Source organism: Pampinifervens navoyensis (assembly GCF_046159715.1).
GTDB lineage: Bacteria > Aquificota > Aquificia > Aquificales > Aquificaceae > Pampinifervens.
Genome location: NZ_JBJXCT010000005.1, coordinates 54448 through 108401, shown reverse-complemented (window position 1 = coordinate 108401; position 53954 = coordinate 54448). Strand labels below are relative to the sequence as shown.

At 47.7% G+C, this 53954-nt stretch carries 66 protein-coding genes (2 of these 66 only partly in view); 48 read left to right on the top strand and 18 right to left on the bottom strand.

Annotated features, from left to right (window positions below; genetic code table 11):
* Together thrC and ACKRDP_RS05440 are read left to right on the top strand one after the other, a co-directional pair.
* Window positions 1-24: the final stretch of a threonine synthase gene (gene thrC, locus ACKRDP_RS05445; protein ID WP_409153755.1), read on the top strand. 1206 nt of this gene lie to the left of the window's left edge; the window shows 24 of its 1230 coding nt (coding positions 1207-1230); its start codon lies off the left edge, out of view; it ends in the stop codon at window positions 22-24.
* Window positions 11-451: a TlpA family protein disulfide reductase gene (locus ACKRDP_RS05440; RefSeq protein ID WP_409153754.1), complete on the top strand. Its 441-nt coding sequence runs from the start codon at window positions 11-13 to the stop codon at window positions 449-451. Before thrC ends, ACKRDP_RS05440 begins: the two co-directional genes overlap by 14 nt.
* On the opposite strand, the gene mgtA is transcribed toward ACKRDP_RS05440, so the two are convergent.
* Window positions 441-2861: a magnesium-translocating P-type ATPase gene (gene mgtA / locus ACKRDP_RS05435; RefSeq protein WP_409153753.1), complete on the bottom strand. Its 2421-nt coding sequence runs from the start codon at window positions 2859-2861 to the stop codon at window positions 441-443. The two genes, ACKRDP_RS05440 and mgtA, sit on opposite strands and share 11 nt — an antisense overlap.
* Window positions 2862-2924: 63 nt before the next feature.
* On the opposite strand from mgtA, the gene ACKRDP_RS05430 reads away from it, so the two are divergent.
* From ACKRDP_RS05430 to ACKRDP_RS05420, 3 genes are all read left to right on the top strand, one after another.
* Window positions 2925-5942, top strand: a complete 3018-nt coding sequence (locus ACKRDP_RS05430) for a valine--tRNA ligase (protein WP_409153752.1) — start codon at window positions 2925-2927, stop codon at window positions 5940-5942.
* A gap of 103 nt (window positions 5943-6045) precedes the next feature.
* The gene (locus ACKRDP_RS05425) at window positions 6046-6720 is read left to right on the top strand and encodes a peroxiredoxin (protein WP_409153751.1); all 675 of its coding nucleotides are present in this window, start codon (window positions 6046-6048) and stop codon (window positions 6718-6720) included.
* A 3-nt stretch (window positions 6721-6723) separates the two neighbouring features.
* Window positions 6724-6969 (top strand): hypothetical protein, encoded by a 246-nt coding sequence (locus tag ACKRDP_RS05420; RefSeq protein WP_409153750.1) that lies wholly within the window; start codon window positions 6724-6726, stop codon window positions 6967-6969.
* Here the strand turns inward: ACKRDP_RS05420 and fabZ are convergent.
* A complete protein-coding gene (gene fabZ / locus ACKRDP_RS05415; protein WP_409153777.1) occupies window positions 6958-7404 on the bottom strand; it encodes a 3-hydroxyacyl-ACP dehydratase FabZ in 447 nt (148 codons plus the stop codon). The genes ACKRDP_RS05420 and fabZ overlap by 12 nt on opposite strands.
* A gap of 330 nt (window positions 7405-7734) precedes the next feature.
* Here fabZ and ACKRDP_RS05410 point away from each other — a divergent pair, with 330 nt between their 5' ends.
* The 3 genes from ACKRDP_RS05410 to ACKRDP_RS05400 are packed head-to-tail and all read left to right on the top strand — an operon-like array spanning window position 7735 to window position 9010.
* Entirely contained in the window at window positions 7735-7977 is a 243-nt protein-coding gene (locus ACKRDP_RS05410; protein ID WP_409153776.1) for a c-type cytochrome, read from the top strand.
* A complete protein-coding gene (locus ACKRDP_RS05405) occupies window positions 7974-8210 on the top strand; it encodes a DUF7990 family protein (RefSeq protein ID WP_409153749.1) in 237 nt (78 codons plus the stop codon). Before ACKRDP_RS05410 ends, ACKRDP_RS05405 begins: the two co-directional genes overlap by 4 nt.
* Entirely contained in the window at window positions 8201-9010 is an 810-nt protein-coding gene (locus tag ACKRDP_RS05400) for an ArsA family ATPase (RefSeq protein ID WP_409153748.1), read from the top strand. Before ACKRDP_RS05405 ends, ACKRDP_RS05400 begins: the two co-directional genes overlap by 10 nt.
* Here ACKRDP_RS05400 and ACKRDP_RS05395 read toward each other — a convergent pair.
* Entirely contained in the window at window positions 8995-11493 is a 2499-nt protein-coding gene (locus tag ACKRDP_RS05395) for a cation-translocating P-type ATPase (protein ID WP_409153747.1), read from the bottom strand. The genes ACKRDP_RS05400 and ACKRDP_RS05395 overlap by 16 nt on opposite strands.
* Between ACKRDP_RS05395 and atpB the strand changes: the two genes are divergently transcribed.
* The 8 genes from atpB to leuA are packed head-to-tail and all read left to right on the top strand — an operon-like array spanning window position 11492 to window position 17505.
* Window positions 11492-12184, top strand: a complete 693-nt coding sequence (atpB, locus tag ACKRDP_RS05390; RefSeq protein ID WP_409153746.1) for a F0F1 ATP synthase subunit A — start codon at window positions 11492-11494, stop codon at window positions 12182-12184. The two genes, ACKRDP_RS05395 and atpB, sit on opposite strands and share 2 nt — an antisense overlap.
* A gap of 25 nt (window positions 12185-12209) precedes the next feature.
* Window positions 12210-12518, top strand: a complete 309-nt coding sequence (gene atpE / locus ACKRDP_RS05385) for an ATP synthase F0 subunit C (RefSeq protein ID WP_409153745.1) — start codon at window positions 12210-12212, stop codon at window positions 12516-12518.
* Between the two features lie 37 nt (window positions 12519-12555).
* Window positions 12556-12699, top strand: coding sequence for a 50S ribosomal protein L34 (gene rpmH, locus ACKRDP_RS05380; RefSeq protein WP_409153744.1), 144 nt, complete (start codon window positions 12556-12558; stop codon window positions 12697-12699).
* Complete coding sequence (gene yidD, locus ACKRDP_RS05375; protein ID WP_409153743.1) at window positions 12696-12902, top strand: membrane protein insertion efficiency factor YidD; 207 nt, start codon at window positions 12696-12698, stop codon at window positions 12900-12902. The genes rpmH and yidD overlap by 4 nt, the downstream gene beginning before the upstream one ends.
* Window positions 12902-14401, top strand: a complete 1500-nt coding sequence (locus tag ACKRDP_RS05370; RefSeq protein ID WP_409153742.1) for a YidC/Oxa1 family insertase periplasmic-domain containing protein — start codon at window positions 12902-12904, stop codon at window positions 14399-14401. The genes yidD and ACKRDP_RS05370 overlap by 1 nt, the downstream gene beginning before the upstream one ends.
* Window positions 14398-15330: an ADP-glyceromanno-heptose 6-epimerase gene (gene rfaD / locus ACKRDP_RS05365; RefSeq protein ID WP_409153741.1), complete on the top strand. Its 933-nt coding sequence runs from the start codon at window positions 14398-14400 to the stop codon at window positions 15328-15330. Before ACKRDP_RS05370 ends, rfaD begins: the two co-directional genes overlap by 4 nt.
* Complete coding sequence (locus tag ACKRDP_RS05360; protein WP_409153740.1) at window positions 15299-15910, top strand: DUF429 domain-containing protein; 612 nt, start codon at window positions 15299-15301, stop codon at window positions 15908-15910. The genes rfaD and ACKRDP_RS05360 overlap by 32 nt, the downstream gene beginning before the upstream one ends.
* Window positions 15911-15945: 35 nt before the next feature.
* Window positions 15946-17505 carry a 2-isopropylmalate synthase gene (gene leuA, locus ACKRDP_RS05355; protein WP_409153738.1) on the top strand — a complete coding sequence of 520 codons (1560 nt, stop codon included), beginning with the start codon at window positions 15946-15948 and terminating at the stop codon, window positions 17503-17505.
* Here the strand turns inward: leuA and selD are convergent.
* Complete coding sequence (gene selD, locus ACKRDP_RS05350) at window positions 17502-18470, bottom strand: selenide, water dikinase SelD (RefSeq protein ID WP_409153775.1); 969 nt, start codon at window positions 18468-18470, stop codon at window positions 17502-17504. The two genes, leuA and selD, sit on opposite strands and share 4 nt — an antisense overlap.
* 154 nt (window positions 18471-18624) lie before the next feature.
* Here selD and trpD point away from each other — a divergent pair, with 154 nt between their 5' ends.
* Genes trpD through ACKRDP_RS05335 form a run of 3 tightly spaced genes read left to right on the top strand, consistent with a single transcriptional unit; the run spans window position 18625 to window position 20793 of the window.
* Window positions 18625-19638, top strand: a complete 1014-nt coding sequence (gene trpD, locus ACKRDP_RS05345) for an anthranilate phosphoribosyltransferase (protein ID WP_409153736.1) — start codon at window positions 18625-18627, stop codon at window positions 19636-19638.
* A complete protein-coding gene (locus tag ACKRDP_RS05340) occupies window positions 19638-20390 on the top strand; it encodes a menaquinone biosynthesis protein (protein WP_409153734.1) in 753 nt (250 codons plus the stop codon). The genes trpD and ACKRDP_RS05340 overlap by 1 nt, the downstream gene beginning before the upstream one ends.
* Window positions 20391-20394: 4 nt before the next feature.
* Window positions 20395-20793, top strand: coding sequence for a YMGG-like glycine zipper-containing protein (locus tag ACKRDP_RS05335; RefSeq protein WP_409153733.1), 399 nt, complete (start codon window positions 20395-20397; stop codon window positions 20791-20793).
* A 12-nt stretch (window positions 20794-20805) separates the two neighbouring features.
* On the opposite strand, the gene hpf is transcribed toward ACKRDP_RS05335, so the two are convergent.
* Window positions 20806-21408: a ribosome hibernation-promoting factor, HPF/YfiA family gene (gene hpf, locus ACKRDP_RS05330; RefSeq protein ID WP_409153731.1), complete on the bottom strand. Its 603-nt coding sequence runs from the start codon at window positions 21406-21408 to the stop codon at window positions 20806-20808.
* Window positions 21409-21454: 46 nt separating this feature from the next.
* Here hpf and purN point away from each other — a divergent pair, with 46 nt between their 5' ends.
* The 3 genes from purN to ACKRDP_RS05315 are packed head-to-tail and all read left to right on the top strand — an operon-like array spanning window position 21455 to window position 23012.
* Window positions 21455-22102 carry a phosphoribosylglycinamide formyltransferase gene (purN, locus tag ACKRDP_RS05325; protein WP_409153730.1) on the top strand — a complete coding sequence of 216 codons (648 nt, stop codon included), beginning with the start codon at window positions 21455-21457 and terminating at the stop codon, window positions 22100-22102.
* Between the two features lie 34 nt (window positions 22103-22136).
* Window positions 22137-22529 carry a PA2779 family protein gene (locus tag ACKRDP_RS05320; protein WP_409153729.1) on the top strand — a complete coding sequence of 131 codons (393 nt, stop codon included), beginning with the start codon at window positions 22137-22139 and terminating at the stop codon, window positions 22527-22529.
* Between the two features lie 3 nt (window positions 22530-22532).
* Window positions 22533-23012, top strand: coding sequence for a C39 family peptidase (locus ACKRDP_RS05315; protein ID WP_409153728.1), 480 nt, complete (start codon window positions 22533-22535; stop codon window positions 23010-23012).
* On the opposite strand, the gene purC is transcribed toward ACKRDP_RS05315, so the two are convergent.
* Window positions 23000-23698, bottom strand: coding sequence for a phosphoribosylaminoimidazolesuccinocarboxamide synthase (gene purC, locus ACKRDP_RS05310; RefSeq protein ID WP_409153726.1), 699 nt, complete (start codon window positions 23696-23698; stop codon window positions 23000-23002). The two genes, ACKRDP_RS05315 and purC, sit on opposite strands and share 13 nt — an antisense overlap.
* Window positions 23699-23725: 27 nt before the next feature.
* Here purC and ACKRDP_RS05305 point away from each other — a divergent pair, with 27 nt between their 5' ends.
* The 11 genes from ACKRDP_RS05305 to ACKRDP_RS05255 all read left to right on the top strand — a co-directional run bounded on the left by ACKRDP_RS05305 (window position 23726) and on the right by ACKRDP_RS05255 (window position 33317).
* On the top strand, window positions 23726-24829 hold the full coding sequence (locus tag ACKRDP_RS05305; RefSeq protein WP_409153725.1) for a type IV pilus twitching motility protein PilT: 1104 nt from the start codon (window positions 23726-23728) through the stop codon (window positions 24827-24829).
* A 2-nt stretch (window positions 24830-24831) separates the two neighbouring features.
* The gene (locus ACKRDP_RS05300) at window positions 24832-26064 is read left to right on the top strand and encodes a type II secretion system F family protein (protein WP_409153723.1); all 1233 of its coding nucleotides are present in this window, start codon (window positions 24832-24834) and stop codon (window positions 26062-26064) included.
* 25 nt (window positions 26065-26089) lie between these two features.
* Entirely contained in the window at window positions 26090-27196 is a 1107-nt protein-coding gene (gene ychF, locus ACKRDP_RS05295) for a redox-regulated ATPase YchF (protein ID WP_409153722.1), read from the top strand.
* Window positions 27197-27211: 15 nt separating this feature from the next.
* Complete coding sequence (locus ACKRDP_RS05290) at window positions 27212-28057, top strand: Hsp33 family molecular chaperone HslO (protein ID WP_409153721.1); 846 nt, start codon at window positions 27212-27214, stop codon at window positions 28055-28057.
* An 81-nt stretch (window positions 28058-28138) separates the two neighbouring features.
* On the top strand, window positions 28139-28963 hold the full coding sequence (gene rpsB, locus ACKRDP_RS05285; protein WP_409153720.1) for a 30S ribosomal protein S2: 825 nt from the start codon (window positions 28139-28141) through the stop codon (window positions 28961-28963).
* Window positions 28960-29829, top strand: coding sequence for a translation elongation factor Ts (gene tsf, locus ACKRDP_RS05280; RefSeq protein WP_409153719.1), 870 nt, complete (start codon window positions 28960-28962; stop codon window positions 29827-29829). The genes rpsB and tsf overlap by 4 nt, the downstream gene beginning before the upstream one ends.
* A complete protein-coding gene (gene pyrH / locus ACKRDP_RS05275; protein WP_409153718.1) occupies window positions 29829-30548 on the top strand; it encodes a UMP kinase in 720 nt (239 codons plus the stop codon). Before tsf ends, pyrH begins: the two co-directional genes overlap by 1 nt.
* Before the next feature lie 2 nt (window positions 30549-30550).
* Window positions 30551-31189, top strand: coding sequence for a ThaI family type II restriction endonuclease (locus tag ACKRDP_RS05270; RefSeq protein ID WP_409153717.1), 639 nt, complete (start codon window positions 30551-30553; stop codon window positions 31187-31189).
* Window positions 31174-32067, top strand: a complete 894-nt coding sequence (locus tag ACKRDP_RS05265; RefSeq protein WP_409153715.1) for a DNA-methyltransferase — start codon at window positions 31174-31176, stop codon at window positions 32065-32067. The genes ACKRDP_RS05270 and ACKRDP_RS05265 overlap by 16 nt, the downstream gene beginning before the upstream one ends.
* 3 nt (window positions 32068-32070) lie before the next feature.
* Window positions 32071-32616: a ribosome recycling factor gene (gene frr / locus ACKRDP_RS05260; protein ID WP_409153714.1), complete on the top strand. Its 546-nt coding sequence runs from the start codon at window positions 32071-32073 to the stop codon at window positions 32614-32616.
* Window positions 32613-33317 carry a SapC family protein gene (locus ACKRDP_RS05255; protein ID WP_409153713.1) on the top strand — a complete coding sequence of 235 codons (705 nt, stop codon included), beginning with the start codon at window positions 32613-32615 and terminating at the stop codon, window positions 33315-33317. Before frr ends, ACKRDP_RS05255 begins: the two co-directional genes overlap by 4 nt.
* Here the strand turns inward: ACKRDP_RS05255 and ACKRDP_RS05250 are convergent.
* The 7 genes from ACKRDP_RS05250 to ACKRDP_RS05220 form a co-directional block, all read right to left on the bottom strand.
* Entirely contained in the window at window positions 33307-33825 is a 519-nt protein-coding gene (locus ACKRDP_RS05250; protein WP_409153711.1) for a C40 family peptidase, read from the bottom strand. The genes ACKRDP_RS05255 and ACKRDP_RS05250 overlap by 11 nt on opposite strands.
* On the bottom strand, window positions 33767-34225 hold the full coding sequence (locus tag ACKRDP_RS05245; protein ID WP_409153710.1) for an NAD(P)/FAD-dependent oxidoreductase: 459 nt from the start codon (window positions 34223-34225) through the stop codon (window positions 33767-33769). Before ACKRDP_RS05245 ends, ACKRDP_RS05250 begins: the two co-directional genes overlap by 59 nt.
* A 144-nt stretch (window positions 34226-34369) precedes the next feature.
* Window positions 34370-34930 carry an FAD-dependent oxidoreductase gene (locus ACKRDP_RS05240; protein WP_409153709.1) on the bottom strand — a complete coding sequence of 187 codons (561 nt, stop codon included), beginning with the start codon at window positions 34928-34930 and terminating at the stop codon, window positions 34370-34372.
* Between the two features lies 1 nt (window position 34931).
* Window positions 34932-35858: a beta-ketoacyl-ACP synthase III gene (locus ACKRDP_RS05235; RefSeq protein WP_409153708.1), complete on the bottom strand. Its 927-nt coding sequence runs from the start codon at window positions 35856-35858 to the stop codon at window positions 34932-34934.
* Entirely contained in the window at window positions 35858-36862 is a 1005-nt protein-coding gene (plsX, locus tag ACKRDP_RS05230; RefSeq protein WP_409153706.1) for a phosphate acyltransferase PlsX, read from the bottom strand. Before plsX ends, ACKRDP_RS05235 begins: the two co-directional genes overlap by 1 nt.
* Window positions 36859-37044 (bottom strand): 50S ribosomal protein L32, encoded by a 186-nt coding sequence (gene rpmF, locus ACKRDP_RS05225; RefSeq protein ID WP_409153705.1) that lies wholly within the window; start codon window positions 37042-37044, stop codon window positions 36859-36861. The genes plsX and rpmF overlap by 4 nt, the downstream gene beginning before the upstream one ends.
* A gap of 34 nt (window positions 37045-37078) precedes the next feature.
* The gene (locus tag ACKRDP_RS05220) at window positions 37079-37567 is read right to left on the bottom strand and encodes a YceD family protein (protein WP_409153703.1); all 489 of its coding nucleotides are present in this window, start codon (window positions 37565-37567) and stop codon (window positions 37079-37081) included.
* Window positions 37568-37614: 47 nt separating this feature from the next.
* On the opposite strand from ACKRDP_RS05220, the gene ACKRDP_RS05215 reads away from it, so the two are divergent.
* The 9 genes from ACKRDP_RS05215 to tpiA are packed head-to-tail and all read left to right on the top strand — an operon-like array spanning window position 37615 to window position 45114.
* Complete coding sequence (locus tag ACKRDP_RS05215; protein ID WP_409153701.1) at window positions 37615-38592, top strand: gluconeogenesis factor YvcK family protein; 978 nt, start codon at window positions 37615-37617, stop codon at window positions 38590-38592.
* On the top strand, window positions 38576-40084 hold the full coding sequence (locus tag ACKRDP_RS05210; RefSeq protein ID WP_409153699.1) for an L-aspartate oxidase: 1509 nt from the start codon (window positions 38576-38578) through the stop codon (window positions 40082-40084). Before ACKRDP_RS05215 ends, ACKRDP_RS05210 begins: the two co-directional genes overlap by 17 nt.
* A 9-nt stretch (window positions 40085-40093) precedes the next feature.
* Window positions 40094-40504 carry a hypothetical protein gene (locus ACKRDP_RS05205; protein ID WP_409153698.1) on the top strand — a complete coding sequence of 137 codons (411 nt, stop codon included), beginning with the start codon at window positions 40094-40096 and terminating at the stop codon, window positions 40502-40504.
* 18 nt (window positions 40505-40522) lie between these two features.
* Window positions 40523-40885 (top strand): YkvA family protein, encoded by a 363-nt coding sequence (locus ACKRDP_RS05200; RefSeq protein ID WP_409153697.1) that lies wholly within the window; start codon window positions 40523-40525, stop codon window positions 40883-40885.
* On the top strand, window positions 40885-41859 hold the full coding sequence (locus ACKRDP_RS05195) for an ABC transporter permease (protein WP_409153695.1): 975 nt from the start codon (window positions 40885-40887) through the stop codon (window positions 41857-41859). The genes ACKRDP_RS05200 and ACKRDP_RS05195 overlap by 1 nt, the downstream gene beginning before the upstream one ends.
* Before the next feature lie 12 nt (window positions 41860-41871).
* Window positions 41872-42423, top strand: coding sequence for a DJ-1 family glyoxalase III (locus tag ACKRDP_RS05190; protein WP_409153694.1), 552 nt, complete (start codon window positions 41872-41874; stop codon window positions 42421-42423).
* Window positions 42420-43595, top strand: a complete 1176-nt coding sequence (locus ACKRDP_RS05185; protein WP_409153693.1) for a class I SAM-dependent rRNA methyltransferase — start codon at window positions 42420-42422, stop codon at window positions 43593-43595. The genes ACKRDP_RS05190 and ACKRDP_RS05185 overlap by 4 nt, the downstream gene beginning before the upstream one ends.
* On the top strand, window positions 43595-44365 hold the full coding sequence (locus tag ACKRDP_RS05180; RefSeq protein WP_409153692.1) for an undecaprenyl-diphosphate phosphatase: 771 nt from the start codon (window positions 43595-43597) through the stop codon (window positions 44363-44365). The genes ACKRDP_RS05185 and ACKRDP_RS05180 overlap by 1 nt, the downstream gene beginning before the upstream one ends.
* Before the next feature lie 8 nt (window positions 44366-44373).
* Window positions 44374-45114: a triose-phosphate isomerase gene (gene tpiA, locus ACKRDP_RS05175; RefSeq protein ID WP_409153691.1), complete on the top strand. Its 741-nt coding sequence runs from the start codon at window positions 44374-44376 to the stop codon at window positions 45112-45114.
* On the opposite strand, the gene ACKRDP_RS05170 is transcribed toward tpiA, so the two are convergent.
* Window positions 45073-46131 (bottom strand): LptF/LptG family permease, encoded by a 1059-nt coding sequence (locus ACKRDP_RS05170; RefSeq protein WP_409153690.1) that lies wholly within the window; start codon window positions 46129-46131, stop codon window positions 45073-45075. The two genes, tpiA and ACKRDP_RS05170, sit on opposite strands and share 42 nt — an antisense overlap.
* A gap of 16 nt (window positions 46132-46147) precedes the next feature.
* Between ACKRDP_RS05170 and gcvT the strand changes: the two genes are divergently transcribed.
* Complete coding sequence (gcvT, locus tag ACKRDP_RS05165; protein WP_409153689.1) at window positions 46148-47167, top strand: glycine cleavage system aminomethyltransferase GcvT; 1020 nt, start codon at window positions 46148-46150, stop codon at window positions 47165-47167.
* On the opposite strand, the gene mnmH is transcribed toward gcvT, so the two are convergent.
* The gene (gene mnmH, locus ACKRDP_RS05160) at window positions 47123-48169 is read right to left on the bottom strand and encodes a tRNA 2-selenouridine(34) synthase MnmH (RefSeq protein WP_409153687.1); all 1047 of its coding nucleotides are present in this window, start codon (window positions 48167-48169) and stop codon (window positions 47123-47125) included. The genes gcvT and mnmH overlap by 45 nt on opposite strands.
* A 3-nt stretch (window positions 48170-48172) precedes the next feature.
* Entirely contained in the window at window positions 48173-49522 is a 1350-nt protein-coding gene (locus tag ACKRDP_RS05155) for an ArnT family glycosyltransferase (RefSeq protein WP_409153686.1), read from the bottom strand.
* 17 nt (window positions 49523-49539) lie between these two features.
* On the opposite strand from ACKRDP_RS05155, the gene asd reads away from it, so the two are divergent.
* Genes asd through amrB form a run of 3 tightly spaced genes read left to right on the top strand, consistent with a single transcriptional unit; the run spans window position 49540 to window position 52084 of the window.
* On the top strand, window positions 49540-50556 hold the full coding sequence (gene asd, locus ACKRDP_RS05150) for an aspartate-semialdehyde dehydrogenase (protein ID WP_409153685.1): 1017 nt from the start codon (window positions 49540-49542) through the stop codon (window positions 50554-50556).
* 2 nt (window positions 50557-50558) lie between these two features.
* Complete coding sequence (locus ACKRDP_RS05145) at window positions 50559-50975, top strand: M67 family metallopeptidase (protein WP_409153684.1); 417 nt, start codon at window positions 50559-50561, stop codon at window positions 50973-50975.
* Window positions 50972-52084, top strand: a complete 1113-nt coding sequence (gene amrB, locus ACKRDP_RS05140) for an AmmeMemoRadiSam system protein B (protein WP_409153683.1) — start codon at window positions 50972-50974, stop codon at window positions 52082-52084. Before ACKRDP_RS05145 ends, amrB begins: the two co-directional genes overlap by 4 nt.
* Here amrB and ACKRDP_RS05135 read toward each other — a convergent pair.
* Window positions 52081-52368, bottom strand: coding sequence for a DUF503 domain-containing protein (locus ACKRDP_RS05135; RefSeq protein ID WP_409153682.1), 288 nt, complete (start codon window positions 52366-52368; stop codon window positions 52081-52083). The genes amrB and ACKRDP_RS05135 overlap by 4 nt on opposite strands.
* Window positions 52369-52421: 53 nt before the next feature.
* Here ACKRDP_RS05135 and ACKRDP_RS05130 point away from each other — a divergent pair, with 53 nt between their 5' ends.
* The gene (locus ACKRDP_RS05130) at window positions 52422-52844 is read left to right on the top strand and encodes a hypothetical protein (protein ID WP_409153681.1); all 423 of its coding nucleotides are present in this window, start codon (window positions 52422-52424) and stop codon (window positions 52842-52844) included.
* On the top strand, window positions 52841-53581 hold the full coding sequence (locus ACKRDP_RS05125; protein WP_409153680.1) for a tRNA (adenine-N1)-methyltransferase: 741 nt from the start codon (window positions 52841-52843) through the stop codon (window positions 53579-53581). Before ACKRDP_RS05130 ends, ACKRDP_RS05125 begins: the two co-directional genes overlap by 4 nt.
* Here ACKRDP_RS05125 and rsmG read toward each other — a convergent pair.
* Window positions 53551-53954 carry the 3' portion of a 16S rRNA (guanine(527)-N(7))-methyltransferase RsmG gene (rsmG, locus tag ACKRDP_RS05120; protein WP_409153774.1) on the bottom strand. Its footprint extends 145 nt past the window's final position, so 404 of the gene's 549 nt are visible here — the last part of the coding sequence; its start codon lies off the right edge, out of view; its stop codon occupies window positions 53551-53553. The two genes, ACKRDP_RS05125 and rsmG, sit on opposite strands and share 31 nt — an antisense overlap.

Genomic DNA, 53954 nt, shown 5'->3' with positions numbered 1-53954 from the left:
GAAAAGATACTTGCCCGCGTTTAGATACTTTGCCCGTGTCTTCTTTCTCCTCCCCCTTTTTTTACTCCTTTCCTGCTCACGGGACACCCTGCCCAGGGTGCAGGTCAGAGACCTTGAGGGCAGGGGCGTATACCTTTCAGACTTAAAGGGCAGACCCATTATCCTTTACGTATGGAGCAGGACCTGCGCCGGGCACAGCGAGCATCTGAAGAAGCTAAACAGGCTCGTGGAAGAAAAGAAGGAATACCTTATCATCTCCTATGCGGTCGCCATGGAGCCCGAGGATGTTCTCAAGAGCTACAGAGAGCTCAACATAGAACCGCGTTTTCTCACCCTTGTGGACACAGAGGTCAGGTTCAACGACCACTTTCCCATAACCTTTCTGCCCTCCACCTTTATCTTTGACGAGAGGGGTAGGTTTGTGAGGAGTTCACCAGGACTTAATTACTGAGTCTCGCAGCATATAACCTTTTTACCATCTCCACAAGAAAAACGTAAGAGAGCGTCACTATGAACACGAAGATGAGCTGCTCTACACCAAGAGGATATAGCCCAAGGAGCCTTCCAAAGGGTGAATAGAGGAGGAAAACTCCAGAGCTCAAGACTCCGAGGACTGTAAGCACAAGAGCCTTAGAGGGCCTGCTCTGTAAAAAGGCAGTTTTATCAGTTCTTAAGAAGAGGAGGACGAGGCTCTGAGTGACAAGGCTTTCAAGAAACCAGAGAGACCTGAATGTATCCGGCCCTGCCCTGAGTATATGCATGGCGTAGAAGAAGGTTGCGTAATCAAAGATAGAGCTTACAGGACCAAAAAAGACGATAAACTTCTTGAGCTTTGATAAGTCCCAGGAGGTTGGTTTTTTAAGCTTTTCCTCATCCACATTATCAGATGGAAGGGTCAGGAAAGATAGGTCTGCAAGAAGATTCAAAGTTAAAACCTGATAGGGAAGAAGTGGGATGAAAGGCACAAGAAAGGAAGCACCCAACACAGACAACATGTTTCCAAAATTGGAGCTTGTCTGTATTCTTGAATACTTCATACTGTTCAAAAAGGCTCTCCTCCCCTCAACAATTGCTTCCCTTATGCCTGCAAGGTCTGGGTTTGAAAAAACGATATCTGCAGACTCTTTGACCACATCCATTGCATTTTCCACAGACAGTGCAACATCTGATGCTCTCATAGCAAGCAAATCATTGGCACCATCGCCCATATAACCCACCACATGACCAAGCCTTCTTAATGCAAGAACTATGTCTTCCTTCTGCATGGGGTCAAGTTCTGCAAAAACATAAAAATCCCTGACTATTGCTGTCAAAGCCTCCGCTGGATATTTTCTCAGCTCTTCACCGGATATAATTTTCTCTGGGAGACCCAAATCCTTTGCAAATTTTTTGGCTACGAGTATATTGTCTCCCGTTACTATTCTTAAATCAACTCCAAGAGCCATTAATTCCTGAATAGTTTTCTTTGAGTCTTGCTTTATCGGGTCATGAAGCACTATAAATCCTCCAAATATCATCTCTCTTTCATCAGTGTAGGCGATATTATCTTTTCTGAGGTCTTTATATGCTAGAGCTATGACTTTGTATCCCTGTTCGCTATATCTCTGATAGATTTCTTCAATCTTACCCTTTAATTCTTCTATTCTTAAGATTCTACCTTCAACTGAGGCGTAAGAGCATACTTCAAGTATGTTTTTATATGCTCCTTTTGTGATGAGTATAAAATTCCCTTCTTTTGTTCTGACAAGTATGGAAAGCCTTTTTCTCTGAAAATCAAAGGGTATTTCATCTGCCTTTGTAAAATCCTCCAGGTATTCTTTGTTAAACTTTGACTTAATGGCTTCGTCTATTGGATTTCTGTAGCCAGTCTGCATCATGGCGTTAAGACAGGCATAAAGTCTGACTTTTTCATCCTCCTTTCCAAGGGCGTTTAGAAAGGCCAGAACATCCATCTTCCCCTGAGTCAGGGTTCCTGTCTTGTCTGTGCAGAGTATGGTCATGTTCCCTAGATTGTAAAGGGAGGAGAGCCTTCTGGTTATTATTCCTCTTGTTGCTATAAGTCTCGCGCTGTGAGAAAGGGTTACATTCACAATAACCGGTAGCAGAAAGGGTGTTATCCCTATGCCAACAGAAAGAGCATATAGAAGGGAGTCGATTACACCCTTGTGGAGATGAGCGTTTATTGCAAAGACCACTATTACCATAGCTGAAGCTATCTGCAATAGAACAAAACCAAGGTTTCTGAGCCCCTTTTCAAAGTCCGTTTCTTCTTTTCCATGCTTTAGTTTCTCAACAACCTGGCCGTATCGCGTGTTCCTTCCTGTCTTTTCAACTCTACCAATACCGTAGCCGCTTATGACACTCGTGCCCATGTAAGTCCTTTCACCTTCACGCTTTTCTACGGGATACGCCTCACCGGTGAGAAAGGCTTCGTCTACGAATAAATCCTTTGCTTCTATGAGAAGAATATCTGCAGGGACTATGCGGCCTGCAGTCAGGACCACAATATCGTCAACAACCACTTCCTCAACCGGAACTTCTCTCCTTTCCCCCTCTCTAATTACAATAGCTGTGGTCTTTACTCTACTGAGGAGTTTTTCCACGGACCTGTTTGCAGACCTTTCCTGCAGGAAGCCTATAAAACCAGAGATTAGAAGAATCAGAAGGATTATGAGGGTATCTGTAGTCTCACCGAGGATGTATGAGAAGGTAGCTGTGAGAATCAGCAGGTATATGAAGGGGTTTTTAAACTGAGAAAGGAAAAGTTGAAGGTCTGATGACCTTCTTTCTCTCAAGCTATTGTATCCGTATAGCTTTAATCTTCTGTCTACTTCCTCATGACTTAGACCTCTATAGGACATACACTCTTATTCTAATCTTTGACCGTTAAGAAATAATGAAGAAGGTGCTATAATCCTTTCCTTATGAAGGACATAGGGCAGTATAACCACAGGGAAGTAGAGGACAGGCACTCAAAGAGATGGATAGAGAAGGCTCTTTACTCTGTAAAAGACCCGTCTTCTGAAAATAGGTTTTCGGTGGTCATTCCACCGCCTAACGTGACCGGCTCTCTTCACATGGGCCATGCCCTGAACGCCACCCTGCAGGACATTGTCTGCCGCTGGCAGAGGATGCTGGGCAGGAGCGTGGTGTGGGTGCCTGGCTTTGACCATGCAGGCATCGCCACACAGTATGTGGTAGACAGACAGCTTCAGGAGAAGGGCATAAGCAGGCTTGATATAGGAAGAGAAGAGTTCCTCAAAAAAGTCTGGGATTGGGTTCCACAGTCAAGGAAAGCCATAAGAGAACAGCTTGAAAAGCTCGGCGTGAGTGTGGACTGGAAGAGAGAAAGGTTTACCTTGGATGAAGGCTTTTCAAGGGCGGTCAGATACGCCTTCAGAAGGCTCTACGAAGAGGGTCTTATATACAGGGGAGAATATATGGTAAGCTGGTGTCCCAAAGACCTGACAGCCCTCTCTGACCTTGAGGTGGAGCACGAGGAGGAAGAAGGCAAGCTCTACTACATAAGATATCCACTTGAGGATGGCTCCGGCTACATCACCGTTGCCACTACCCGTCCTGAGACTATGCTGGGAGACACGGCGGTAGCTGTCCACCCAGAGGACGAACGCTACAAGGCTTTTGTGGGCAGAAGTATAAGGCTTCCTCTCGTGGAATGGAAAAGAAGGGCAATGGACGGCTCTGAGGTGGAGCCCCTTATACCCATCATAGCAGACGAGAGGGTAAAGCCTGAGTTTGGCACGGGCGCGGTCAAGATAACGCCTGCTCATGACCCTCTGGACTTTGAAATAGGTAAAGACCATGGCCTTCCCCTCGTGCAGGTGATGGACCAGTTTGCATGCATGAACGAGAATGCAGGCAGGTTTGCAGGACAGGATAGATACACGGCAAGAAAGAAAATCGTGGAGGAGCTTGAAGCTCTTGGACTTCTTGAAAAGGTGGAAAGCCACAGGCATGCGGTGGGCAAGTGCTACCGCTGTAAAACTGTTCTTGAGCCCTTTGTTTCTACCCAGTGGTTTCTGAAGGTCTCAGACCCGAGGATAAAAGATACCGCCATAAAAGTGGTAAAAGAAGGGCTTATAAAGTTCATCCCGGAGAACTGGGCAAAGATTTACATTGGGTGGATGGAAAACCTCAGGGACTGGTGCATATCCCGTCAGATATGGTGGGGGCACAGAATACCAGTCTGGTACTGTCAGGATTGCGGACACGAGAATGTGTTTACCGACGAAGACTTTGACAGGGTCTACGACAAGCTCATATTTAACCTCATAGCGGATGGCAAAATAAGCGAGGAGTTTACCCCGGAAGAGGTCTCGCAGATTCTCAACTCCCCCAGCTTTGTCCACCCAGAGATGACCGTTCTTGACTTTTACAAGAAGTTTGCTTTCCACAGATACCACTCCACAGAGGTAGATGCCAACTCCCTGAGATTGTTTTTTACTCAGGACCTTAACCCTATGGCCATACTCACAGAGAAGAAGAGTAGATACAGGTATGACAGTAGGAAAAAGACCTACCACTTTGTTCTCAGATGTAAGAAGTGTGGTTCTGAAAGGCTGGTGCAGGAAAGGGATGTGCTGGATACGTGGTTTTCTTCAGCTCTCTGGCCCTTTGGTGTTTTTGGCTGGCCCGAGCAGGCGGAAGACCTCAAGAAGCTCTATCCCACCGACCTTCTTGTGACGGGCTTTGATATTATCTTTTTCTGGGTTGCCCGTATGGTGATGATGGGCACCTTTTTCATGGAAGATGTTCCCTTCAGGGATGTATACATCCATGCTCTCATAAGGGACGAGAAGGGTCAGAAAATGTCAAAGACAAAGGGAAATGTGATAGACCCCCTTGACATAGTGGAAAAATACGGTGCGGATGCCCTGCGGTTTACCCTTGCCATACTTACCCAGCAGGGCAGGGACATAAGGCTCTCTGAAAAGCGCTTTGAGGGCTACAAGCACTTTGCCAACAAACTCTGGAACGCAGGCAGGTTTATCCTCATGAACCTCCAGCCAGACCTTCTTTCCAGCCTTCCCTACTTTGCACCCCCCAGACCTGAAGACCTCTGGATTATAACCAGGCTCAACAAAACAGCAGAGAAGGTAAACAGGGCTCTGTCAGAATACGAGTTTTCAGAGGCGGCGAGAGAGCTTTACGAGTTTGTTTGGAGTGAATTCTGCGACTGGTATATTGAGTTTTCAAAACTCAGGCTCTACGCCAAGCCGGATGAGAACCTTCCAGAGGAAGAGAGAAGGGCGCAGGATGAGAGGATAAGGGCTGAAAAGATAACCGTTCAGGCAACCTTGCTTACTGTTTTTGAAAAAACCCTCAGGCTTTTGCACCCCTTCATGCCCTTTATTACAGAGGACTTGTGGCAGAACCTTCCAGTTGCACACAGAGAGAGTATATCCCTGACCGACTATCCTCAGTTTAACCCTAAAGAGGTCTATGAAGAGGCGGAGAAGAAGGTAGAAAGAATAAAAGAAATTGTATCCTCCATAAGGTCTCTGAGGAGCGACCTAAGGATTGAGCCTTCAAGGAAGGTTAAGCTATATTACAGAGCTGGCGAAAGCAGACAGCTGGTGCACGAATTCCTGCCCCACATCCTTAGCCTTGCCAGGCTGGAAAGCCTTGAAGAGGTGGTTGAGGAACCATCAAACTGCGTTGCAGGCTTTTCTAAGGACTTTGAGTTTTACCTGCCAGTGGAAGAAGGCATAAAAGTGGAAGAACTCATAAGCTCCTATTCAAAGAGGCTATCTGAGATAGAAAAGTCCCTTCAGAGCCTCCAGCAGAAGCTCAGCAACGAAAACTTCCTCAAAAGGGCTCCAGAGGAGGAGGTGCAGAAGGCAAGGGAAAACCTGGCGGAACTGATGCAAGAAAGGGAAAAGGTGGAGAACCTTCTGGCGCTTCTTAAGCGTGTAGTATAGGTTCTGTCAAATTTCATTAGTTATTATGATTTTCGTCATCTTGCAAATTATTCGCATATACTTATAATACTATATATCAAAATTCTTTTAAGGAGGTAGAAACATGGAGCAGGTAGTCAGCATGCCAAGGATAGGAGACCAGGCACCCGCTTTTGAGGCCCAGACCACCATGGGGCCTATAAGATTCCCTGAGGACTTTCAGGGTCAGTGGGTTGTTTTCTTCTCACACCCAGCAGACTTTACACCTGTATGCACCACAGAGTTTATGGGCTTTGCCAGGCTCTACGAAGAGTTTCAGAAGAGGAACGTCCAGCTTCTGGGGCTGAGCATTGACAGCAACTTCTCCCACATCGCATGGGTGATGAATATCAAGGAAAAACTGGGCGTGGATATACCCTTCCCCATAGTGGCGGATGCTGACGGCAAAGTGGCAAGGCTCTACGGTATGCTTCACCCCGGGGAAAGCTCCACCGCCACAGTCAGGGCTGTGTTCATTGTAGACCCAAACGGAAAGATAAGAGCCATAATCTACTACCCGCTGTCTGCTGGAAGAAATATGAGAGAGATACTCAGGCTCATAGATGCCCTCCAGACCGCAGATGCGCATGGAGTGGCTACACCTGCAGACTGGGTGCCCACACCACAGACATGGGAATTCACCGAGGAAAACACCAAGGTAATCGTGCCGCCACCAGTCACCTATGAGGATGCGATAAAGAGGCTCAGGGATGGCTACGAATGCGCAGACTGGTATTTCTGCAAGAAAAAGCTGGGGTAAGCCATGAGCATGGGATGCGTAAGCCCGGATGGAAAGCTTTCCGAAAGGGCTCTGTCCTTTCTCAAGCTTGTCAAGGATAAGGGTAAGGTAAGCCCTCAGGAAGCGGCTCAGATAACGGGCCGCCCTCTCTTTCAAGTAAGAAGTTCTCTGAGGGAGCTAACTCAGGCAGGCTTTCTTCAGGTAGAGGCTGATGCCTATACCCTGACAAGTAAGGGGCTGAAAGCCCTTGAGGAGGCCTCAGCGTCTTAAGTCTTTAAGCTCTCTGGCTGCCGCATACAGAACTGCGGTGGCCACCACTTCAGAGTTTACCCTTGCGGTGCCCTTCATCTTGGAAAGACTCTTCTTCAGGGATATAACCTCAAGCTCCATGAGGAGCTGGTCTCCGGGATACACTGGTCTTTTAAATCTTGCCTCGTCAATTCCAGCAAAGACTATTGCATATTTCCCTATCTCAAGCCCCAGGGACTTTATCATAAGAATTCCCCCCACCTGAGCCATGGCTTCGAGCAGGTATACCCCTGGCATAAGAGGAAAGCCAGGAAAATGGCCCTGGAAGACAGGTTCGTTCGCGGATACGTTTTTGAGTCCCACTATTCTTTTTCCAGTTTCAATCTCTATTATCCTGTCAACGAGAAGTATAGGGTATCTGTGAGGCAGGATTTCCATTATCTCCCTTGTTTCCAGCATGGCTAAAGATTATAAGCCAAATTTTCATCAAATTTTAATTTTTCATGGCATATACTCTTTTCATTAAAGCAAGGAGGTCTGGCGATGAGAGGGTTCATCTATTTTGCTATGGTTTCTGGAGCGGTGCTTGCCTTTTCTTGCCAACAGAAACCTGCAGAACAGCCCAAAACTGAGCAGCCTGCTACACAGGCAGAGCAGAAACCAGCTCAGCAGGAGGCACAGCCTCAGGCAGAACAAAAGCCTGCTGAACAACCAAAGGCAGAAGAGAAGCCCACACAGCAGGAGGCTAAAGTACCAGCTCCCCAAGCAACTGCTCAGGTCAAGGACATGCAGGCCTTTGCCCAGCAGAAGGGATGCTTTGCCTGTCATGACATAAACGCCAAAAAGGTCGGACCTGCTTTTAAGGATGTTGCAAAGAGGTTTGCAGGACAGCCCAACATAGAGGAGGAACTTGCTAAAAGGATAAAAAACGGCGGTGTGGGTGTGTGGGGTCAGGTTCCTATGCCCCCACAAAATGTTACGGAGCAGGAGGCAAGGGACCTCGCCAGGTGGGTGCTCAGCCTTAAATGAGGGATATATTAAAAGGCTTTATAGACCTGCAGTTTAAAAAACCGCTGGAGGTCTCCTATTCCTACACAAGGGACCTCCTTCTCCTGTCTCTTTTTCTTGATTACTTTGGGCTCGACAATCCTCTGGGCATTTATGTCCTTGACCTCTACCCTTACATGTTTCAGGAGTTCCATCTCTGGCACAAAAGTCTTGGACTTGAGATGGTCAGTTTAGACTTCCTGCCGTGCTGTTGAAGAGGCTTGTATTCTTTGGAGGTAAGGGAGGTGTGGGAAAAAGCACTCTTGCCTGTGCCACAGCCCTGAGGCTATCAGAAAGGGAGAAAACTCTTCTTGTCTCCATTGACCCCGCTCACTCACTTTCTGGTATACTCGGCGTGCAGGTGGGACCCTCTTTGAAGAGGTTGAAGGAAAACTTCTTTGCTATTGAACTTGATGCCAGCAGGCTTGTGGAGGAGTATACAGACAGGGTTCTTTCTGCCCTTACTGATATCTTGCCTAGGGTCAGGTCTGGCATAAGGGAATATGTAAAGTATCTCAAAAACTCCCCCACAGCCCTTGAGACCGCAGTGCTTGACAGAATTGTGGATTACTGTATGGAGTTTCCCTCTGTAATCGTGGACTCTGCCCCCACAGGTCAGATGCTCAGGCTTTTTGAGACCGCCCATATGGTTGGTGGATGGTTTGAGTTCTTAAAAAAGGTGGCGGAGGAAAGGGGAAAGGTAGAGGCTTTTATGGGAAGAAGAGATGGACTCTCGGAGCTTATAGAGGACAGAAGAAAACGGTTGGACACTCTTGTGAAAATCTTCAGGGAAAAAACTGTGGTCTTTGCAGTGGCGAACGAAGAGCCCCTGTCTATGCAGGAAGCCAGAGATATAGAAAACAGGCTAAAAGATATGCGTGTTCAGCTGGTTCTTAACCGCTGGAAGTCTATGGAATGCGACTGCATAAAGATTCCAGAGCAGGAAAGGCCTTACAGTATTGAATCTCTCAGAAGGCTACCTGTGGAAGAGCTGGTGACCTATCTTTTCCAGTAAAGAAGCCATTTTCTCACTTCTATTCCTGCAAAGGTAAGAAGGGGCAGAACCAGGGCGTAGGGCAGATGTTCTGGCCATAGAAGGACTGCATGGAAATAATCCGCAATAATGGTTACCGCAAGAAGCTGAAGGAAGGCTCCAAGTAGTATACCAAGGTAAACGTAAGGGTTCAACCTGATATATTCAAGAGGGTTCCTGAAAAAAGGCTTTTCCCCCACCTCCTGAATGCCCACTGCCCACTGACTTACCACTGCGGAGGTAAAGCTAATAGTCAGTGCAGTCTCGTAGGGGTATAACTTTAGAAGGTAAAGGAAAAGAAAGTAGTGCATCACCGCCATGAGAAGTCCATTGTAGGCAACTGCAAGGAACTGCTCCCTGCCCATGAACACTCTCACAGGGTTTTTAGGCTTCTCCTTCATTGGATTGCCTTCATACTTTGTAAAGGGATAGGCTTTATCCTGAACACCGTCGGTGACGAGGTTTATCCAGAGTATCTGGGTGGGATAGAGGGGAAGAGGGAGGCCCGTGATTATGGCCATGGAGTTGTAAAAAATCTGGAAGGAGTTGGCAGAGAGTAAATACCTTATAACTTTGGCTATGTTCTTAGCGATGAGCCTGCCCCTCCTTATTGCGTTCACTATTATGGCAAGGTTGTTGTCCACTATGACCATCTTGGCGGCGTCCTTTGCCGCCTGAGACCCTGAGCCCATGGCAATGCCAAGGTCTGCCACCCTGAGAGCGGGTGCATCGTTGGCACCATCACCAGTTACTGCCACTATCTCACCCTTTGACTGTAGAACCTTCACTATCCTGTATTTGTCCTCCGGTGTTGCCCTTGCCACAACGCTGACTTTTTTAAGCAGGTTGTAGAGTTCTTCATCGCTGTATTTTTCAAGCTCCTTGCCCTCTATGGCTATGTCATTTTCTCCATAAATCCCAACCATCCTGCCTATAGCCCTTGCCGTCAGTAGATTGTCCCCGGTAACCATGATTACTCTTATGCCTGCGGTCTTTGCGGTTTCAACCGCCTCCTTGACCCCCTCTTTTGGAGGGTCAAGAAACCCAACAAGGCCAACAAGGTCAATCCTCACATCATCCACACTTTTTGGTATCTCTCTGAGTTTTGTATGTCCAAAAGCCAGAACCCTCAGCCCCTCCTCCGCCAGCCTGTCGTGAGCCTGCTGGACTTCCCGAGGACAACCCTTCTCACACATGCCTGCAAGGCTTTCAAGAGCACCCTTTACGTAGAAATCAAAAGCACCTGAGCCGTCAGATACGATAACTGCCATAAGCCTCCTTTTTGTGTCAAAGGGATGCTCCCATACCCTTTCGTATCCCTTTCTCAGTGCTTCCCAGTTTACTCTCTCTTTTTCCAGCCACTCCAGAAGGGCCAGTTCCAGAGGGTCACCCCTCAGACCGTCTGCATCGTTGCACAGGGCTGCACCGATAAAAAGCCTTCTTTTATCATAGGCAACATACTCCTTAACGCTGAGTTTACCCAGAGTTATAGTGCCGGTTTTATCGGAGCATATGTAGGTGGCACTTCCAAGGGTCTCAACAGCTGGCAGGTATTTGACGAGAACCTTCTCCCTTGAGAGCCTCACTGCACCAACCACGAGGGCTATGGTAACCACGATTGGAAGACCCTCAGGAACCGCAGACACCAGCTGGGCTATGGCGAAGAAAACAATGGTCTTTGCATCTCTGCCCTGAAGAACTCCCACGGCCACGAGCAGGGAGAGAAGTGCAAGCAGGATAAATATCCACCTTTTTCCAAAGCTGCTCAGGGCTTTTGTCAGGGGGCTTTCCGGAGACCTTTCCTGCACCCTCTGGGCTATTTTGCCAAGTTCTGTGTTCCTTCCAGTGGCAAAGACTACACCAAGCCCCCTACCCCTTACCACCGTTGTCCCCTTATAAAGACAGTTGCTTCTCGCATGCAGGGGTGTATCCTCCGCCAGCACCGTGCCAGCCTCCTTTTCAACGGGTAAGGACTCTCCTGTGAGCATGGCTTCATCCACCATGAGCCCTGCACTTTCTATGAGCCTTATGTCCGCTGGCACCACATCTCCCTCACCCAGCAGAACAAGGTCTCCTGGCACGAGTTCTTTGCCGTCTATTTCCTTTTCTCTACCTTCCCTTATTACCCTTACCTTAGGGGCGGTCAGGGACTTAAGAGCCTCTATTGAAGCTATGGCTCTGAGTTCCTGATAAAAGCCCAGAAGCCCATTCACCAAGAGAATACCATACACTACCAGTGCATCCTTCAGGTCTCCTAGAAAGAAGGCGATAAACCCGGCTATGAGAAGTATAAGAACAAAAGGGCTGGTAAACTGCCTTACGAGCACCCTGAGCTTGCTTTCTCTCTCTTCCCTAAGTGTGTTATAGCCAAAGAGGGCAAGCCTCTTCTCTACCTCCCTTTCATTGAGCCCTTCAGGGGTGGTGTTCAGCTCTATCAGACTATCTTCTGGACTTCTGTAATGCATGCATGGAATTTTATGGTATAATTTCTATGCCATGCAAGAGCTAAATCTGAGTCATGTCTATTTTGGTGTGCTCGCGATGGCTATCTCCCTTGGGCTCGTTTCTTTGGCAGGGAAGCCTTCCCTCAAACCCTCAAAGTTTCAGGCCTTCTGGGAGGGTTATGTGCGTTTTGTCAGAGGTATGGTTCTTGAAAATATGGGACATGAGGGCCTCAGGTATGTTCCCCTCATAGCAAGCATAGGGCTTTTTGTTTTCTTCTCAAACCTCCTTGGTATGGTGCCAGGGCTTGAAGCCCCCACTGGTAATGTAAACACGAACCTTGCGCTTGCTCTTATAGTTTTTATACTATACAACATCGAGGGGTTCAGACTTCATGGGCTTAGTTATCTCAAGCACTTCGCTGGTCCCAATCCATATCTAGCTCCCGTATTCTTCGTAATAGAGATTATCTCTAACTTGGCAAGACCCATAACCCTTACACTCAGGCTTTTTGCCAACATGAAGGGTGGGGCTTTGTTGCTGGTGGTCCTAGTGGGGCTTGTGATTAAGAATCCATTTACTATGGCAGTCTCTCCCATTTTCTTGCTATTTATAATAGCCATAAAGTTCCTTGCAGTCTTTATACAAACATACATATTCATGATACTTTCAGTTGTTTATCTTGCGGGTGCTGTATCCCATGAAGAACACTGAAAATAAATCAAAGGAGGTTGGAAACATGAAAACCAGACTCATGACAGCTCTGGCACTGCTTGCTCCTGCATTTGCTCTGGCGGCGGAGCCCGGACAGGGGGAAAACCTCAGGCAGGGTCTCATGTTCCTGGGTGCAGGTCTTGCCATAGGTCTTGCAGCTCTGGGGACTGGTGTAGGTATGGGTCATGCCATAAGGGGCACACAGGAAGGTGTAGCAAGGAACCCCACAGTTGGTGGAAGGCTCCAGACTATAATGTTCATAGGTCTTGCCTTCATAGAAACTCTTGCCCTCTACGCCCTGCTTGTGGCTATAATACTTCTCTTTGTAAAGTGAGGGGGTCCTCCCCCTTTTATGATTCTGGAGGTTAAGGATGGCAACTCAGAGAAATGTAACACGAACTTCAAACCTGAAGCGTAAACGCAAAAGTGGTTTCCTTGCCAGAATGGAAACTAAGAGCGGAAGGTCTATTATTAAAAGGAGAAGGCAGAAAGGAAGGAAAAGGTTGACACCTTGAAGAAGGCGGTTGTTGGATTTTTGAGACTCTGGCAGATTTTTATATCGCCGCTTTATCCACCAAGTTGCAGGTATTATCCCACATGCTCCAACTACGCCATAATGGCAGTTGAAAAGCATGGAGTTGTTAAAGGTATGCTCAAAGCTATATGGAGAATTATAAGGTGTAACCCCTTTTCTAAGGGTGGAGTGGACTATCCCTGATGGAAAAGAAGGATTTGGACTTAAGAGGACTGCTGGTAATCTTCGCGGTAATGACTCTATTTCTTTTTGGTTACCAGGCATACCTCATCTTCTTTGCTCCTCAGCCAGCACCACAACCACAGGAGAAGGTAGAAGAAAGGCCTCAGGAGGTTCCATCCCTCCTCCTCGGAACAAATAGAGAGGAGCGAAAGCCCAGAGCTCTGAAGACCTTTGACTTTGAGAAGTTTATTCTCGTGCTCTCGGAGGAGGGTGCGAGGGTTGTGAGCCTTGTAGACAGAAGATATGGGAAGGAACTGATTACCGATGAGGAGAAAAGGCTTGGCATATATCCACTTGAGGTCTTCACAGGTGAGCCAGAGACTGACCTTCTTCTGAACTTCTCACCCTACGAGATAAGGACCGAGGGCAATAAAATAATTGCCACCCTCAAGTCGGGAAGTTTTGAGCTAAGAAAAATTCTTGAATACAGAGGCAACTACTTTACTCTCAGGCTGGAAAGTAGTGGACTGCCCCCTGTCTTTGTAAACTCAGGCATGCGCGTCAAAGAGGATGACTTCTTTACCCACTCTGGTCCAGTAATTAGGATAGGTGATAAGGTGGAAAGGTTAGACCCTAAAAAAGTTGAGGGCAGGGAGCTCATAACTGGACAGATAGGCTTTGCAGGTGAGGAGAGCAGATACTACTTCAAGGGCTTTTCTGGGAATATAGACGCTGTTGCCATATACAGACTGCAGGGACAGGAGACTCTTACACTGGTGAAGCCTCGGGGTGAATTAATCTTTTACGCGGGTGCCAAGGAGTATTCAAGACTCAGAGAAATAGGTCTGTCTGATGTGATAGACTTTGGCACCTTAAGGCTAATAGTCAAGCCTCTTTTCATTTTCATGTACTGGATATACGAGCATCTTCACTCATGGGTTGTTTCCATATTTGCCCTGACCCTTATTGTGAGGCTTCTCATGTTCCCCCTCACATACAAGAGCACGGTTGCCATGGGCAAAATGGCAGAGCTAGCCCCAAAGATGCAGGAGCTCAAAGAGAAGTATAAAAACGATCCTGCAAAGTTTCAGGAAGAAATGATGAAGCTATACAGTGAGGTGGGCTTCAATCCCATGTCGGGATGCCTTCCCATACTCCTTCAGATACCTGTATTTTTTGCCCTCTATAAAGTTCTCACCATAACCACAGACCTTCAGCTTGCCAAGTTTCTCTGGATACAGAGCCTTGCTCAGAAAGACCCCTACTACATACTGCCCATTTTGATGGGTGTCACCATGATAGCCCAGCAGTTCATAAGCCCAAGCCCAGAAAAATCCCAGAATTACATAATGATAATAACCTCTGTGGTCTTCACCTTCCTCTTTGCCAGTTTTCCTGCGGGTCTTGTTCTCTACTGGACTCTCAACAATGTTTTTAACCTTGGACAGACCTACATAATAAAGAAGTTGACCTTCAAGGGTAAGCCCTCGCAGTCTCAGAAGAAGAGGAAGAAAAAATGAGATTTCTGGTTACCGGTGGTGCTGGCTTTATAGGCTCAAATCTTGCAAAGGCTCTTGAGAAAAAATACCAGGTTTCAAGGGTTTATGTGCTTGACGATTTTTCTTCTGGACACTTTAAAAACCTTGTGGGCTTCAGCGGTGAAGTTATAACGGGGGACTTATCAGACCCGCATCTCTGGGAATGGCTCAAGAATAGCCATCACTTTGATGCTGTCTTTCATCAGGGAGCCATAACGGATACGACAGTTATGGACCAGAATAGAATGCTCAGTGTCAATGCAGACAGCATGAGGTATATACTCGATGCCTGCCTTCATTGGGAAGCCAAACTCATCTATGCCTCCTCTGCAGGAGTTTATGGCAACACCCCCCCACCAATGAGGGAAGAGGAGGGGTTAAAGCCGGAGAACATCTACGGCTTTTCCAAGCTCATGATGGACAGGATAGCCATGGGTTTTATGGAAAGACACACAGAGGTTCAGGTTGTTGGTCTGAGATACTTCAATGTCTACGGTCCTGGAGAGCACTATAAGGGAAAGACTGCAAGTATGGTTTATCAGATATACAGACAGATGAAAGAGGGTAAACGTCCTAGACTTTTTAAATGGGGAGAACAGAAGAGAGACTTCGTCTACTTGGAGGATGTGGTGAGGGCAAACCTTCTGGCCTTTGAGAAGGATGTTTCTGGAATATTTAACATAGCCACCGGTCAGGCTCGGAGCTTTAACGAGATAGTTTCTATACTGAACTACTATCTTGGTATGAACTATCAGCCTGAGTATTTTGATTGCCCCTACGACTTCTATCAATATCACACGCAAGCGGATATCTCAAAGGCAAAGAGGCTCCTTGGCTACGAACCCCAGTATAGCCTTGAGGAGGGTATACGGGAATACCTTGAGAGGCTTGGAGAAAATCCTCGGTCTTGACCTTGCGGGAAGTCCAAAAAGAAAAACGGGCTATGCCTACTGGGAAGAGGGGAAGCTTAAGGTGGGCGTGCTATACACTGATGAAGAGATACTTGAACTTGCCAGCAGGTTTTCACTTGTGATGATAGATGCCCCCCTTTCTATTCCAGCGGGAAGAAAAAGCCTCCATGAGAGGGGTCCACATTTCAGAGAGTGTGACCTTCTTCTGAGAAAGCACGGGCACAGGTTTTTCCCCGTGACGCTCGGTCCAATGAGAATGCTCACAGAGAGAGCCATGAGACTGGCAGAGAGCCTGAGAAAAGGAGGAGCTCAGGTCTTTGAAACCTTTCCGGGTGCGCTCTACGATATTCTCGGGCTTGACAGGAAAGACAGAGTTGCCATACTGGGCTTTTACATGAGCCTTCCCTTGAAACTTGAGAGAAGAGGATACTCACAGGATGAGCTGGATGCGATTGCCTGCTGGCTTGCAGGTGTGTGCTATCTTACGGACAGGTCCTTGAGTTTTTCCGGTGGAGATGGTGAGATAGTGGTTGCTACGAGAGAGTGTATATCTTCTGCTCTTTCTCTTGACAAAAAGTGAATTGCAAATTATTATCATTTACAAGGAGGTAAGGAATGGACAGGGTATACATCTTTGACACCACTCTCAGAGACGGAGAGCAGGCACCGGGCTTTTCTATGACTACAGAAGAGAAACTGCAGATGGCACATCAGCTTGCAAGGCTTGGGGTGGATGTGATAGAGGCGGGTTTTGCGGCCGCTTCAAGGGGAGACTTTGATGCGGTCCAGCTCATAGCGCAGGAGGTAAAAGGACCCGTCATATGCTCCCTTGCCAGAGCCCTTGAGAAGGACATAGAGCTGGCAGGTCAGGCTCTCGCACCTGCAGAGAGAAAAAGAATTCATACCTTCATAGCCACTTCAGAAATTCACATGAAGTATAAGCTCAGGCTTTCTCCTGAAGAGGTGCTCCAGAGGGCAAAAAGGGCGGTGGAGTATGCTCGTAGATTTACGGATGAGGTGGAGTTTTCCTGCGAGGATGCCACCAGAAGCCAGAGGGACTTCCTATACAGGGTCATAGAGACCGCCATAAAGGCGGGTGCCACTGTGATAAACATACCAGACACGGTTGGCTACACAGTGCCTGAGGAGTTTGCAGACCTCATAGAGGGCATAAGGAACAAGGTGCCCAACATAGACAGGGCAATAATAAGCGTGCACTGCCACGATGACCTTGGCATGGCTGTTGCCAACTCTCTCATGGCGGTAAAGCACGGAGCAAGACAGGTGGAGTGCACCATAAACGGTATAGGAGAGAGGGCGGGAAACGCTGCACTGGAAGAAATCGTTATGGCTCTTAAGGTCCGCAAGGACTTCTTTGGAGGACTTTACACGGGCATAAACACAAAGGAGCTATACAGAACAAGCAGGCTTCTGTGTAGAATAACGGGGAGTTTTGTCCAGCCCAACAAGGCAGTGGTGGGCGACAACGCCTTTGCACACGAATCGGGCATACACCAACACGGCGTGCTGGCAAACCCCCTCACCTACGAGATAATGTCTCCAGAGGATGTAGGCTTTCCCTCAACGCGCATAATCCTTGGCAAGCACTCTGGCAGACATGCCCTCAAGAGCAAGCTAAAAGAAATGGGCTTTGAGTTCACAGAGGAAGACCTTGACAGGATATTTGAAAAGTTCAAGGCGCTGGCAGATAAGAAGAAGGAGGTCTACGAAGAGGACATAGAAGCCCTTGTTTATGAAGAGTTTGTAAAGCACGAAGAGGAAGAGCCCATAAGAGTCCTTCACTACCAGGTGCAGACGGGAGACAGGCTTCTACCAACCGCTACTGTGGTGCTCTCCTTCAGGGGAGAAGAAAGGACCGCCACATCCACCGGCAATGGACCCGTGGACGCTATAATAAGGGCAATACAGAAGGCGCTGGAGATAGAGCCAGAGCTCCTGGACTTCTCCATCAAGGCTCTCACACCCAACACGGATGCACAGGCGGAGTCAAGGCTTGTGATTGAGCTAAATGGAGTGCGTGCCAGTGGAAGGGGAGTGGATGTGGACATAATAAGGGCGAGCGTAAACGGCTTTGTGGATGCCCTCAACAGGGCAATGATGAGAAAAAGCTACATACTCTCCAGAGAGAACCTGAGAAGAGAGGGAACAGTCTAAGAGCGGTAGACCCTGAGCCCCTCTCCCTCCTCCACCCTTCCCACAAACCACACACTTACACCAAGCTCCTGAGCCCTCCTGAGAAGCTCCTCTCTCTTATCTTCTGAAAAGCTAAAGAGAAGCCCACCTGAGGTAACAGGGTCAGAAAGGAGCAGAAGCCTCCACCACTCAAGCCCATCCTCAAGGAGATGTCCCTTCACAAAGTTATAGTTGTCCATGGCACCCTTGGGATAGAGCTTTTGCCTTACAAAGTGAACAGCCTCATCATAAACTGGCACAGCAGAGAAGTCTATGGCAAGCCTTACGCCTGACCTTCTGGCTATGTTGTAGGCATGTCCCAGAAGTCCAAAGCCAGTCACATCGGTGCATGCACTGGCAAACTCCCTTGCTAAAAGAGAGGCTCTGTCGTTTAGCATGAGCATGTATTCTATGGCGTGGCTTATATCCCTTTCTTTCAGCTTTCCTTCCTTTATAGCCTTGGTGAGGATTCCCACGCCCACAGGCTTTGTGAGTGCAAGAAGCTCTCCGGGCTTTGCTCCCTGCTGAGTGAGATACTTACCTTCCTCGCACACGCCCATGACTGCAAGCCCAAACTTGGGCTCTTTATCGTCAATGGTATGCCCTCCAAGAAGCACTGTCTTCGCCTCTCTCAACTTTTCGGCACAGCCTCTCATAACTTCTTTCAGAACTTCTACTTCAAGCTCGCAGTTGTTGAAGCCTACAATAGCCAGAGCGTTCAGAGGTCTGCATCCCATGGCGTAAACATCGCTCAGAGAGTTGGCGGTGGATATGGCACCCCACAGGTATGGGTCGTTCACTACAGGAGTTATAAAGTCCACCGTGTGCACAAAGACATTTCCACCAAAAGAGTAGACTCCCGCATCATCGCCCACACCCACAAGGGTGTTCTGGTCCACGTAGAGCTCAAGCCCTTTTACAAGCTCCTCCAGGTCCGCCGGACCCAGCTTACTGGCTCAGCCCGACGCCCTCACAAGCCTCAAAAGCTCCATGGTCTTTTATCATAAAACAGTTCAGTAAGGTGAAAGTTTGAACTTTTCAAAGGGCCAGCCCTCTATCCTTTGAAGAATTCAAACATACTCTGGTTTAAAATCTTAGCTTATGAAGGAACTGCTCAGAAAACTTTCAGAGTTCAAGAACCTCACCAGAGAAGAGGTCAGGCAGGCGCTGGAAGACATAGTGGAAGGCAGAGCCACCGATGCCCAGATAGGTGCCTTCATAATGGGCACAAAGATGAAGGGAGAGACTCCTGAGGAGATAGAGGGGGCGGCCAGTTTTTTCAGAGAAAAGGCAACGAGAGTAGAGGTAGAGGACAGGGAAAACCTTGTGGACACATGTGGAACAGGTGGGGATATGTCGGAGACCTTCAATGTGTCAACCGCTGTAGCCTTTGTGCTTGCGGGTGCAGGCATAAGGGTTGCCAAGCATGGAAACAGGTCCGTGTCTTCAAAAAGCGGCAGTGCAGACCTTCTTGAACACCTCGGTGCAAGGATAGACCTCGGACCTGAGCAGGTAAAGACCATGATTGAGGAGATAGGTATAGGCTTTATGTTTGCACCCATGTTCCATCCAGCCATGAAAAGGGTCATAGGTCCAAGGAGAGAGGTGGGACTGCGTTCCATCTTTAACCTTATAGGTCCCCTTTCAAACCCTGCAGATGCAAGAAGACAGCTTCTTGGAGTATTTTCAGACCATCTTGTGGACAAGGTAGCCTTTGCCCTGAGGGGCGTGGGAATAAAAAGAGCCTTCGTGGTGCATGGTAAAGATGGCATGGATGAGGTTTCCATAAGCGCCCCTACACGCATTGCAGAGCTGAAAGATGGGGAAGTTTTCCTCTATGACTTTCATCCTGAAGAGATGGGATTCAGGACTTACCCGGTGGAATACATAAGGGCGTCTTCTGTGGATGAAAGCTCAAAAATAGTCCTTTCTGTGCTTAAGGGAGAGGTTTCACCCGCTTATTTTATGGTTTTAATAAATTCTATGTTTGGAATCCTGGTTTCAGGTATCACCGAAGACAGGAACACGGCCCTTGAAATCGCCAAGGAATCCATACAATCTGGCAAAGCATACAGAAAACTGCAGGACTTTATAGAGCTATCAAAGCGAATCTAATGCTGAGGATTGGCAAAGTGGGCTATCTGAATACACTCCCCCTGTTTTACCGCTGGGATACCTCCAGAGTTGGTCTTCTTGAAGGACACCCCTCAGACCTGGTTAAAAGGCTCAGAGAAAATAAGATACAGGCGGGAATAGTCTCTTCCGTTGAATTCTTACTACACCCGGAGGAATACAGGGTAGTGCCGGGTGTATCCATATCCTCCAAGAAAAGAGCCTGTTCTGTTCTTATCTTTTCAAGAGAGCCCATTGAACTTATAAAAAGCCTCTATCTTACGCCTGCATCCATGACATCCAGAGTGCTGGCCCTTTACCTTGTGAGAAAAGTTTATCAGAATGAACCAGAACTTGTGGAAGAAAGGCACAGGGCCGAAGCTCTGATGCTCATAGGAGATGAGGCTATAAGGGAAAAGTTATCCGGCAAGTGGCCTTATGTCTATGACCTCGGTGAAGAGTGGTTCCGGCTACATGGTCTTCCCTTTGTCTTTGCTCTTTTCCTTGTCAGAAAGGATGCCCCTGTCTGGCTGGACAGCTTTATAGAAGAACAATGTAGGAGGTCAAGAGAAGAGTTCTACCATGACCTTGAGCAGGGCAGGATTAAGGTTAAAGGTTATGACCATGAGGAATTGAGGGATTACTTCACCCTCTGCCTTGATTATGACCTTGACCGGAGGGGATGGCAGTCCATCAGCATTTTTAAGGAAGTTTTAATGGAAGAGAGTATATTATTAAGTAAAGAAAGGAGGTGATAAAATGAAAAAGAAGGCACTGTTTCTATTGACTGTCTTCTCCGCAGGCTTTCTTTTTTCCTGCGGTCAGGTGACCACGCAGAGAACCTATGAGGGGGCAACTGTTGGAGCAGTGGGTGGTGCCATAGCTGGTGCCCTCATAGACAGGAACAACAGGTGGCGTGGAGCTGTGATAGGTGGTGCTCTGGGTGCAGTCATTGGTGGAACTATTACGGAGATAGCGGCAAGGGCTTCAAGGGAGGCTGCCATGCAGAACAGGCCAGTGGAGTATAAGTCAGAGGATGGAAGAGAGAGAGTATACGCCGAGCCTGTAGCTTCAAAAGGTAACTGCAGGATTGTAAAGACCACCTACTATCAGGATGGTAAGGTGGTAAAGGTTGAAGAGAGGGAAGTATGCCCCTGAGGGGCTACCCCTCTATAACCCCCTGCATTTAGTATTTATAACTCCGTAATTCCCACCTCTTTTTCTGTAAACTATTCTCAGGGTGCCCGTTTCTATATCTAGAAAGGGTAGGAAATAAATGCCAGAACCCTGGAGTTCAAAGACCGCATCTTCCACACTCATGGGTTTTTCTATTACCAGCTCTTCTTCAACAATAGGAGGTCTTTCTCTCTCTTCATGGGGTCTTATCTCTTCCATTATTAGCTCTTCCTTTATCTTGTGACCCCTGCGTCTGAGTTCATGTCTTCTCTGCTTTAGCTTTATAAGCTGTCTCTCTATCTCATCCATCACCCTGTCAAGGGCTGAAAAGGGGTCAATGTCCTCATCCCAGGCGTGCAGAGCTCCGCCACCCCAGGTCTTCAGGTATATGTCCATGTCAACCCTGTAAAGGGTTGGCCTACTCTCACCTGCAAAGTCCTTCTGTTTTGCTCTTGAGGTAGAAAGGGTCACAACAATCTCTACCTGGTCCTCCTCAGCTTCCTTTAAAAACCTGTTGAACCTTTCAACTTTACCCTCTACAAAGGCCTTCATTGAGTCAGTCCACTCAATACCCTTACCTATAAACTCCACGTTCATTCTATAACCTCCTTCTATGGCTTGCTTTGAAGTAGAATATGATAACATGAATTTAGGAGTTCTTGTATCGGGGCGTGGTTCAAACCTTCAGGCAATCATAGACTCCATTGAGGCGGGGAGGCTCAAAGACAGGATAGCTCTTGTCATATGTGACAGAGAGGGTGCTCAGGCAATAGACAGATGTGTAAGGCATGGAATTCCATACAGAGTTACCAAGAGAAGGGATTTTGATAGCAAGGAGGATTTTGAGAGGGCTCTTGTAGAAGCCATGAAGAAGGCCGGAGTTGAGCTTATAGTTCTTGCCGGTTTTATGCGTGTGCTTTCCCCCCTTTTCCTCAGACACTTCCCAATGAGGGTGATTAACATACATCCTTCTTTAATACCAGCCTTTCAGGGAATGCATGCCCAGAGGCAGGCTCTGGAATACGGAGCAAAGATAAGCGGATGCAGCGTTCATTTTGTAACAGAGGAGCTGGATAATGGTCCAGTTATAGCACAGGCATGCGTGCCAGTGCTTCCAGAAGACACGGAAGATAGTCTTTCTGAAAGGATACTTGCCCACGAGCACAGAATACTCCCGCAGGTAATAAGGTGGATTTCAGAGGGAAGGGTAAGGGTTGAAGGGAGGAAGGTGGTAGTAGAAGGGGCAAAATACGGAACACTCCCCTTTAATCCTGAGCTTGAGCACTTCTGATATAATTAGAGAAAACTGACAAGGAGGTGGAAAGATGCTGGGATTTTTAAGAAAACCTGTGCTCGTGCTTGGAGCAGCTGGATGGTTTTTTGCCTTCAACGCGGCTCCTGCAGTGGCCGGGCTCGTGGGCTCCAAACCTGCCTCTGAGGCTGTCAACCTGAGCAGGGAAGAGGAAATGGCGAAAATACACAGGGTTCTGGAAAGCAAACAGCTTCAGGAAAAACTGAGGGCATACGGCCTAACAAAGGAAGAGGTGGAAAAAAAGCTTTCAGAAATGAGCGACGAGCAGATACACATGCTGGCAAAGGCTTCTGATAGAGTTTTAGCTGGTGGTGATGGAGTTGGTCTTGCCATAGGTATACTCATAGTGGCAATTCTTATCGTCATACTCCTCAAACTCCTCAACAAGGAGATAATCATAAGGTGAGGAATGTTCCTGCTCCTCCTTCTTTTTCCCCTTTTTTTATTCTCCAAGAATCTGGATGTTCCCTTTGTTAAGCAGCGGGACCAGTTTTGCGGTCCTGCTTCTCTGAGTTCTGTCCTTGCATATTATGGTGTAGAGGTGTCTCAGGAAGAGATTGGGCAAAGGGTATATGACCCAAAGCTAAAGGGCGCTCTCATCACAGACCTTGAAAAATATGCCAGAGAAAGGGGCTTCAAGACCTCATTAAAAGTATCAAATCTACAGGAGCTCAGGGACTATCTGAAGGAGGGAATCCCTCCCATAGTGCTTGTGGACCTGGGAAAACTGTGGGTCAGCTTGCCCCACTACATGGTGGTTGTGGGATACAAAGATGAAACATTCTTCGTTCACACGGGCTATGAAGCCAGCAAGCCCATCAGTGCAAAGGAACTGGACAGAGTATGGTCGAAGATGGGAAGGGTTGTTCTCATACTTTACCCGCCCTGAACCTTCTCGAGAACCTTTCTATAGCCTTCCAGCAGGTCGCCAAGGTCAAACCTGAACCTGTCCTTGTCCAGCTTCTCCCCTGTTCTGGCATCCCAGAGCCTGCAGGTATCAGGTGATATCTCATCTATCACTGCAAGGGTGTTATCTGGAAGAAGGCCAAACTCCAGCTTAAAGTCTACCAGCAAAAGCCCATGGGACCTGAAGAAGCTCTTCAGTATCCTGTTCACTTTAAGAGCAGTTGCTGTTATCTGTCTTAAGGTGCTTCTGTTTGTTATACCAAGAAGAAGAACATGTTCAAAACATATGAGAGGGTCGTGTAGCTGGTCATTCTTATAGAAGAGCTCAACGATTGGTCTTTTTAACCTCTCTCCTTCTTTAAGTCCGAGTCTTTTGCATATACTCCCTGCGGTTATGTTTCTTACAACCACCTCCAGGTCAAACCTCCTGGCTCTCCAGACAAGCATTTCCCTCTCAGAAACACGCTCTATAAAGTGCGTTCTTATGCCTTTTTCTTCAAGGAGTTTGAAGATAAGACTTGATATGGCATTGTTGAGCACACCTTTTCCCTCAACCTCAGCCCTCTTGGTGGCGTCAAAGGCTGTGGCTGTGTCCTTGAAGTATATAAGGCATTTCTCCCCCTCAAGCTCATAGACTTTCTTTGCCTTGCCTTCATAGAGAAGTTTCATATAATTAATTATAAAAGGAGGGATAAAATGACACCTACTGAAAAGATCGCCGTATCACCCGCAGATGTTAGGCTTGCGGATATACTTCAAAAGGCTGTCCAGGTTAACGCTTCAGACATCCATATAACAGCAGGAGCAAGACCTGTGCTGCGGGTTGATGGAAGGATAACACAGCTTATTGAATACCCCGTATTAACCCCAGAAATGACTCAGAGAGTTGCCTACTCTGTCATGTCTGAAAGGCACAGGAAAACCCTTGAAGAGAAAGGACAGGTGGATTTCTCCTTTGGCGTCAAGGATATTGGGCGTTTCAGAGCAAACGTTTTTTTTCAGAGGGGTGCAATTGCAGCCGCCTTTAGGAGACTACCATACAAGATAATGAGTCTAAAGGAGATAGGTCTTACGGAGAAGGTCCTTGACCTGTGCCACAAGAGCATGGGTCTTATACTTGTCACCGGACCCACAGGTTCAGGAAAGACTACCACACTGGCATCACTTATAAACTATATAAACGAGACCTTTCCCTACCATATAATAACCATTGAAGACCCGGTAGAATATGTGTTCCAGCACAGAAAGAGTATAGTAAACCAGCGGGAAATAGGTGAAGATGTTCATAATTTTGCAGAGGCCCTGAGGGCAGCCCTGAGGGAGGACCCAGATGTCATACTGGTTGGTGAGATGAGGGACCTTGAGACCATAGAGATTGCTCTGAGAGCTGCTGAAACTGGTCACCTTGTTTTCGGAACCCTCCATACCAATACGGCCATATCCACCATAACGAGGATAATAGACGTTTTTCCTCCGGAACAGCAGGAGCAGGTGAGGGTGCAGCTCTCCTTCGTGCTTCAGGGAGTCATATCACAGAGGCTTCTACCAAAGATTGGTGGTGGAAGGGTCCTTGCCTACGAGCTTATGATACCAAACACTGCCATAAGAAACCTTATAAGGGAGAACAAGCTTCAACAGATTTATGCCATCATGCAGAGCGGTCAGGCTCAGACAGGCATGCAGACCATGAACCAGTCCCTGTATGGTCATTACAAGGCAGGACTTATATCTCTCGAAGAGGCTTACAAGTATTCACCAGATATAAAAGAACTGGAGAGAATGATTGAGAGAGGAGGCTGAACATGCCAAGGTTCAAGTACAGAGCTTTTGACGAAACAGGGTCTTTTGTGGAAAGCGAGGTAAACTATCCAACTCAGGAAACTTTAATAGCAGACCTGCAACAGAGGGGTTTGAGTGTTATAGAGATAGTAAAACTTGAAAGGGGAGAGGAAGAGAAGGAGAAGAAGCCGCCCACGCTTACAGCCCTGACAGGCGGTAAAGTTAGCGACAGAGACCTGTCCATATTCTGCAGGCAGCTGGGAACTATGATAAATGCAGGACTGAATATAATAGATGCCCTCAACATACTTGGGGAACAGCTACCCAGCAAAAGGCTTGCGGATGCCAGTAAAAGGGTAGCTACCATGGTAAGCGAGGGAAGGCCCATATCCAGCTCCATGGCGGAGTTTCCAGCTGTTTTCCCCAAATTCATAGTTAATCTTGTCAGGGTGGGAGAAGAAACCGGTAATCTTGATGTTGCCCTGATAAGGGCTGCCGATTACTACGAAAAAATGGCGATGATAAAAAGCAAGATAAAGAGCGCTGCCTTTTATCCCACCTTTGTGGTCATAATAGCCACTGCCATAGTTACAGGCATACTTTACTTTCTGGTTCCCACCTTCGGGGAAATATACGCATCCCTTGGCGGAGAACTACCGGCCCCAACTCAGATGCTCATAGCTGCATCCAACGCTTTAAGGTCAAACCTCCTTTTCATACTTGCCTTTGTGGTAGGTTTTTCTCTGCTCTTCAGGTTCTTGATGAACAATAGCTATCAGTTCAGAAAGTCGGTGCACTCCTTTATGCTCAGAGCTCCAAAAATGGGTGACCTTGTAATGAAGAGCACCATGGCAAAGTTTGCAAGAACCATGGCAGCCCTTTTTTCCAGCGGTGTGGTGCTCGAAAGGGCCTTTGAAATAGCTGGTCAGGTAACCGGGAACGTTATAATAAGAGAAGCCCTTGAGTCTGCAAAGAAGGGGGTCATAGAGGGTGAGCCCATGCATAAGGCCCTTGAAAAGACGGGAATGTTTCCAAGGCTGATAATAGCCATGGTAAGGGTGGGTGAGGATACGGGAAGACTGGATGAGATGCTGGACACAATAGCAAGGTTTTATGAGGATGAGTTTGACAAGGCGGTGGAAGGTATGATTAAGCTCATAGAGCCCATGCTCATAGTCTTTATAGGCGGGATAGTGGGTGCCATCCTCATAGCCCTTTACATGCCCATATTCAAGCTCGGTGAGTTGATAAAGTAAGCCCTTAGATTATAATTAATAGCTTATGGCTCTGAGCGTGGGAATAGTGGGACTGCCCAACGTGGGCAAGTCTACCCTCTTTAACGCCCTCATACAGTCTGCAAAGGCAGCTGCCGCCAACTATCCCTTCTGCACCATTGAGCCAAACCTTGGGACAGTTGAGGTTCCAGATAAAAGACTATACGCAATAGCGGAGCTTGAAAGGTCGAGGAAGGTCACCCCTACCTTTATAGAGTTTGTGGATATTGCGGGGCTTGTGAGAAACGCAAGCAAGGGTGAGGGCCTCGGTAACCAGTTTCTTGCCCATATAAGGGAAGTAGATGCTATAGCCATGGTGCTCAGATGTTTTGAGAATCCCCATGTGGTCCATGTGGAGGGCACTGTGGACCCCATAAGAGATGCTCAGATAATAGACCTTGAGCTAATAGCAAAAGACATAGAGACGGTAGAAAAGAGGCTGGAAAAGGTGGAAAAGCTCGCAAGGCTCGGAGATAAGAAGGCAAGGGAGGAGCTGGAAATGCTGGAGTCTATAAAGGCAGTTCTTGAAAATATGGAACCTCTGAGGAAACGCATAAAGGAATTGCCCTCAGAAGTGCTTGAGTATGCAAAAAAGAGCCTTTTCCTCCTTACGGTGAAACCGCTCATGTATGTGGCAAACGTAAGTGAGTCTGACCTGCCAGAAGGCAATGAGCTCAGCGGGAGAGTTTTTGAATACGCAAAGGAAGAGGGTTCCCCCGCAGTCCTTATATGTGCAAGGCTTGAAGAAGAGTTAATAGGTCTTGAAAGAGAAGAAAAGGAGGAACTTCTCAGATCTTACGGACTTGAGGAGCCCGGGCTAAACAGGCTCATAAGGTCAGCCTATGGACTTCTTAACCTCATAACCTTCTTCACAGCTGGGGAGAAGGAAGCGAGAGCATGGACAGTAAGAATGGGAACCAAAGCACCACAGGCTGCGGGTAAAATACACTCGGACTTTGAGAGAGGCTTTATTGCGGCAGAGGTCATAAACTATGAAGACTACGTAAAAGCCGGCTCCATATCAAGGGCAAAGGAGCTCGGACTTTTGAGGCTTGAGGGCAAAGAGTATGAAGTTAAGGATGGAGATATCATCTACTTCAGGTTCAATGTATGAGCTATCTTTATAAGTATGTTCAGAGAACTGGACCTTCAGACAAGAAGCGACCTTGAAAACTACTTTCAGGACAAGGACTATATGGTAATAGCAGTGCCAAGGGAAGAGCTGATTCGGGTCTATGCCCTGCGAGCAACGAGAACCGTAGAGACAGCAAGAAGAGTTCACGCTCTTGAAGGTAAAAGTCTTGAGACCCTCGGTCATTCCCTGTTATCGGCACTTCTTCTCACATCCCTTGTAAAGCATGCAACTCCTCAGAAGGTTCTTCTCAAGGTGCAGAACGATTGTGGTGTGGTGGTGGCTGAGGCAGATGGTAAGGGCAGGGTGAGGGGTTTTCTGGAAGGGCAGCCACAGGAATGCTGGAACTCTGGCACTCTAAGCGTGGTGAAAGAGCTCAGGCTTGGAACACCCTATACCAGCATAGTGCCGGTGGTGGGAAGAGACTTTCAGGAAGCCCTTTCCTTTTACTTTGAGCAGTCTGAGCAGACAAGAAGTTATCTGGATATGGCTCTCAGTCAGAAGGATGGCCTCGCATATGCTACAGGTTATCTTGTGCAGGTGCTTTCAGGTGTATCTGAAAAGAGCATAGCCCTTCTTGAACAGAATCTGAAAAGCCTCAGGCTGGCAGACCAGAGACCTGAAGACATTGCAATCCATATACTCATGGGCATGGAGCCTAGGCTAATAGGTCTGAAAGAGGTGGAGTATTACTGTCCATGCAGTGAAGAGATTGCTCGTTCAAGTCTTATGCTATTGCAGGAAGAAGAGCTTGAAGACATACTCAGTGAAGGTCCCGCGGAGGTGGTGTGCAAGTTCTGCAAGAGAGTATACCGCTTCAGCAGGGAACAGCTTATGCTATAATTTTTGTAAGACCGCACCTTTCCCTACTGGGTTGCCCCATAAGGGGTCTGGGAAAGGGTGGCAAAACCCAAGGAGGAGAAAATGGCAGTAGTTTCTATGAGAGACCTTTTAGAGGCGGGTGTCCACTTTGGACACTCAAGGGGCCGTTGGAACCCCAAAATGGCACCATACCTCTATGGCGTCCGCAACGGCATACACATTGTGGACCTCAACAAGACGGTGGTATTCCTTGAGCAGGCATACCACTTTATAGCGGACAACGTGGCACAGGGAGCTGATGTGCTCTTCGTGGGCACAAAAAAGCAGGCAAAGGATGTTATAAAGGAAGAGGCAGAGAGGGCTGGTGTGCCCTATGTGAACGAAAGGTGGGTGGGCGGACTTCTGACCAATTTCAGAACTGTTCGTAAGAGTATTCTGAAGCTCCACACCCTTGAGAGGATGGAGGCTGAAGGTGTTTTTGATGTGCTTCCCAAAAAGGAGGTAAGAGAGCTAAAGAGGAAGATGGAAAGGCTCAGGAAGCTCTACGGTGGCATAGTGAACATGGAAAGGCCTCCCAGCATAATCTGGGTTGTGGACACAGTCCGTGAAGCCATAGCAGTCCAGGAGGCGAAAAAACTGGGAGTGACAGTGGTTGCCATAGCAGACTCCAACTGTGACCCGGACCTCATAGATTATCCCGTGCCAGGGAACGATGACGCCATAAAATCCATAAAGCTTCTCACCTCAAAGATAGCTGATGCGGTTATAGAAGGTAAACAGAGAAGGGAAAGCCTCGGAGAAGCTGCTGTGGAAGTGCCAAAGAGAAGGGTTATTGCAGTAGAAGAGGAGGAGAAGGTGCTCTTTGAGAAAGCTATGGAGATGTCTGAGAAATACGAATACATTGACAAAGGTGCAGAGGAGGAATGAGGATGATAACCGCCGAGATGGTAAAAACCCTGAGAGAAATGACTGGGGCTGGTATGCTGGAATGTAAAAAAGCCCTTGAGGAAGCTGGTGGCGATATGGAAAAGGCAAAGGAGATACTCAGAATAAGGGGGCTTGCAAAGGCAGACAAAAAGGCAGGGAGGGAAACAAAGGAAGGTATAGTTTACGCCTATGTCTCTGAAGATAGAAAAACTGGAGTGCTCATAGAGCTCAACTGTGAGACGGACTTTGTAGCTAAGAACGAGCACTTTGTGGAGCTTGCCCTGAACATTGCCAAGCATATAGCTCTTGACCCGGAAAACTCCAACAGGGCTGGAACTGGTGAGGACATAGCCACTCAGGCATACAGTCAGGACAGGAGCACAACAGTAGCAGACCTCATAAAATCTGCCATAGCCAAGATAGGTGAAAACATACAGCTCAGAAGGTTTGTAAGATACGATACAGATGGCTTTGTGCACGCCTACGTGCATGGCATAGGAAAGGTGGGTGTCCTCATAGACTACAAAGCACCGGAGTTAAGCGAGCAGGTTCTCAGGGTTGTTCAGGATGTGGCGCTCCAGATTGCAGCCATGAAGCCCGAGTTTGTGAGCATAGAAGGCGTTGACCCAGAAGCCCTTGAGAGAGAGAGGAGGATACTTACAGAGCAGGCAAGGCAGGAAGGAAAGCCGGAAAACATAATAGAAAAGGTGGTGGAAGGAAGGCTCAAAAAGTTCTATCAGGAAAAGGTGCTTTTAGAGCAGGCTTTCATAAGGGAAGAGAAGAAGACAGTGGGTCAGTATATAAAGGAAAGTGGAACTGGGGTAGATATAAAGAGGTTTGTGAGGTTTGAGGTGGGTGGTGCCTGATGGAGGAAGCACCTGCATACAGAAGGGTGCTGCTAAAGCTGTCTGGTGAGGCCTTTGCTGGAGAACAGGAATTTGGTATAGACCCGAGGTTTTTGCAGTATATAAGCGGTGAGATAAAAAGCCTTGTAGATGCAGGTGTTCAGACGGCCATAGTTATAGGCGGTGGAAACATATTCAGGGGTGTGGAGGGTCTTGAGATAGGTATAGACAGGGCAACGGGTGACTACATGGGCATGCTGGCAACGGTGATAAACGCCCTTGCCCTGCAATCTGCCCTTGAGAGGCTCACAGGTCTGCCCACAAGGGTTCTATCCGCCATAGAGATGAGACAGGTGGCAGAGCCTTACATAAGGAGAAGGGCAATCCGGCACCTGGAGAAGGGAAGAATTGTAATATTCGCCGCAGGCACGGGCAACCCCTTTTTCTCCACAGATACTGCGGGCGCTCTCAGGGCGGTGGAGATAGGTGCGGACCTTTTCATAAAGGCCACTAAGGTGGACGGCATATACACGGAAGACCCCCTTAAAAATCCCAATGCCGAGTTCATACAGGAGATAAGCTACCTCCAGGCTATAAACATGGGACTTAAGGTTATGGACCATACCGCCATGACCCTGTGCAGGGAGAACAGGCTACCCATACTCGTGCTAAACATAAAAAAGCCGGGCAATCTTCTGAGGGCTATTATGGGGGAGAAGGTGGGGTCACTGGTGAGGTAGGGATGGGTGACCTTTTGGCACAGATATTTAAAGAGGAATCATCGGTGAAGAAATTGAAAGAGAAATTGCCCTACATCTTCAAGATAGCAGAGTTAGAACTGTCCAGAGGCGGACACACTGGTATGGAGGTTGGGACGCTCAGAGAAAGGGCTATAATAGCTTTTCTTATATACAGGTTTGGCGAAGATAAGGTTCTGTATGACATGCCAGTAAATGAGGCAGAGGCGGATGTTAAGATAGAGGGGCACGCAAACCCTATATCTATAAAAACTAAGACTGGTAAAGGATTTTCAGGTGTTAAGTTAAAGTGGACTGTTGATTGGGATAAGGTCAATGAATTTTACAACAGCTATCTCCCGTCTTCAGATATTCTTTTTGTGCAGATAAATTGGGGATTTAGTGGATTTTTTGCTTATATACCATTAAGTATTCAAAATTCCGTATTTGAGGAACTTGGAAGAGAAGGATATATAAAACTACCGAAGCAGGGAACGAACCCAAGGGGCATAGAAATAAGTGCTAATGCATTGAGAACATGTGTAGAAAAAACACCGTTTAAAATAAGTATAGACTGGAAAATAGAAGGAGAACTTAACTATAATCCTTATACGCGTTGGATAGAGATATGGGCAGAAGATTAAGAAGAGGCACAAAGACAAGTTCCTTCGGCTCTGCTGGAAGGATAGCTCACGACTCGGCAAGTTTTTACAATAGAAGACTATATACTGATTTTAGTGGGCATCTAGAAAGCAAGCAGAAGGAGGTAGAAAATCCATTTCCGGAGGAATTAAAAAACGCTATTTTCTGTAAGTCTTCTGAAAGCATAACAGAAGTCCCCGATAGTAGCATCCACCTCATGGTAACCTCTCCGCCCTACAATGTGGGTAAGGATTACGACATGGATATGAGCCTTGAGGAATACAGGGATTTTCTAAAAAGAGTCTGGAAAGAGGTTTATAGAGTGCTTGTTCCTGGTGGGCGGGCGTGTATAAATGTGGCAAACCTCGGTAGAAAACCATACATTCCTCTGCACGCATACATAATTCAGGATATGCTTGATATAGGTTTTTTGATGCGGGGTGAGATAATATGGGTAAAACAGGGGGGAGGAGCTCCTTCAACTGCATGGGGCACATGGCTTAGTGCAAAAAACCCTGTGATAAGGGATGAGCACGAATATATTCTTATCTTTTCAAAGGGCTTCTTTGAGAGAAAAACTACAGGAGAAAACACCATAAGCAGAGAAGAGTTTTTGAGTTTTACGAGAAGCGTGTGGTATATGAAAAGTGAGAGCGCAAAAAGGGTGGGACACCCTGCACCTTTTCCCATTGAGCTTCCCTACAGGCTCATTCAGCTATACACCTTTAAAGGTGATGTGGTGCTTGACCCCTTCATGGGTAGTGGACAGACCGCCATAGCAAGTCTTATGTGTGAAAGGTTCTATGTGGGATATGAGATAAACCCTGACTATGTGGAGCTTGCAAAGAGGAGGATAGAAGAATACACGAGAGGAGGTTAGAGCATGATAGAGGATATTTTTAAGAGCGTCGAAGAAGACATGAAAAAGGCGGTGAGCTACTTTAAGAATGAAATAGCTGGTCTGAGAACTGGTAGGGCAAGCACCTCTCTGGTGGAGGAGCTCAAAGTTGATTATTACGGCTCAAGAGTTCCACTGAAACAGCTTGGAAGTATAAGTATAACTGATGTGAACCAGATAACCGTCCAGTTGTGGGATGCAAACGCCGTGTCAAGCGTAGAGAAAGCAATAATGGAAAGCCTCAGCCTCACTCCCCAGAGGCAGGGCAATGTGCTCAGGATAACACTTCCGCCCCTTACACAGGAGAGAAGGAAAGAGCTTGTCAAGATGCTCCATAAAATGGCGGAGGAGGCAAGGGTAGCCGTAAGGAACATAAGGAGGGATGCGAAGGATATGCTTGAAGAGCTGGAGGGAGTATCTGAGGATGAGATAAAGAGGGCTCTGGAAAAGCTACAAAAGCTCACTGACAAACACATAGATGAGATAAACCAGCTCGCAGAGGCTAAGGAAAAGGAGATAATGGGTGGATGAAGCTCTTCTCCAATACCATACTTCTTGACCAAGAAAAACACATAAACCTCAAGTGGTCATGTCTCAAAGGTGCATGCCCCCACAGCTGTTGCCTTATTCCTGATAGAACTTTTGTAGTTCTTGAGGAAGTTGTATCCCTCTCAAGACATTTTCCAGTGGTCATAAACATAGAAGTAGACCAGGAGGGCAAGGAGCAGAGGCTTTTTTGTGCATACTTCAGGCTAAAGGAAGACTGGAAGGGCTGTATATATCTAAAGGATGGTGTTGGCTGTCTTCTAGAGGAGGAAAAGCCCTACACATGCAGGCAGTATCCTTTTTTCATAAGTGGAGGCTATCTTGCCCTTGACCTTACCTGCCCTGGCTTCTCTGAACTGGAAGGAGAACCCATCTGGGAGGGTCAGCTGATAAACTCCTGCTTTGAGCAGGGTTTCTATGTTTACTCTCTCAAACTTGAGGAGGGTAAGGCTCAGACAGAGGAGTTTATCAACCTTCTTTTTGACCTTGGGCTTGTGGTGGGCGGGAGGGTTAGCTATGAGGGGGTAGAGGTCTCCTTTAACATGGTGGATGAGAAAAGACTTTTTGAACTTTCTGGGGATACCCTCAGATGGCTTTCAGAAAAGGGATATCTCAAAGTAATCTACGCCCACCTTAATTCCCTGCAGAACTGGGAGCGCCTGATAAGAAGGTATATTAACGGTTAGAAAGTATGAAGATGAGGTCTCCAATCTCATCGCCCTCTGGGGTTATGGTGCGAGCTGTTTGCCTTCCTTCAAGCCTTGCGTAATCATTGGCGCTATGTTCCAGCCTCCTTGCGAAGAGGAACCTTCTCTGCCAGTATGTTTCATCAATTCTGCTTACTGTTATACCTGTCTTTTCGCTGGCATGCACAAATCTACCATTTCCCAAATATATGCCCACATGGGATGGTCCAGGTCTGTAGGTGGTGAAAAAGAGAAGGTCTCCCGGTCTTAGCCTGTCCCGTTCTACCTGCACTCCTACCTTTGCCTGTTCCGCAGTGCTTCTTGGCAACTTTATACCGTTTACTTCAAAGACTCTCTGAACAAAGGCAGAGCAGTCCATCCTGTATAGCTCGTTGGCACCGAATTGATAGGGTCTTTCCATGTAGGTCAGAGCGGTTAGAACAATTCCATCAGCGTTTGCCAGTGAAAGTCCCACGTTCAGAAGCACTGCCCCTATTACCACCCTCATGGGGCTTCATTATACCTCCTAGCCAGGCCTTAGTCAAGTGTTTTAGAAAGCCCGGCAACCCTCTCCAGTAAAGGTCTCTGTAGCTCTTCTCCCCTGTCAGAAGTTTATAAAAACTCTTGAGAGCAAAATCCTTACCCATTCTGTAGGATATACTCTGAAAGGCATAGGCAAGCCTTGCAATCCTTCCTGCATACACGAGCTCCTGCACAAGGGGCCTCAGCCTTTTTCTGTAGGCCCCTACGGGTTCCGAAGGGTTTTCCACTATTGCCTCCGCAAGGAGCTTACCTCCCCAGAGGGCATAGTATATTCCCTCGCCAAGAAGTGGGTCAGTCATGTTTGCGGCGTCTCCCACAAGCAGTATCCTCTCTCTGCCTGCATGGAGGTCTTCATCTCTTTCCACAAAGGGTATGTGCCATCCCCTGGGATGGTGGAATTTTATACCCTTTTTTTCAGAGTAATCCTTGAGAATTCTCAGCAGGTCTTCCCTGCCGGTGCTTGCGACTCCGAGGCTTATGCCATCTCCATGAGGAAAAACCCAGAGGTATCACCTTCCCACATACCCCGTCTCAATCAGCACTTCATCTTCCATGTCCCCGTCAGTGAAGAGCTCAAGACTTCTGAAAAATTTCTTTTTTCTGTATCCCAAGAGCTTTGCCACCTTTGAATAAAAGCCATCTGCACCCACAAGAAGGTCTGCCTCAAAAGTTCCCCATGAGGTGTATACTCTGTAGCCTTCATCCTCTCTCTCAAAGCCGAGAAACTCTGCACGGAGGAGCTCCGCACCAGCCTCCAGAGCCTTTGAGACCAGGAAGTGGTCAAAGTCCCTTCTGTCCACTATGTGGGCCACAGCCCCTTCTGCCTCCGCTCTTGTCTCCTCAAGGCCCCTGAATCCAAGCCTTCCGGCTCTTATGGTGTTAAGTATCAACCTCTGGTATCCATCAGGCAGAAGTCTAATGGCTCTCGCAGAAATACAGCCTGCGCAGAGTTTGAACCTGGGGAGGTTTTCTTTCTCAATGAGAAGGACCTTCAGCCCCTTTCTGGAAAGGTGGTATGCGGAGGAGGCCCCGGCAGGACCGCCGCCTACAACTATGGCATCAAACCGCAAGTCAGAACCTCAGAAGGCTTGCTCCCCATGTGAGCCCTCCGCCCATGGCAGTCAGGAGAACAAGGTCGCCCTTCTTCAATCTTCCTTCTCTGTATGCCTCACGCAGAGCTATGGGAATGGAGGCGGCGCTTGTGTTTCCGTATTTATGTATATTGGAGTATACCTTCTCTGTGGGCACTCCCAGTCTTTCGGCAAGAGCCTGCACGATTCTTATGTTTGCCTGATGTGGCACAAGAAGGCTCACCTCTTCTATGGAAACCCCAGCCCTCTGGAGGACCTCTTCACATACCTCCGCCATGGAACGCACCGCCAGCTTAAAGAGCTCCTTTCCCTTCATCTTAATGTAGCCACACCTCTCCGCATAAAGGATTTCCCAGTAATTTCCGTCGGAACGCATCACAGAAGAGAGAAGCTCACCATCACCTTCAGAACTCAGAAGCACTGCACCTGCACCATCGCCAAAGAGAACACAGGTAGACCTGTCCGTCCAGTCCACTATCTGAGAGAGCTTTTCTGCACCCACAAGGAGTATGTGCTTTGCCTTTCCGGATGAAATCATAGAGTTTGCTATCTCAAGACCGTAGAGAAAGCCACTGCAGGCTGCAGATATATCAAAGGCGTAAGCCCTGCTAGCTCCGAGCCTTGCCTGCAGGAGACAGGCGCTGGCGGGAAAGCCAAGGTCAGGCGTGAGGGTTGCAAGAATTATTACATCAAGCTCCTCTGGATTTACACCGGCTTCTTCAAGTGCCTGAAGGCTTGCCCTGTAAGCCATTTCAGTCAGGGTCTCGGACTTTGCTATTCTCCTTTCTTTTATGCCAGTCCTTGTGGTTATCCAGTCGTCGGAGGTGTCCACAAGCTTTTCAAGGTCAAAGTTGGTCAGCACTTCCTGAGGCGTATAGTCGCCCATACCCTTTATAGTCAATCCCATCAGACTTTTACCTCTTGTGGGAGTAAATTTTTCAGGTTCTCTGAAAGCCTTTCGTTGAAGTGATGTGTCAGAAATTCGTTTGCAACCCTTATGGCGTTTCTTATGGCCTTTGCGTTTGCCCTTCCGTGGGTTATTATGACTGGCTTTTTAGCCCCCAGGAGGGGTATGCCTCCATACTCCGCGAAGTCTGCCTTTTTCCTGAAGTTGTTGAGAGCAGGCTTCATAAGCACTGCTCCCAGCTTTGCCAGGAGGCTTTTCTGCACCTCTTCCTTTATCATCTGAAGCACTGCAAAACCAAGGCTCTCACTTGCCTTGAGTATAACATTACCCACAAAGCCGTCGCACACTATCACATCAAAGGTGCCTGCGTATATGTCCCTGCCTTCTGCATTGCCCAGAAAGTTAAGTCTGCTCGCCTTCAGAAGGGGGTATGTTTCCTTTACCAGCTCATTGCCCTTGCCCTCTTCTTCTCCTATGCTGAGAATACCCACCCTGGGGTTTTTTATACCAAGTATCTCCTCGGCGTAGGTGTGTCCTATGACTGCAAAGTGGAGAAGATGCTTTGGCTTGCAATCCACATTAGCACCCACGTCAATAAGGACCGTTTTCCCCTTAGGGTTCGGAAGGGCAACCCCTATGGCAGGACGCTCCAGTTCCTCAATAGAACCAATAACGAACTTACCTACAGTAAGAACTGCACCTGTATTTCCTGCTGATACAAGCCCATCCGCAAGACCCTCTCTTACCAGCTTACCGGCCACAAAGAGAGAAGAGAGCTTCTTTTTAAGCACATTGGAGGGTGGTTCATGCATCTGCACCAAATCAGGTGCATGCACTATCTCAAGACTATCAAACTTTTCCCTCTCGAGCACACGCCTTATTTTCTCCTCATCACCCACAAGCACACTTTCAAGGCCCAGCTCTCTGTATGCAAGAATACAGCCTTTTACTATCTCCTCTGGGGCATAGTCCCCCCCCATACAGTCAACCGCTATTCTTGTCATGAAGTCTTGAGAACTTCTCTACCCTTGTAGTATCCGCAGTAAGGGCATGCTCTGTGGGGCATCATTAGCTCACCGCAGTTGGGGCAGTTTGCGAGCGACCCACTCTTCAACTTAGAGAAGAAATTCTGGGCCCTTCTCTGGTCTCTTCTCCATTTTGAAGTCTTTCTCTTTGGAACCGCCATTTCACAGCCTCCGTAAGGTATAGTGAAGATTGTATTATAACATATTGCTCTTCTTAAGAAGGTCACCGAGCGTTGTAACTCTGCTTTCAAGCTGTTCCTGAAAACCGGCCATGCAGTCGGGGCTGCACAAGGGCTTTGTGGGTATACTGAGGATTATCTGCTCCCTGAGTAGCTGTGTAAGGTCAAAGGCCTCCTCATCTTCAAAAAAGGATACTTCAAGCTCTGAGGGCTTCAGATAAAGCACATCTCTGGTGGGATATGGCTCTATTCTTATAGACTCACTTCTGCCAATATCCTTTTGGTATATGGTAAGGCACCGGCTGCACTCAAGCACCACATATCCTTCAATCTCCATGTATACCCTGTATCCACCCCTTTCCTTTGTTATTTCCACGTACAGGCTAATGGGCTCCCTTATCTCGCCGAGGTCCGGAGGCAGTTTTATATCCTCAGGTTTGAAAAGGTAGCTCTGCGAAAACCTGTTCCTGGTCTTGAATATTTCCTTTAAGTTCAGCTTTACCATAATGGTTTAAAATATTTCAGACCTGTGAAGATTTCAAGGAGGTAGGTATGAGGCTTGTAGCCGTAGGAGGAGGAACGGGGCTTTCCACCCTTCTGAGAGGTCTCAAGGAAAAGGTGGGCAGGGAAATAGAGGACCTTTCCGCCATAGTTACTGTGGCAGACAGCGGTGGGAGCACCGGAAGGCTCAGAAAACTCTACAACGTGCCAGCTCCTGGGGACATAAGAAACTGTATAGTGGCTCTGTCAGAAAGTGAAGAGATAATAAGGGAACTTTTTCAGTTTAGGTTCAGGGGTGGAGAGCTTGATGGACATGCCTTTGGAAACCTTTTTCTTGTTGCCCTCACAGAGATAACGGGCAGTTTTATGCATGCGGTAAACATAGCCTCTCAGATACTCAGGACTAGGGGAGAGATAATACCCGCAACCCTTGAAAGCGTTCAGCTCTGTGCAGAGTTTAGCGACGGCAGAATGCTCTGTGGTGAGGAAGAAATAACCGAATATGGAAAGTCCGATGGCGTCAGGCTCAAAAAGATATGGATAGAGCCTCAGGGTGTAAAGGCTCCCATAGATGCAGTAGCAAAAATAGAATCTGCTGACATGGTGGTCTTTGGTCCGGGGAGCCTTTATACCAGCATAATCCCCAACCTGCTCATATCTGATATAAGAGAGGCAGTCCTTCATTCTCCTGCTCTAAAGGTCTTTGTGGTCAACGCCATGACCCAGCCCGGTGAAACGGACGGCTTTACTGCCTATGACCACATAAGGGCCTTTAGAGAATACACAGGCATTGAGAAGGTAGATGTGGCCTTGGTAAACACCAAGATGCCTTCTGACCAGGTGCTGAGAAGATACATGGCACAGAGGCAGGAGCCTGTTATTCCAGACATAGCGAGGATAGCAAGGGAGGGAATAGAGGTCTATGCGGAAGACCTTATAGGTGAGAAGGAGGACTTTGTCAGGCATGACCCCAAAAGGCTTGCCGACCTAATAGTGGAAGTATACAGAAAGCATGGCGTATTTTCTTAGCTTTGATACCTCAAAGCTTCCCCCTGAGACTGCCTCTGTGGTGGTATGCGGGAGTGGCATAGGAGGGCTCACAACCGCCATAGTGCTCAAAGAGCTTGGCGTTGAGCCCCTGATTCTCACAAGGGGCATAGGAAACACTTACTACTCTCAGGGGGGCATAGCATGTGCCGTGCACCCGCAGGACAGCCCATACCTTCACATGCTTGATACCCAGAGGGCGGGCAGAGGCCTTTGCAGGGAGGATACGCTCAGGGTTCTCGTAGATGAGGGTATTCAAAGGCTTGCAGACCTCAGAAGATGGGGTGTTACCTTTGACGAGGATACCACCATAGAGGGTGGACACTCCTTCCCGAGGGTCTACAAAGTTAAAGACTATACAGGAAAGGCCATATACGATGCTCTCCTGAAGAAGGTCAGGGATATGGGCATAAGGGTTATCATGGGTGAGCTTCAAGAGGTTCTGGGTGAGGATAAGGTGGAGGGGATTCTTTACTATGAGGGGAATTTAAAGCTCATAAAGACATCCGCCCTAGTTCTGGCAACAGGCGGTGCAGCCAGCATGTTTCTGCATACTTCAAACCCCGTGAAAGTAAGGGGTGATGCAATGGGGATTGCCCTTAGGAAAGGGTTAACACTCCTGAACGCCGAGTTTGTTCAGTTCCATCCTACTGTAGTAAGGAACACAAACATACTCATATCTGAGGCGGTAAGGGGTGAGGGTGCTGTGCTTGTGGACCAGAAGGGAGAAAGGTTCGTTGATGAACTCCAGCCCAGAGACGTGGTGGCGAGGGCAATATACAGGAAGCTCAGAGAGGGGGATGAGGTGTTCCTTGATATGAGACCATTGAAGGAAAGGGGCATGAACCTGTCCCAGAGGTTTCCTACCATATATTCAATGCTGAAAGAGAGGGGCTATGACCCGGACATCCAGCCCATACCCATAACGCCGGCTGCTCACTACTTTATAGGTGGTATAGAAGTGGACTCTTATGGAAGAACCACTTTCCCCGGACTTTACGCGGTGGGTGAATGTGCCTGCACCGGTGTTCATGGAGCTAACAGGCTTGCTTCTAACTCTCTTCTTGAGGGTGTGGTCTTCGGATACAGAACCGCCTACAGAGTATTCCACGACCTTGAATTTCTAAAACCCTCTTATGCAGATTTCACCTCTCAGAAGGAAGGGAGGCAGAAACCCCCATACAACTTTGAAGAGCTCAGAAGGCTCATTTGGGAGAGCTGTGGTCTTGAGAGAGAGGAGGGAAGCCTCAGGGAGGCAATAGAAAAACTCAGAACATGGCTGGAGGGCTGGAAAAACTGGGAAAGGAGCGTGGAAAACAGACAGCTCCTTGACATAAGCCTTGTGGCCCTTGCAACCCTCAACTCAGCCCTGTGGAGAGAAGAGAGCAGAGGCGTGCATTACAGGAGAGACTTTCCTGGTGAGAGGGAAGAGTTTAGAAGGGATAGCTTTTACAGGCTGGATGTTGAGCTATAATTTAAAATCATGGCGGTGAGCTACGAGGTCTACAGGATCCTTGAAGAGGAACTGGGAAAGGAAAAGGCAGACAAAGTTGTAAAGGTGCTTGAGGAAAGTCTGAAGGTCATTGAGGAGAAGGTAAAGGAGCAAAAACCTCTCCTAAAAGCAGAGATAAAGGATGAACTCAAAAAGGAACTTGTTACTAAAGAAGAGTTTTACGGAGAGATGAGGTCTTTAAGACTGGAGCTGGAGAAAATAATAGATAAGGTGGAGGCAGATTTAACAAATAGGATAAACAAAGTGGAATCTGACCTTGGGCGGAGAATAGACAGAGTGGAACTTCTCCTCAAAGTCCTTATAGGTCTTGTGGTGGTCGGTTTAACACTTCTTAACCCTGCCTTTGTAGAGCTTCTCAAGACAGTTTTTGCTCTAAAGTAATGCTATAATAAAAGTTCTATGGAAGAAAAGCTCAGGAAATACCACAGGGAAACAGGCACAAGGGAGCTGAGAAGCCTTCTTGAAGAAAAGCTCAGGCGCGTGCCACCAACCATGGAATATGTGAGAAACCTCATACTTGATGCAAAACTCCTTTTCAGGATTCTCTCCGATGAGGAGTTTGACCTTAAAGAAGAAGCAAGGAAAGATTTTATTGCTGCACTGCTCTATTTTATAGAGGACAGAGACTCTATAAGGGACAGAATACCCTTCCTGGGATACTGGGATGACTACAAGCTCATCAGGTATGTAAAGAACAAGCACAGAGAAGAGATAGAAAGATACTTCTCAGAAGTCAGGCACTTTATAGCCAACTACTTCTGATGTTGTGGTTTCTCTCCTACAGGATATTTCAGGCATTCCTTACCCTGCTGGGTGTTACCTTTCTGTCTTTTCTTATCATCAAGCTGGCACCCGGAGATTACCTTGACCAGCTAAAGCTAAACCCTCAAATATCCCCCGAGACCATAGAAGCCCTGAAAAGGCAGTATGGACTTGACCAGAATGTCTTCATGCAATACATAAAGTGGCTCATATCCGCCCTGAAGTTTGACCTTGGATACAGCTTTCAGTACCACGCTCCCGTAAGCCAGCTAATAGGTGAAAGGGTATGGAACACTCTTCTGCTAACGGTAACTTCCACCATTTTCTCCTGGCTAATCGCTGTCCCCCTCGGTATGCTGGCCGGGCTAAGAGAGGGAAAGCTCTCTGACAGGATAATAAGGGCTTACAGTTATACCTTCATGTCCCTTCCTTCCTTTTTCCTTGCCTTCATTGTTCTTGTAATAGTATCCAAGACAGGACAATTACCCGTGGGTGGTCCCTACAGCCCTGACTTTCACAAGCTAAGTCTCTGGGGGAAGGTGGTTGACCTGGCTTCTCATATGTTTGTGCCTGTTCTAACCCTGACCCTTGTGTCTTCAGCCGGGCTTGTAAGGCTCATGAGAAGCAGTGTAATAGAGATAAAGAACAGCCCCATGGTGGTTATGCTCAGAGCAAAAGCTGTTTCCCAGTGGACTATCACAAAGCATATTTTCAAGAATGCCATGAATCCCTTTACCACTCTCATAGGTTACGAAGTGGCAGGACTTCTCTCGGGCGCAGCTCTGATTGAAATAATAGTTGGCTGGCCTGGGCTTGGAACTCTTATGCTGGATGCAGTGCTTTCTCAGGACCTTTTCCTTGTTATGGGTGGGCTATACATTGGCACTATAATGTTGCTTATAGGAAACCTTATTGCGGATATACTTCTTGCTATCATAGACCCGAGGGTAAGGGAGAGGGAGATAATAAAGTAAGGAGGTTTTGACATGCCAAAGGTAGCCATAATCCTTGCAGAAGGCTTTGAAGAAGTGGAAGCGGTTGCACCCATTGACGTGCTCAGGCGTGCAGGCGTGGAAGTGATAATTGCGGGACTCACACCCGAGCCAGTGCCCAGTGCAAGAAACATAAAAATAGTTCCCGACACAACCGTTGACAGCCTCAACCCTGATGAACTTGACCTAATCATACTCCCCGGCGGTGCGGGTGGTGTGGAAAGGCTCAAGCAGGACCAGAGGGTAGAAAAGCTCATAAAAAATATGCAGGAGAAAAAAAAGCTGATAGGTGCCATATGTGCAGCACCCACCGCGCTGGCAAAGTTTGGCGTGCTGGAAGGGAAAAGGGCTACCGTCTATCCCTCCCTTGTTGAAGAGATAAAGCCAGCTCACTTCGTAGACAGGTCAGTGGTGGAGGATGAAAACATAGTTACCAGTCAGGGACCTGGCACTGCCCTTGAGTTTGGTCTGAAGCTTGCCGAGAGGCTTGTTGGGAAAGAAAAGGCCAGGGAAGTAGCCAGGAGGATGCTGGTAGCCTACGAATGATACAGGTAAGGGTGGAGCCTGGCGTTGAGGAGAGGATAAAGGGCTTTTTCCCTTGGGTTTACAGACCTGAGATAATAGGATATTCCAAGAAGCCAGAGAAAGGGGACCTTGTGGTGGTCAGAGACTATGCAGGCAGGTTCCTTGGCTATGGCTACATAAATCCCTCTGCCAACATAAGTGTAAGGATACTCTCCTTTGACAAGGAGGAGCCGATAAATGAAGAACTTATAAAGAAAAGGCTCCAGCAGGCTCTTGAATACAGGAAAAGACTTTACCTGGACAGCAATGCCTTCAGGCTCGTTCATTCAGAAGGCGACCTCCTCCCGGGGCTTGTGGTGGACGTATACGGAGAGTATGTGGTGGTGGAGTTTACCACCTACGGTATGAACAGGCTGAGAGAGTGGGTAATCCCCGCCCTTTTGGAGCTTCTCAGCCCAAAAGGTATATATGAAAAGGTGAGCGATTATGTGGCTTCGGTAGAGGGCTTCAGGGAAAGAGGCGGTGTTATATACGGCCATGTGCCGGAGGAGGTAGTCATATGGGAGCATGACCTGAAGTTCATAGTAAACATACCGCAGGGGCAGAAAACGGGCTTTTTCCTTGACCAGAGGTGGGCAAGAAGGCTCATAAGAAACTTCGTCCGTCCTGGGGACGAATGTCTTGATGTTTTCTGCCATACAGGTGGTTTCGCCCTCAGCATGAAGAAGGCAGGCGCAGAGAAGGTGACAGGGGTAGACCTTTCTCCTCTTGCCCTTGAGGTCGCCAGAAGAAACGCAGAACTCAACGCACTTGAAGGGATAGAGTGGGTAGAGGCTAACGCCTTTGACCTGCTCAGAAAATTCCATCAGGAGGGTAGAAGGTTTGACCTTGTGGTGATAGACCCCCCTTCCTTTGCAAAAAACAGGGCCTCAGTTCCCAATGCCCTCAGGGGCTACAAGGAGCTTCTGGTCAGAGGTCTGCATATCACAAAGCCTGGCGGATACCTTGCCATATACTCCTGCTCTTTTCATATAACAAGAGAGCATTTGCTGGAGGTCCTTCTATCTGCCGGGAAGGATACAAAGAGGCAGCTCAGGATAGTGGCTGAGAGCTTTCAGGACCTTGACCATCCCTGGATTCTTCAGATGCCAAACACCCTTTACCTGAAGGGAATATATGCGGAGGTGCTATGATGGACCTAAACCAGGCCCTCATCATGGGAGCGGTAGAGGGGCTAACAGAGTTTCTCCCCGTGTCTTCCACCGGACATCTAATACTTACGGCCCACCTCCTTGGAGTGCCCCACAACACCTTTACCAAGAGCTTTGAAATTTCCATACAACTGGGTTCCATACTGGCTGTTGTCTTTATCTACTGGAGAAGGTTTGTATCAGATTTCGAGCTGTGGAAAAGGATAGCCCTTGCCTTTCTACCCACGGGAATCCTGGGCTTTACCCTTTACAGGTTCATAAAAGAACAGCTGATAGGAAACGATGTGGTGGTTGTTGTGGCCCTTGTTCTTGGTGGAATTTTTCTCCTCTTTGCAGACAGGCTCTGTGAGAACTTCTGCACCCTTCAGGATGCCAGAGAGCTCAGCTATAGGAGAGCCATCGCCATAGGCTTTTTCCAGAGCCTTGCCATGGTGCCTGGAGTTTCGCGTTCTGCCTCAACCATAATCGGCGGTATGTTCATGGGACTTAACAGAAAAGCCTCTGCCGAGTTTTCCTTTCTCCTGGCAGCACCCACCATGCTCATAGCAACCGCCTACGACCTTTTTAAATCCCACTCAGAGTTTCACTCTCAGGACTGGCTTGTGCTCTCTGCAGGCTTTTTAACCGCTTTTGTTTTTGCCCTGCTGAGCGTCAAAGCTCTTCTTGCCTTCCTCTCAAGACATTCCTTTGTTCCTTTCGGTATTTACAGAATAGGGATAGGTCTGGCTTACGCCTACTTTTTTCTGCTATAATCTATGTGATGAAGCTCATAGCAGCAAACTGGAAGATGAACCTCACACCCTCTCAAACAGGGGAGTATCTAAAGAAGTTCATCCCCCTCGTTGAAGACATAAAAGACAGGGAGATACTTATCTGTCCATCTTTTACTTCCCTCTGCGTGGCGCAGGATATGCTCAGAGAAACCCACATAAAGCTCGGCGCCCAGAACTGCTATTATGAGCCTAAGGGTGCCTTTACAGGTGAGGTCTCTCTTGATATGCTTAGGGAACTTGGAGTCTCCTATGTTATAGTGGGACATTCAGAGAGAAGGTGGATATTTGGAGAGTCTGACGAGCTTATAAACAGAAAGCTGACTGCCTGCCTGAAGGCAGGCATAAGGCCTGTGCTTTGTGTCGGTGAAAGGCTTGAAGAGAGAGAGGCAGGGCTTACCTTCAAGGTGGTGGAGGCTCAGGTCAGGCTTGCCCTTTCTGGCCTTGAGGGCTACACGGACAGCATAGATATAGCCTACGAGCCCGTGTGGGCAATAGGCACGGGAAACCCCGCTACCCCGGAGGATGCACAGCTGGTTCATGCCTTTATAAAAGACCTGCTCTATCAGATAAACCCCCAGCATTCTGACAGGGCAAGGGTTCTCTACGGCGGTAGCGTCAACCCCAAAAACTCAGTGGACTTTATGAAAATGAAGGATGTGGATGGACTGCTTGTGGGTGGTGCCAGTTTAGACCCTGAAGCCTTTTCCCAAATCGTAAAGTGCTTTTAAAGCCACAAGAGGTATGGGCACGTATATGAGGTATGTGAGGTAAAGGTTCAGGTCCGTATTCTCTATGATGGACCTCATGGCATTTATAAAAAACCAGTGAGAGGAGAAAGACAGAAGGAGGGCAAAGAGCCCAAGCCTTAGCTGTCGCCATCTTATATAAACCCAGCCAACTATAAGACTCATAGAGAGGGGAAGCAAGGAAGTGAGCACCCTTTTTGCCAGTTCGTAGGCATACTGTCTGTAGTTAATGCCTATTTTCTCGCCTAGAAGGCTCAGGATAAAAACATCCCCTATGGAAAGGTGTTCTGGCTTTTCAGCGAGTGGCCTTATCTGGGAAAGCTCAAGAAAGTCAGTGGTAAACTTTTGAACCTTCTCCTCTCCAGTGGCAAGGTCCCTAAGGCTCGCCTGAGAAAACTCCAGTCTTTTACCTTCCCATCTTCCTGCGCTGGCAGTAACCATCTGCCTTATGGACCCTTCCCTAACCTTGAGGAGATAGAACCCGTGCACCTTACCCGTGGAAAGGTCCACAAGTTCAAAGTTGTAAAAGTTTACCCCTCCCTTCTCTTCTTCTGTAAGCCATAGATTTCTAACTATTCCGCTTTCCGTTTCTTTTGCCTTCCTGTATTCCTTCTCTATGCTGAAGAGCTTTCTCTGACTTTCCGGGTATAGCTGAAAACTGCCCAGAAGGTTAAGAAATGAAAGAAAAAGGGAAAAAAGCAGAACCCAGAGAAAAAATCTCAGAGGTGAGATACCAAAGCTCTGCAGGAGAAGGTCTATTTTCTTCTGAAAAAGTCTTCTGAAAGCCACAAGCAGCGCAAGGGCATTCACAAAAGCGCCTGAATAGAAGAAGGCCGTAGGCAAAAAGTTAAGCGTATAAGTGAGAAGAACATCGGGGCTTTTGTCCTTGAAAAGGAGCAGAACCTCACCTACAAGATAGACGTAGAGTATACCCATGAGAACCATAAGAAGGAGCAGAAAGGTCTTCATGTGGTTGAGAAGAATGTATCTGTTGAGCATAGGCTAAAATTTTAATATGAGAACACCCCTCTACTCTCAGCACAGAGCCCTTGGTGCAAGGTTTTTCCAGTTTGCAGGATGGGAGATGCCCCTGGAATACACCTCAATAGCAGAAGAGGCAAGAGCTGTCAGAAACTCCTGTGGTCTTTTTGACATATCCCATATGGGAAGGCTGTTGATTTTTGATGGCTTTGACAAGTTGCAGTATCTGACTTCCAGAAACATAGAAGGGTTAAAGGTTGGAAAGGTTCATTACAATCTCTTTCTCAATCCTGAGGGTGGAATAAAGGAGGATATAACCTTCTACAGGCTCTCCGAAGAGGAGTTTTTTATGTGTGTAAATGCAGGCAACAGAGAGAAGGTGGTGGCATGGTTGAAAGAAAATGGTCTTTCTGTAAAGGATATGAGCAAAGAGTGGGTGCAGTTTGCCCTTCAGGGACCTGAGGCAGTTTCACTGCTGGACAGATACTTTCCCGTGAAGGACATGAAATACTACAGCTTTCAGCTTTTTGGAAACACCCTAGTATCACGCACGGGCTACACGGGAGAGGACGGTTTTGAAGTCTATGCACCCCTGAAGGAGGGGGTAGAGCTCTTCATGGAGATATCTATGGAATGCATGCCCTGCGGGCTGGGTGCAAGGGATGTTTTGAGAATAGAGGCGGGTATGCCCCTTTACGGGCACGAGATTTCTGAGGATATAAGCCCCTTTGAGGCGAACCTTGACAGGTATGTGAGCCTGAATAAGGACTTCATCGGAAAAGAGGCACTTCTCGGAAGGAGGGTGGAAAGGAGGCTCTTTGGTCTTGAAATTCTTCAGAGAGGTGTCCCAAGGGAAGGATACAAAATTTTCTACCAAGACAGGGAAATAGGTTATGTGAGCAGTGGCACCTTCTCCCCAAATCTTCAGAAAGGCATAGCCCTGTGCTTTGTGTCTGTGGACTTCAGGATTGAAGGTCTTGAGGTCCATGTGCAGGTTAGAAACAGAAGGCTACCTGCAAGGCTCAGGAGCTACCCCTTCCTTAAGAAGGCATGAATATAGCTCCTTCAGATTCTCATAGCACTTCTCCAAGTCATTACAATCAAGCCTGAAAAGGGTATTTTTGTGAAGTTTGTAAGTTCTGTCGTAGTATTCCCTTATGAGAAACTCTGCAAGGTCTTCTGCCATATTTTTTTCCAGTATCTCGAGAGCTATTGAGTATTTACCCTCTCCAAGGTATTTCCTTATCTTGAGAAGAGACCTTCTTGCCTCTTCCTGCCAACCATCAAAGCCGGTATACTCCTCCACAAGGGTTTTAACTCTCCTTTCATGTGAGGCATGAACCTCTACGTATATGCCCTCTTCCTTCTTCTTCCAGAAAGCCTGTGGAAGATGTATGTTGCCTATTACTCTGCTCTCATCCTCGGTGAAGATGAGGTCTGAGCTAATCTTGCGAAGGCTCTCATAAAGCAGGGCATCAAACATCTTCTGACTGACCCTTTCTCCTATGCCCACCCTTCCGAAGGCTGAGCCTCTGTCTTTTGCAAGCCCTTCAAGGTCAATAACAGGGTAGCCATCCTTTTTCAGTCTTCTCAACAGGAGCGTTTTCCCCACCCCTGTCCTGCCAGTAAGCACCACAAACTTCTTGTTTTCTAACAGCCTTTCCATATCCCTCAGTATAAACTCCCTGTATGCCCTGTAGCCTCCTGCCAGCCTGAGAACTTCCAGGCCCACTGAGCTGAGAAACCTGCAAAGCTCCTGACTTCTCAATCCACCCCTCCAGCAGTAGACCACCACATGCCCGTGCCTTTCCTTTAGTTCCCTGAACCTTCTTAATAGAACTTCCAGCTTTGAGCCTGCTATCTCATATCCAAGATTTTTAGCCTTCTCCACCCCTTCACTTCTGTATACGAGCCCTATGAGCTTTTTTTCTTCATCTTCAAAGAGGGGCAGGTTAACAGCACCCGGTATGTGAAACTCCTCATACTCAGAGGGACTTCTTATGTCCACAAGCACTCTATCTTCAAGGCTGTATATCTGCTCCGGCTTAATGTCCATGTCTTAATAATTTAACGCAGCCGAAAGAGAGTGTTTGAGTTTTTCAAGTCTTATGGTCCTTCCCCTAAGCCTGTATTCTGCAATAAGAATGCCCATATGCTCCCCGCACGTGACGGAGTATTCAGGGTCCCTGGTTTTTGTGAGCAACCTGAGAGGCTCACCCTTCCATATGCCCAGGTATAGACACACTGACTTTTCTTCCTGGCATTGGCAAGCTATGGAGCTTCTCATGCTTACATATCCTGCCATACTCTCTGCTATCCTCTTCCTTGAGCTCTCCCTATTCTCTGCGTAGGGAAAGAAGAAAATTCCATAAAGAAGCCTGAGAAGTATTACAGAGACCAGAGTAAAGAGCAGAAGTCTTTTAAATAGCTCAGAGCTGAGTGCCCTGTATGTGTAGTAGGAAAAAATTATTGCCAGAAGCGGATAAAGGGGCATTATGTATCTTCCTGAAGAGTCGGATATCCAGTATGGAAGGTAGTTAAGCAAGAAAAGGAGGGTGAGAAGCTGGATCTGAGAGGGAAAGGTGAGCTCCTTTCTGCCATACCACAGGGAAAGCAAGAACAGAAGGCTCCACGGAAGAAGGTCTTTGAAGTTTATCAGGGGGTAGAAAAGCATGTGGCTTAGCCGTGAAAACTCACCCCCCACTCTGCTAAAGCTCTCCCTCCAGAGGCTTTTTATGTATTCCACTGGCTCTGCAAGCTGAACCAGCCAGAGGGCGGGGACTATCAGAGAGAAAAGATATATGGCTATTGCCCCCTTTCCCATCAAGTATCTTATATCCCTGCGGTAGAGAGCAAAGGATATCATGGATATACCCATAAAGGCGTAGGCGGGCAGCCCCTTTAACATAAAGGAGATACCAAAAACAAGACCTGCAGAAAGGGCAAACATAAAGGAAGCCCTTTCCCACCACAGGTAGAGAAAAAACATGCCGAGAAAAACAAAAAGGCTGAAGGTAATGTCAATCTCCGCAAGATATCCGTAAAAGAAAAGAATGTTTCCAGAGGTCAGTAATATGAGGGAAGAGAGAAGGGAAAGCCTTATGTTTTTGAAAAGGTAGTAGGAAAAAACCCCCACAAGCAGCGTTAAGAGAGTGAGGGAGGTAAGGCTTACAGCTCTAGCTGTCAGCTCACTCCAGGGGATTATATGGGAGTAAAGAACTATAAGCCAGTTAAAAAGAGGGGGCTTGTTAAAGTAAGGCTCGCCAAAAAGTGTAGGCTGAAGGTAATGTCCGGAATGCCACATCTCAAAGGCAATCTGCGTGCGTAGAGACTCTTCGTTCTTAAAGGTATATCTGTGGAGGTTTGGCAGAAGGCTCAGGAGAGCAAGCAGGATAAAGACTAAAAACATGGCTTATAATTATACTCATGGGATATAGGGTAGCTGTAGTTGGTGCCACGGGTGAGGTAGGAAGGGCTTTTCTCAGGGTTCTGGAAGAGCGGGACTTTCCGGTGGATGAGCTCCTGCTCTTTGCCTCAGAAAGGTCTGAAGGGCTTGAGCTAAGCTTCAGGGGTGAAAAGCTCAAGGTTCAGGCTCTAAACAAAAGGTCAGACTTCAGAGGGATAGATATAGCCCTTTTCTCTGCTGGCTCTTCCATAAGCAGGGAGTATGCTCCGAGGTTTGCCTCCGACGGTGCTGTGGTCATAGACAACTCTTCCGCATGGAGGCTTGAGCCGGATGTGCCCCTTGTGGTGCCAGAGGTAAACCCTGATGACATAAAGGAGCACAGGGGTATAATAGCCAACCCCAACTGCTCCACCATACAGATGCTGGTTGCCCTCAAGCCCATATACGATGTGGCAGGCATTGAGGCTATTGTGGTCTCCACCTATCAGTCTGTGTCCGGTGCAGGTGCAAAGGCAATAAGGGAGCTTCAGGAACAGACCAGAGCATGGTGTGAAGGCAGAGAACTCCCCCCAGCAAAGGCACTGCCCAAGAGAATCGCCTTCAACGTGGTGCCCCAGATAGACCTCTTTACGGAAAACGGATACACGAAGGAAGAGCTCAAGATGCTCAACGAAACCAGAAAGATACTCCATGACCCTCATATAAGGGTATCCGCAACCTGCGTGAGGGTTCCAGTCCTTTACGGACACTCTGAGGCTGTAAGCCTTAAGCTGAAGTCCGAGCTTTCTCCAGAGGCTGCGAGGGAAATTCTCAGAGGGGCTAAGGGGGTAGTGCTCATGGACAGCCCCGAGAAGGGTGAATACCCCTTACCGGTTGATGTGGCAGGAAGGGATGAAGTCTTTGTGGGAAGAATAAGAAAGGACATGGTCTTTGAACCAGGACTTTCCCTATGGGTTGTGGCGGACAACATACGAAAGGGTGCGGCTACCAACGCGGTTCAGATAGCAGAACTTCTCACCCAGTATGCAATGGTGTGAGCATGCTCAGGATTAAGGGCTCCGCACTGCAGAAGATAATAGCACAGGCGGAGAGGGACTATCCCTATGAGACGTGTGGGCTTCTTCTTGGTAAGGTGGAGGGGGATATGCGAACTGTCTTCGGTGCCTTTGAAACACCCAACGCAAACCCTGACAGGAAGGAAGACCGATATGAGATAGCACCCCAGGACTACCTGAAGGCGGAGAAAAAGGCAAGAGAGTTCGGACTTGAGATAGTTGGCGTTTACCATTCCCATCCGGACCATCCAGACAGGCCCTCTCAGTTTGATGAAGAGAGGGCTTTTGAGGGCTTTTCATACATAATACTCTCTGTGAGCAAGGGCAAGGTGGTTTCTTACAGAAGCTGGGAAATGCTTGACGGAAAGTTCAGGGAAGAAGAGATTTTCATATTCGGATGAAGCCCAGAGTCAGAGCACTGGAAGTTGTTCCCCATGATGGAGCTTTCTGGCTGAGAGACCCGCTGGGTATATCCGGAGGTCTTCTTGTATCTTACCATGCCCTGCTTCTGCTTTCCCTAATGGATGGCTCAAGGGAGCTTGCAGACATAAGGGCTGAGTTTTTCAGGCAGACGGGCGTGCTCATCAGCGAGCAGGAGCTTCTTGAGTTTATACAGACTCTCGAAAGAAGTCTACTTCTGGATGGGGTTGGATTCAGGAGGGCTGTTGATTCTCTTCGTAGGGAGATTTTCGGGAGAGGTATAAGGCCAATGTCCCATGTGGGCGAGGTCTACCCTGCAGATATGGAAGAGTGCAGAGGGTTTCTAACGGGAGGAGAAAGGGAAAAGAGGGAAATGCTGGGTCTTATGGCGCCTCATATGGACATAAGAGTTGCAAAGGAAACTTACTGGGAAGCTTACGGAAGGATCAGGGCTGATAAGAGACTGGTGATAATACTGGGTGTATCTCACTACTGGCACGAGATGCCCTTCTCTGCGCTGCCTTTACATATGGAGACCCCTTTCGGACTTCTCCATACGAGAAAAGACCTCATTGAAAAACTGCAGAAATTTTACAACTTTGACATAACCTATGACCTTCTCTCTTACAGGCAGGAACACTCCATAGAGTTTGCATCAGTTTATGTAAAGATGCTCCTTCCAGAGGCAGAGGCGTTAGCCCTGATTATCTCCTACGGTGAAAAGGAATTTTTGAAGGGGCTTGCAGAAAACCTCCTCAGGATAGTAGACAGAGAACTTCCACATACGCTCATTATCTCAAGCGTTGACCTGAGCCACGTGGGAAGAAAGTTTGGAGACCCAGAGAGCTATGACCCCTCCTTCAGGGACAGGGAATACCTTGGACTTTTGCAGGATATCAGGGCTGAGGATGCCTTTGAACTGCTCAAGAGCACCAACAACCCCACTCGTATAGACGGACATTATGCAAACCTGGTTTTTTCACACATGCTCAGAAAAGCAGGGCTTCAGAAGGGTGAGCTTTTTGACTACAGGGCATACTACGAAGAGCCCACAGATTCCATAGTTTCCTATGCCAGTATGGGTTTTTAGAACTTCAGATACTCGGTTTTCAAGTCCACTATGAATTCAGGGTAGTGTCTTTCAAGAAGCTTCTTTACTCCCATAAGAGTATCCTCCGCTATAGACCTTTCAAAGGCAAGGCATGCAAAGGCAAGACTTGACCTCTGCCAGAGGTCATGATGGTCCACCTCTGCAACGGATACGTTAAAAGAAGACCTGACCCTGTCCTTTATGGACCTGAGGTGATGCCTTTTCTCCTTGAGAGACCCATTTTCAGGGAAGAAGAGCTCTACCCTCAGCAAACCAAGCACCATGCCTATGCTAATATTATAATAACTCTACCGTGTTCTGGCTACTGCTTTTTTTTATGCTCTTTCAGGTATACGCTCAAGAATGTCCACTGCTAAGGGTGAGGTATCTTGCTCTCAAGGAGGACATGATATACGAGGACCTGATGCGAGAAGCAGAAAGCCTGATAAACGCGGCTTGCGAAAGAGGGGACAGAAAAGCCGGAAGGTCTGCGGACAAGATACTGCAGGCTCTTGAAAACATAAGGTTCCCTGAGGGCTTTGGAAAAGACAGAGTGGTTGCCAGCAAGAGACTGAGGAGAGCATCTTTGCTTCTAAACGAAACTGGAAAGTATTCAAAAAAGCATCCTCAGTTATACGCCTACCAGCTCCTTTTCTATCAGGTTGCAAGAGAGAATTACAGGGTGGGAGACTACGAGTATGCGTTAAAATACTCAGTAGCATCTTATAATCTGGGAAGGGCCATACTGGAGCTGAGATGACCTTCAGGGAAGGCGACTATGTTCTACTTGTTCACGAAGAGAGGAGGTATCTGAGACTTCTCACAAAGGGCTTAAGTCTGAGCTTCAGGGAAAAGAGCGTGAGATTTGAAGACCTTCTGGGAAAGAGCCCAGGTGAGGTAGTTAACGGCTTCTGCCTTCTTGCCCCTACTCTTGAGGACATAATACTTCTTGGCTTTCAGAGAAAAACTCAGATAGTGTATCCCAAGGACAGCTTTTACATAGCCTTCAGGCTAGGACTCTCAGAGGAGAAGAGACTTCTTGAGTTTGGCGTGGGAAGTGGTGCATCTACTGCGGTCTTTTCTCAGCTTGCCGGTGAGGTATGGGCTTATGAGGTAAGGGAGGACTTTTACAGGCTTGCAAGGAAAAACTGGGAAAGGTTTGGTCTCTGTAAAAATGTGAGGATTGAAAACCTTGACTTTATGCTTGCAGAGCTTGAAGAAGAGTTTTTTGACGCAGTCTTTGTGGATGTTAAAGACCCAGTTCAGTACGTGCAGAAGGTCTGGAAGGTTCTCAAGCCAGGTGCCCCCCTTGCAGCCATTCTGCCTACAGCCAATCAGGTAGGTGCTCTCCTGAGAGTCATGCAAAGCTTATTCTGCAATCTTGAGGTCTTAGAAATACTTCACAGACCTTACAAAGCAAATCCCGAAAGGCTGAGACCTCAGGATACCATGGTTGCACACACTGGCTATCTCCTCTTTGCAAGAAAAAGGATATAGCTTTTAATATCTGGAAGCTCTATTCTGCAGTGCTCATACCCATGAGCAGGCTCCGCCCCTCTCATCACCATAATGTATTTCCTGGATAGCCTTTCCAGAAGGGGCATTATATTCTCCAGTTTACCAAAAGCCCTGCATACAACAAGGTCAAAACTTTCCTGTAGTTTCTGAGCCTCCCTGCAGAACACTCTGTATTCAAGACCAAGCCTTGTCTTCAGATACTCCAGAAAGGAGCACTTCTTTGCCACAGCCTCCACAAGGGTAAGCTCTATTCTGTCTCCATAGTATATCTTCAGTGGAACTCCTGGAAAGCCGGCACCACTGCCCACATCACACACAGAAAGGCCGTCAACCTCTATGCCTTTCTCTTCAA

Coding starts and splice junctions, on each gene's coding strand:
- mgtA (WP_409153753.1), bottom strand. CDS start 2,861: ATGTCCTATAGAGGTCTAAGTCATGAGGAAGTAGACAGAAGATTAAAG.
- ACKRDP_RS05430 (WP_409153752.1), top strand. CDS start 2,925: ATGAAGGACATAGGGCAGTATAACCACAGGGAAGTAGAGGACAGGCAC.
- ACKRDP_RS05425 (WP_409153751.1), top strand. CDS start 6,046: ATGGAGCAGGTAGTCAGCATGCCAAGGATAGGAGACCAGGCACCCGCT.
- ACKRDP_RS05420 (WP_409153750.1), top strand. CDS start 6,724: ATGAGCATGGGATGCGTAAGCCCGGATGGAAAGCTTTCCGAAAGGGCT.
- ACKRDP_RS05410 (WP_409153776.1), top strand. CDS start 7,735: ATGCAGGCCTTTGCCCAGCAGAAGGGATGCTTTGCCTGTCATGACATA.
- ACKRDP_RS05405 (WP_409153749.1), top strand. CDS start 7,974: ATGAGGGATATATTAAAAGGCTTTATAGACCTGCAGTTTAAAAAACCG.
- atpB (WP_409153746.1), top strand. CDS start 11,492: ATGCATGGAATTTTATGGTATAATTTCTATGCCATGCAAGAGCTAAAT.
- ACKRDP_RS05395 (WP_409153747.1), bottom strand. CDS start 11,493: ATGCATTACAGAAGTCCAGAAGATAGTCTGATAGAGCTGAACACCACC.
- atpE (WP_409153745.1), top strand. CDS start 12,210: ATGAAAACCAGACTCATGACAGCTCTGGCACTGCTTGCTCCTGCATTT.
- rpmH (WP_409153744.1), top strand. CDS start 12,556: ATGGCAACTCAGAGAAATGTAACACGAACTTCAAACCTGAAGCGTAAA.
- ACKRDP_RS05370 (WP_409153742.1), top strand. CDS start 12,902: ATGGAAAAGAAGGATTTGGACTTAAGAGGACTGCTGGTAATCTTCGCG.
- rfaD (WP_409153741.1), top strand. CDS start 14,398: ATGAGATTTCTGGTTACCGGTGGTGCTGGCTTTATAGGCTCAAATCTT.
- leuA (WP_409153738.1), top strand. CDS start 15,946: ATGGACAGGGTATACATCTTTGACACCACTCTCAGAGACGGAGAGCAG.
- trpD (WP_409153736.1), top strand. CDS start 18,625: ATGAAGGAACTGCTCAGAAAACTTTCAGAGTTCAAGAACCTCACCAGA.
- ACKRDP_RS05340 (WP_409153734.1), top strand. CDS start 19,638: ATGCTGAGGATTGGCAAAGTGGGCTATCTGAATACACTCCCCCTGTTT.
- ACKRDP_RS05335 (WP_409153733.1), top strand. CDS start 20,395: ATGAAAAAGAAGGCACTGTTTCTATTGACTGTCTTCTCCGCAGGCTTT.
- hpf (WP_409153731.1), bottom strand. CDS start 21,408: ATGAACGTGGAGTTTATAGGTAAGGGTATTGAGTGGACTGACTCAATG.
- purN (WP_409153730.1), top strand. CDS start 21,455: ATGAATTTAGGAGTTCTTGTATCGGGGCGTGGTTCAAACCTTCAGGCA.
- ACKRDP_RS05320 (WP_409153729.1), top strand. CDS start 22,137: ATGCTGGGATTTTTAAGAAAACCTGTGCTCGTGCTTGGAGCAGCTGGA.
- ACKRDP_RS05315 (WP_409153728.1), top strand. CDS start 22,533: ATGTTCCTGCTCCTCCTTCTTTTTCCCCTTTTTTTATTCTCCAAGAAT.
- purC (WP_409153726.1), bottom strand. CDS start 23,698: ATGAAACTTCTCTATGAAGGCAAGGCAAAGAAAGTCTATGAGCTTGAG.
- ACKRDP_RS05305 (WP_409153725.1), top strand. CDS start 23,726: ATGACACCTACTGAAAAGATCGCCGTATCACCCGCAGATGTTAGGCTT.
- ACKRDP_RS05300 (WP_409153723.1), top strand. CDS start 24,832: ATGCCAAGGTTCAAGTACAGAGCTTTTGACGAAACAGGGTCTTTTGTG.
- ychF (WP_409153722.1), top strand. CDS start 26,090: ATGGCTCTGAGCGTGGGAATAGTGGGACTGCCCAACGTGGGCAAGTCT.
- ACKRDP_RS05290 (WP_409153721.1), top strand. CDS start 27,212: ATGTTCAGAGAACTGGACCTTCAGACAAGAAGCGACCTTGAAAACTAC.
- rpsB (WP_409153720.1), top strand. CDS start 28,139: ATGGCAGTAGTTTCTATGAGAGACCTTTTAGAGGCGGGTGTCCACTTT.
- tsf (WP_409153719.1), top strand. CDS start 28,960: ATGAGGATGATAACCGCCGAGATGGTAAAAACCCTGAGAGAAATGACT.
- pyrH (WP_409153718.1), top strand. CDS start 29,829: ATGGAGGAAGCACCTGCATACAGAAGGGTGCTGCTAAAGCTGTCTGGT.
- ACKRDP_RS05270 (WP_409153717.1), top strand. CDS start 30,551: ATGGGTGACCTTTTGGCACAGATATTTAAAGAGGAATCATCGGTGAAG.
- ACKRDP_RS05265 (WP_409153715.1), top strand. CDS start 31,174: ATGGGCAGAAGATTAAGAAGAGGCACAAAGACAAGTTCCTTCGGCTCT.
- frr (WP_409153714.1), top strand. CDS start 32,071: ATGATAGAGGATATTTTTAAGAGCGTCGAAGAAGACATGAAAAAGGCG.
- ACKRDP_RS05255 (WP_409153713.1), top strand. CDS start 32,613: ATGAAGCTCTTCTCCAATACCATACTTCTTGACCAAGAAAAACACATA.
- ACKRDP_RS05250 (WP_409153711.1), bottom strand. CDS start 33,825: ATGAGGGTGGTAATAGGGGCAGTGCTTCTGAACGTGGGACTTTCACTG.
- ACKRDP_RS05235 (WP_409153708.1), bottom strand. CDS start 35,858: ATGGGATTGACTATAAAGGGTATGGGCGACTATACGCCTCAGGAAGTG.
- plsX (WP_409153706.1), bottom strand. CDS start 36,862: ATGACAAGAATAGCGGTTGACTGTATGGGGGGGGACTATGCCCCAGAG.
- rpmF (WP_409153705.1), bottom strand. CDS start 37,044: ATGGCGGTTCCAAAGAGAAAGACTTCAAAATGGAGAAGAGACCAGAGA.
- ACKRDP_RS05220 (WP_409153703.1), bottom strand. CDS start 37,567: ATGGTAAAGCTGAACTTAAAGGAAATATTCAAGACCAGGAACAGGTTT.
- ACKRDP_RS05215 (WP_409153701.1), top strand. CDS start 37,615: ATGAGGCTTGTAGCCGTAGGAGGAGGAACGGGGCTTTCCACCCTTCTG.
- ACKRDP_RS05210 (WP_409153699.1), top strand. CDS start 38,576: ATGGCGTATTTTCTTAGCTTTGATACCTCAAAGCTTCCCCCTGAGACT.
- ACKRDP_RS05205 (WP_409153698.1), top strand. CDS start 40,094: ATGGCGGTGAGCTACGAGGTCTACAGGATCCTTGAAGAGGAACTGGGA.
- ACKRDP_RS05200 (WP_409153697.1), top strand. CDS start 40,523: ATGGAAGAAAAGCTCAGGAAATACCACAGGGAAACAGGCACAAGGGAG.
- ACKRDP_RS05195 (WP_409153695.1), top strand. CDS start 40,885: ATGTTGTGGTTTCTCTCCTACAGGATATTTCAGGCATTCCTTACCCTG.
- ACKRDP_RS05190 (WP_409153694.1), top strand. CDS start 41,872: ATGCCAAAGGTAGCCATAATCCTTGCAGAAGGCTTTGAAGAAGTGGAA.
- ACKRDP_RS05185 (WP_409153693.1), top strand. CDS start 42,420: ATGATACAGGTAAGGGTGGAGCCTGGCGTTGAGGAGAGGATAAAGGGC.
- ACKRDP_RS05180 (WP_409153692.1), top strand. CDS start 43,595: ATGGACCTAAACCAGGCCCTCATCATGGGAGCGGTAGAGGGGCTAACA.
- tpiA (WP_409153691.1), top strand. CDS start 44,374: ATGAAGCTCATAGCAGCAAACTGGAAGATGAACCTCACACCCTCTCAA.
- ACKRDP_RS05170 (WP_409153690.1), bottom strand. CDS start 46,131: ATGCTCAACAGATACATTCTTCTCAACCACATGAAGACCTTTCTGCTC.
- gcvT (WP_409153689.1), top strand. CDS start 46,148: ATGAGAACACCCCTCTACTCTCAGCACAGAGCCCTTGGTGCAAGGTTT.
- mnmH (WP_409153687.1), bottom strand. CDS start 48,169: ATGGACATTAAGCCGGAGCAGATATACAGCCTTGAAGATAGAGTGCTT.
- ACKRDP_RS05155 (WP_409153686.1), bottom strand. CDS start 49,522: ATGTTTTTAGTCTTTATCCTGCTTGCTCTCCTGAGCCTTCTGCCAAAC.
- asd (WP_409153685.1), top strand. CDS start 49,540: ATGGGATATAGGGTAGCTGTAGTTGGTGCCACGGGTGAGGTAGGAAGG.
- ACKRDP_RS05145 (WP_409153684.1), top strand. CDS start 50,559: ATGCTCAGGATTAAGGGCTCCGCACTGCAGAAGATAATAGCACAGGCG.
- amrB (WP_409153683.1), top strand. CDS start 50,972: ATGAAGCCCAGAGTCAGAGCACTGGAAGTTGTTCCCCATGATGGAGCT.
- ACKRDP_RS05135 (WP_409153682.1), bottom strand. CDS start 52,368: ATGGTGCTTGGTTTGCTGAGGGTAGAGCTCTTCTTCCCTGAAAATGGG.
- ACKRDP_RS05130 (WP_409153681.1), top strand. CDS start 52,422: ATGCTCTTTCAGGTATACGCTCAAGAATGTCCACTGCTAAGGGTGAGG.
- ACKRDP_RS05125 (WP_409153680.1), top strand. CDS start 52,841: ATGACCTTCAGGGAAGGCGACTATGTTCTACTTGTTCACGAAGAGAGG.